The sequence below is a fragment of the Acetobacter aceti NBRC 14818 genome (assembly GCF_000193495.2).
GTDB classification, from domain to species: Bacteria; Pseudomonadota; Alphaproteobacteria; order Acetobacterales; family Acetobacteraceae; genus Acetobacter; species Acetobacter aceti.
In genome coordinates, this window is the sequence record NZ_AP023410.1 from 57,672 (window position 1) to 115,342 (window position 57,671).

General features: G+C 57.5%; 49 protein-coding genes, 1 tRNA gene and 1 pseudogene (2 of these 51 cut by a window edge). 19 read left to right on the forward strand and 32 right to left on the reverse strand.

Annotation, left to right across the window (positions count from 1 at the left end):
* The 4 genes from EMQ_RS00230 to EMQ_RS00245 all read right to left on the reverse strand — a co-directional run.
* A protein-coding gene (locus EMQ_RS00230) for a heparinase II/III family protein (RefSeq protein WP_010666190.1) crosses the window boundary here: on the reverse strand, positions 1–1,722 show its 5' portion. The gene continues 207 nt to the left of window position 1, outside the view; only the first 1,722 of its 1,929 coding nucleotides appear in the window; its start codon is at positions 1,720–1,722; the stop codon falls past the left edge of the window.
* 42 nt (positions 1,723–1,764) lie between these two features.
* Positions 1,765–2,430 carry a ribulose-phosphate 3-epimerase gene (gene rpe / locus EMQ_RS00235; RefSeq protein WP_026199926.1) on the reverse strand — a complete coding sequence of 222 codons (666 nt, stop codon included), beginning with the start codon at positions 2,428–2,430 and terminating at the stop codon, positions 1,765–1,767.
* 424 nt (positions 2,431–2,854) lie between these two features.
* The gene (locus EMQ_RS00240) at positions 2,855–3,502 is read right to left on the reverse strand and encodes a hypothetical protein (protein WP_010666283.1); all 648 of its coding nucleotides are present in this window, start codon (positions 3,500–3,502) and stop codon (positions 2,855–2,857) included.
* A gap of 11 nt (positions 3,503–3,513) precedes the next feature.
* Positions 3,514–4,896 (reverse strand): RsmB/NOP family class I SAM-dependent RNA methyltransferase, encoded by a 1,383-nt coding sequence (locus EMQ_RS00245; RefSeq protein WP_010666282.1) that lies wholly within the window; start codon positions 4,894–4,896, stop codon positions 3,514–3,516.
* 147 nt (positions 4,897–5,043) lie between these two features.
* Here EMQ_RS00245 and EMQ_RS00250 point away from each other — a divergent pair, with 147 nt between their 5' ends.
* From EMQ_RS00250 to EMQ_RS00270, 5 genes and pseudogenes are all read left to right on the forward strand, one after another.
* The gene (locus EMQ_RS00250; protein ID WP_010666281.1) at positions 5,044–6,078 is read left to right on the forward strand and encodes a hypothetical protein; all 1,035 of its coding nucleotides are present in this window, start codon (positions 5,044–5,046) and stop codon (positions 6,076–6,078) included.
* Between the two features lie 2 nt (positions 6,079–6,080).
* Positions 6,081–7,361: a hypothetical protein gene (locus EMQ_RS00255; RefSeq protein ID WP_010666280.1), complete on the forward strand. Its 1,281-nt coding sequence runs from the start codon at positions 6,081–6,083 to the stop codon at positions 7,359–7,361.
* 136 nt (positions 7,362–7,497) lie between these two features.
* Complete coding sequence (locus EMQ_RS00260) at positions 7,498–8,373, forward strand: ABC transporter substrate-binding protein (protein WP_231367893.1); 876 nt, start codon at positions 7,498–7,500, stop codon at positions 8,371–8,373.
* The gene (locus EMQ_RS00265; RefSeq protein WP_010666278.1) at positions 8,370–9,374 is read left to right on the forward strand and encodes a FecCD family ABC transporter permease; all 1,005 of its coding nucleotides are present in this window, start codon (positions 8,370–8,372) and stop codon (positions 9,372–9,374) included. Before EMQ_RS00260 ends, EMQ_RS00265 begins: the two co-directional genes overlap by 4 nt.
* 74 nt (positions 9,375–9,448) lie before the next feature.
* A pseudogene (locus EMQ_RS00270) lies at positions 9,449–10,135 on the forward strand (ABC transporter ATP-binding protein); the annotation flags it as partial.
* 363 nt (positions 10,136–10,498) lie between these two features.
* On the opposite strand, the gene EMQ_RS00275 reads toward EMQ_RS00270, so the two are convergent.
* The 19 genes from EMQ_RS00275 to EMQ_RS00365 form a co-directional block, all read right to left on the reverse strand.
* Positions 10,499–11,890: an NAD-dependent succinate-semialdehyde dehydrogenase gene (locus EMQ_RS00275; protein WP_010667526.1), complete on the reverse strand. Its 1,392-nt coding sequence runs from the start codon at positions 11,888–11,890 to the stop codon at positions 10,499–10,501.
* A gap of 68 nt (positions 11,891–11,958) precedes the next feature.
* Positions 11,959–12,987 carry an alcohol dehydrogenase AdhP gene (adhP, locus tag EMQ_RS00280; RefSeq protein ID WP_010667525.1) on the reverse strand — a complete coding sequence of 343 codons (1,029 nt, stop codon included), beginning with the start codon at positions 12,985–12,987 and terminating at the stop codon, positions 11,959–11,961.
* A gap of 24 nt (positions 12,988–13,011) precedes the next feature.
* Positions 13,012–14,439, reverse strand: a complete 1,428-nt coding sequence (locus tag EMQ_RS00285) for an NAD(P)(+) transhydrogenase (Re/Si-specific) subunit beta (RefSeq protein ID WP_010667524.1) — start codon at positions 14,437–14,439, stop codon at positions 13,012–13,014.
* Positions 14,440–14,443: 4 nt separating this feature from the next.
* Positions 14,444–14,773, reverse strand: a complete 330-nt coding sequence (locus EMQ_RS00290) for an NAD(P) transhydrogenase subunit alpha (RefSeq protein WP_010667523.1) — start codon at positions 14,771–14,773, stop codon at positions 14,444–14,446.
* A gap of 4 nt (positions 14,774–14,777) precedes the next feature.
* The gene (locus tag EMQ_RS00295; RefSeq protein WP_010667522.1) at positions 14,778–15,965 is read right to left on the reverse strand and encodes an NAD(P) transhydrogenase subunit alpha; all 1,188 of its coding nucleotides are present in this window, start codon (positions 15,963–15,965) and stop codon (positions 14,778–14,780) included.
* A gap of 342 nt (positions 15,966–16,307) precedes the next feature.
* On the reverse strand, positions 16,308–17,651 hold the full coding sequence (locus EMQ_RS00300) for a GntT/GntP/DsdX family permease (protein ID WP_010667755.1): 1,344 nt from the start codon (positions 17,649–17,651) through the stop codon (positions 16,308–16,310).
* Positions 17,652–17,752: 101 nt separating this feature from the next.
* Positions 17,753–18,523 (reverse strand): SDR family oxidoreductase, encoded by a 771-nt coding sequence (locus EMQ_RS00305; protein ID WP_018307668.1) that lies wholly within the window; start codon positions 18,521–18,523, stop codon positions 17,753–17,755.
* A gap of 253 nt (positions 18,524–18,776) precedes the next feature.
* Positions 18,777–19,334: a hypothetical protein gene (locus tag EMQ_RS00310; protein WP_010669352.1), complete on the reverse strand. Its 558-nt coding sequence runs from the start codon at positions 19,332–19,334 to the stop codon at positions 18,777–18,779.
* 136 nt (positions 19,335–19,470) lie between these two features.
* A complete protein-coding gene (locus EMQ_RS00315; RefSeq protein ID WP_018307667.1) occupies positions 19,471–19,965 on the reverse strand; it encodes a DUF934 domain-containing protein in 495 nt (164 codons plus the stop codon).
* Positions 19,952–21,664, reverse strand: coding sequence for a nitrite/sulfite reductase (locus EMQ_RS00320; protein ID WP_010667093.1), 1,713 nt, complete (start codon positions 21,662–21,664; stop codon positions 19,952–19,954). Before EMQ_RS00320 ends, EMQ_RS00315 begins: the two co-directional genes overlap by 14 nt.
* A gap of 10 nt (positions 21,665–21,674) precedes the next feature.
* On the reverse strand, positions 21,675–22,043 hold the full coding sequence (locus tag EMQ_RS00325) for a DUF2849 domain-containing protein (protein ID WP_010667092.1): 369 nt from the start codon (positions 22,041–22,043) through the stop codon (positions 21,675–21,677).
* A gap of 68 nt (positions 22,044–22,111) precedes the next feature.
* Positions 22,112–23,188, reverse strand: a complete 1,077-nt coding sequence (locus EMQ_RS00330; protein WP_010667091.1) for a sulfate/molybdate ABC transporter ATP-binding protein — start codon at positions 23,186–23,188, stop codon at positions 22,112–22,114.
* Positions 23,185–24,009 (reverse strand): sulfate ABC transporter permease, encoded by an 825-nt coding sequence (locus EMQ_RS00335; RefSeq protein ID WP_010667090.1) that lies wholly within the window; start codon positions 24,007–24,009, stop codon positions 23,185–23,187. The genes EMQ_RS00330 and EMQ_RS00335 overlap by 4 nt, the downstream gene beginning before the upstream one ends.
* Entirely contained in the window at positions 24,009–24,866 is an 858-nt protein-coding gene (gene cysT / locus EMQ_RS00340) for a sulfate ABC transporter permease subunit CysT (RefSeq protein WP_018307666.1), read from the reverse strand. Before cysT ends, EMQ_RS00335 begins: the two co-directional genes overlap by 1 nt.
* Positions 24,859–25,896, reverse strand: a complete 1,038-nt coding sequence (locus EMQ_RS00345) for a sulfate ABC transporter substrate-binding protein (RefSeq protein ID WP_010666644.1) — start codon at positions 25,894–25,896, stop codon at positions 24,859–24,861. Before EMQ_RS00345 ends, cysT begins: the two co-directional genes overlap by 8 nt.
* Before the next feature lie 185 nt (positions 25,897–26,081).
* Positions 26,082–27,557 (reverse strand): alpha/beta hydrolase family protein, encoded by a 1,476-nt coding sequence (locus tag EMQ_RS00350; RefSeq protein WP_232092253.1) that lies wholly within the window; start codon positions 27,555–27,557, stop codon positions 26,082–26,084.
* Between the two features lie 376 nt (positions 27,558–27,933).
* On the reverse strand, positions 27,934–29,517 hold the full coding sequence (locus EMQ_RS00355) for an efflux transporter outer membrane subunit (RefSeq protein ID WP_010666641.1): 1,584 nt from the start codon (positions 29,515–29,517) through the stop codon (positions 27,934–27,936).
* Positions 29,514–30,782 carry an efflux RND transporter periplasmic adaptor subunit gene (locus EMQ_RS00360; protein WP_010666640.1) on the reverse strand — a complete coding sequence of 423 codons (1,269 nt, stop codon included), beginning with the start codon at positions 30,780–30,782 and terminating at the stop codon, positions 29,514–29,516. Before EMQ_RS00360 ends, EMQ_RS00355 begins: the two co-directional genes overlap by 4 nt.
* A complete protein-coding gene (locus EMQ_RS00365) occupies positions 30,779–33,958 on the reverse strand; it encodes an efflux RND transporter permease subunit (protein WP_018307664.1) in 3,180 nt (1,059 codons plus the stop codon). The genes EMQ_RS00360 and EMQ_RS00365 overlap by 4 nt, the downstream gene beginning before the upstream one ends.
* A 782-nt stretch (positions 33,959–34,740) precedes the next feature.
* Here EMQ_RS00365 and EMQ_RS00370 point away from each other — a divergent pair.
* The 4 genes from EMQ_RS00370 to EMQ_RS00385 all read left to right on the forward strand — a co-directional run bounded on the left by EMQ_RS00370 (position 34,741) and on the right by EMQ_RS00385 (position 38,614).
* Positions 34,741–34,959 carry a hypothetical protein gene (locus tag EMQ_RS00370; protein WP_010667080.1) on the forward strand — a complete coding sequence of 73 codons (219 nt, stop codon included), beginning with the start codon at positions 34,741–34,743 and terminating at the stop codon, positions 34,957–34,959.
* On the forward strand, positions 34,940–35,827 hold the full coding sequence (cysE, locus tag EMQ_RS00375) for a serine O-acetyltransferase (protein ID WP_010667079.1): 888 nt from the start codon (positions 34,940–34,942) through the stop codon (positions 35,825–35,827). Before EMQ_RS00370 ends, cysE begins: the two co-directional genes overlap by 20 nt.
* 71 nt (positions 35,828–35,898) lie before the next feature.
* Complete coding sequence (locus tag EMQ_RS00380) at positions 35,899–37,557, forward strand: OprO/OprP family phosphate-selective porin (RefSeq protein ID WP_010667078.1); 1,659 nt, start codon at positions 35,899–35,901, stop codon at positions 37,555–37,557.
* Positions 37,558–37,582: 25 nt separating this feature from the next.
* Positions 37,583–38,614: a sulfate ABC transporter substrate-binding protein gene (locus EMQ_RS00385; RefSeq protein WP_026199921.1), complete on the forward strand. Its 1,032-nt coding sequence runs from the start codon at positions 37,583–37,585 to the stop codon at positions 38,612–38,614.
* Between the two features lie 206 nt (positions 38,615–38,820).
* On the opposite strand, the gene EMQ_RS00390 is transcribed toward EMQ_RS00385, so the two are convergent.
* The 8 genes from EMQ_RS00390 to EMQ_RS00425 are packed head-to-tail and all read right to left on the reverse strand — an operon-like array spanning position 38,821 to position 48,241.
* The gene (locus EMQ_RS00390; protein WP_010666510.1) at positions 38,821–39,786 is read right to left on the reverse strand and encodes an ABC transporter ATP-binding protein; all 966 of its coding nucleotides are present in this window, start codon (positions 39,784–39,786) and stop codon (positions 38,821–38,823) included.
* On the reverse strand, positions 39,783–40,796 hold the full coding sequence (locus tag EMQ_RS00395) for an ABC transporter ATP-binding protein (protein WP_010666509.1): 1,014 nt from the start codon (positions 40,794–40,796) through the stop codon (positions 39,783–39,785). Before EMQ_RS00395 ends, EMQ_RS00390 begins: the two co-directional genes overlap by 4 nt.
* The gene (locus EMQ_RS00400; RefSeq protein WP_010666508.1) at positions 40,786–41,760 is read right to left on the reverse strand and encodes an ABC transporter permease; all 975 of its coding nucleotides are present in this window, start codon (positions 41,758–41,760) and stop codon (positions 40,786–40,788) included. The genes EMQ_RS00395 and EMQ_RS00400 overlap by 11 nt, the downstream gene beginning before the upstream one ends.
* Positions 41,760–42,767 (reverse strand): ABC transporter permease, encoded by a 1,008-nt coding sequence (locus tag EMQ_RS00405; RefSeq protein WP_010666507.1) that lies wholly within the window; start codon positions 42,765–42,767, stop codon positions 41,760–41,762. Before EMQ_RS00405 ends, EMQ_RS00400 begins: the two co-directional genes overlap by 1 nt.
* On the reverse strand, positions 42,764–44,545 hold the full coding sequence (locus EMQ_RS00410) for an ABC transporter substrate-binding protein (RefSeq protein ID WP_231367892.1): 1,782 nt from the start codon (positions 44,543–44,545) through the stop codon (positions 42,764–42,766). Before EMQ_RS00410 ends, EMQ_RS00405 begins: the two co-directional genes overlap by 4 nt.
* A 45-nt stretch (positions 44,546–44,590) precedes the next feature.
* Positions 44,591–45,232, reverse strand: coding sequence for an SCO family protein (locus EMQ_RS00415; RefSeq protein ID WP_010666505.1), 642 nt, complete (start codon positions 45,230–45,232; stop codon positions 44,591–44,593).
* Positions 45,232–48,012: a DNA polymerase I gene (gene polA / locus EMQ_RS00420; protein WP_010666504.1), complete on the reverse strand. Its 2,781-nt coding sequence runs from the start codon at positions 48,010–48,012 to the stop codon at positions 45,232–45,234. Before polA ends, EMQ_RS00415 begins: the two co-directional genes overlap by 1 nt.
* A 13-nt stretch (positions 48,013–48,025) precedes the next feature.
* The gene (locus EMQ_RS00425) at positions 48,026–48,241 is read right to left on the reverse strand and encodes a zinc-finger domain-containing protein (RefSeq protein WP_010666503.1); all 216 of its coding nucleotides are present in this window, start codon (positions 48,239–48,241) and stop codon (positions 48,026–48,028) included.
* Between the two features lie 71 nt (positions 48,242–48,312).
* Here EMQ_RS00425 and EMQ_RS00430 point away from each other — a divergent pair, with 71 nt between their 5' ends.
* The 4 genes from EMQ_RS00430 to EMQ_RS00445 all read left to right on the forward strand — a co-directional run bounded on the left by EMQ_RS00430 (position 48,313) and on the right by EMQ_RS00445 (position 51,406).
* Complete coding sequence (locus EMQ_RS00430) at positions 48,313–49,440, forward strand: alpha/beta hydrolase (protein ID WP_010666502.1); 1,128 nt, start codon at positions 48,313–48,315, stop codon at positions 49,438–49,440.
* A gap of 72 nt (positions 49,441–49,512) precedes the next feature.
* Positions 49,513–49,589 (forward strand) — tRNA-Arg (locus EMQ_RS00435).
* A 313-nt stretch (positions 49,590–49,902) separates the two neighbouring features.
* Positions 49,903–50,631, forward strand: coding sequence for a glycosyltransferase family 25 protein (locus EMQ_RS00440; protein WP_018307662.1), 729 nt, complete (start codon positions 49,903–49,905; stop codon positions 50,629–50,631).
* A gap of 106 nt (positions 50,632–50,737) precedes the next feature.
* On the forward strand, positions 50,738–51,406 hold the full coding sequence (locus EMQ_RS00445) for a glutathione S-transferase family protein (RefSeq protein ID WP_010666216.1): 669 nt from the start codon (positions 50,738–50,740) through the stop codon (positions 51,404–51,406).
* Between the two features lie 76 nt (positions 51,407–51,482).
* On the opposite strand, the gene EMQ_RS00450 is transcribed toward EMQ_RS00445, so the two are convergent.
* Positions 51,483–52,403 carry a LysR family transcriptional regulator gene (locus EMQ_RS00450; RefSeq protein WP_018307661.1) on the reverse strand — a complete coding sequence of 307 codons (921 nt, stop codon included), beginning with the start codon at positions 52,401–52,403 and terminating at the stop codon, positions 51,483–51,485.
* An 84-nt stretch (positions 52,404–52,487) separates the two neighbouring features.
* On the opposite strand from EMQ_RS00450, the gene EMQ_RS00455 reads away from it, so the two are divergent.
* The 6 genes from EMQ_RS00455 to nadC form a co-directional block, all read left to right on the forward strand.
* On the forward strand, positions 52,488–53,261 hold the full coding sequence (locus EMQ_RS00455) for an SDR family oxidoreductase (RefSeq protein ID WP_010666237.1): 774 nt from the start codon (positions 52,488–52,490) through the stop codon (positions 53,259–53,261).
* Between the two features lie 114 nt (positions 53,262–53,375).
* Positions 53,376–54,560 carry a low temperature requirement protein A gene (locus EMQ_RS00460; protein ID WP_010666236.1) on the forward strand — a complete coding sequence of 395 codons (1,185 nt, stop codon included), beginning with the start codon at positions 53,376–53,378 and terminating at the stop codon, positions 54,558–54,560.
* A gap of 267 nt (positions 54,561–54,827) precedes the next feature.
* Positions 54,828–54,968 (forward strand): hypothetical protein, encoded by a 141-nt coding sequence (locus tag EMQ_RS00465; protein WP_010666235.1) that lies wholly within the window; start codon positions 54,828–54,830, stop codon positions 54,966–54,968.
* A 72-nt stretch (positions 54,969–55,040) separates the two neighbouring features.
* Positions 55,041–55,955 (forward strand): NUDIX hydrolase, encoded by a 915-nt coding sequence (locus tag EMQ_RS00470; protein WP_010666234.1) that lies wholly within the window; start codon positions 55,041–55,043, stop codon positions 55,953–55,955.
* 100 nt (positions 55,956–56,055) lie between these two features.
* The gene (gene nadA / locus EMQ_RS00475) at positions 56,056–57,036 is read left to right on the forward strand and encodes a quinolinate synthase NadA (RefSeq protein WP_010666233.1); all 981 of its coding nucleotides are present in this window, start codon (positions 56,056–56,058) and stop codon (positions 57,034–57,036) included.
* A gap of 29 nt (positions 57,037–57,065) precedes the next feature.
* Positions 57,066–57,671, forward strand: partial view of a carboxylating nicotinate-nucleotide diphosphorylase gene (gene nadC, locus EMQ_RS00480; RefSeq protein WP_010666232.1) — the 5' portion only. The gene runs 249 nt beyond the window's last position; the window shows 606 of its 855 coding nt (coding positions 1–606); it begins with the start codon at positions 57,066–57,068; the stop codon falls past the right edge of the window.

Below are 57,671 nucleotides of genomic sequence, written 5' to 3' on the forward strand. Positions count from 1 at the left end.
GGTTTCTTTCGCGGCTTCAATGGCTTTGGCCAAAGGCGTCTGTTCTTTTACCTCTTCCTCAGACTCTGAAGAGGGCGGAGGCGTCGGTTCGGCTTCAGACTGCTGGGACACCGTCTCATTCGGTTTTTCAGGCGAGGTTTCTGGCTGGCTGTTCACATCAACAGTCGGAACCGCAGGCTGGACCTCAGATGGCCGCACAACAATCTGCTGCGTGGGCATTGGATCCTTGAACCCGAAATAAATGCTGTCTTCTATCGTGGAATAACCGTTGCTGCGGAATCTCCAGACTTCGTCACCGGCATGCAGAAGGATGTCTGTTTCTTCCAGTTCGACACGCACGGAAGGATGGAGATGGAAACGCAGAACAAATTCAGGTGGAGCGCCTGCCGTATCAAGCCTGTCCTCTCCCCGAAGATCGGATCCCTCGCCGGAGAGAAACAGACGTCTGCGGTAAGAGCCACAACCCACCGGACGATAGCAGTCTGACGCCAGTTCGATCATATGGTCGATGCCAGAGACAGAATGCTCCCATGTGACATCAGGCCGCACATCCACAGAGCCGTCCCGCCGCCAGAGCACGGGAGGACAGGCCGGGATCGACAGCACGGAATGCGCGGGCGCGTCTCTCAGGGCCTCGTGCCAGCCGGCGCGCGGGCTGGCGCCGCAATTGACGATAATCTGTGAGCGCCCGGAAGACAGCTCCATCGACATCAGACCACCATGGGCGAGGGCGTCAAATCCTTTGGGCGGAGGTCCACCCGCATCCACAAACAGAACGGTATTGCCGGATGTCGCTCTCACAAAACGTCCATCGCGCATGTTGCGGGCGAGAATGTTTCCACGCGGCATGGCGCGGGCGATAATCAGATTGATCAGGGCCGGATCATGCGGCCATGTGCCGTTGAACAGGGCAAGACGACCGTCCCCATGACGAAAGGCGCGGAGCACCGGAGCCATGCGATCAAGTGCTGAGGCAAGCGTGGTCGGCATCGGGATACGGGCCGACTGCAGCATCAGGCGCATCTCGGCCAGTTCCCGCAGCACGAGAAGCTGTGCGCCGGGACTGCGGGAGGCATGGCACCCGTCCGGCAGAACCTGCATGTCCAGCTCGGGGTCAATCAGCTTCATGTAGCGGCTGAGAAAGGCTTTCTGCTCCGGAATGGCGACCGCCGTGGCCAGTAGACCCTTCAGGCCGCGCAGGGTCGTCCAGTCATGACGGTCTGTCGGCAGGATGGCGGCAAGCGTCCGGGCTTCGAGGACGATCCTCTGAAGAAGCGCCCGACGATAGTCCTCATCAGCGGAGGCTGCGAAAAAATCGTATTGCGCCAGCCATGCGGCGATACGGGCTCCGGTTGTCGAGGAGTCTTCCAGCAGTGTCATGCCGATGGGCTGGGCAATCCAGTCCGCGACAAGAGCGCGTGCCTGCGCGCGTGCAGACTCTGAACCGAGTTCCCTCAGATCCCGTAACCATTCAAAACTCTGGAACCAGTCGCGAAACAAAGGCGACCATGTTTCGTCAGACCAGACACCTTTCCGGATCGAGATGGTTTCACCGCCGTGGGAGGCTGTACCACGGACAAGCAACTCACCGTTACCGGCATCGCCGGGCCAGAGGTCACGAACAGTCTGTGCCGGAGTGGAGGGGATGGATCTCAGGCCACCCAAAGGACCGAGCAGCGCAAAAGAAAGTCGCGCATCACGCCACCATCGGCCCAGACCCATACTCAAGCTCCTCCTTCAACCGGGATTACACGACTGCGGTTTTTAGTTGCTGTTCCTTAGCGCCCTGATGGCGGCCGCATAATCCTCACGTCCGTAAACCGCGCTTCCTGCAATCAGAACGTCCGCACCTGCGGCAGTGGCTAGAGGAGCGGTTTCCGGATCAATGCCGCCGTCGACGGCCAGCCGGATTGATTTGCCAGATGACTTTATCATGCCGCGCAAGGTGCTGATTTTCCGAAGCTGGCTATGCAGGAATTTCTGCCCGCCAAATCCCGGATTGACGGACATCACAAGAATGAGATCCACTATGTCGAGCACTTCCGACAGGGCTTCCGGCGGTGTGGCAGGGCAGAGCGAAACGCCTGCCTTTACGCCAAGCGCCTGAATGGCCTGTAGGGAACGGTGCAGATGAGGACCGGCCTCCGCATGGACCGTAATATGGTCGGCCCCGGCACTGGCGAATGCTTCCAGATAGGGATCGACGGGCTCGATCATGAGATGCACATCGAACGGCAGCTTCGAGTGGGGACGAAGCGCTTTGACGATGGCCGGACCGAAAGAAATATTCGGCACAAAGTGACCATCCATCACATCCAGATGGACCCAGTCGGCACCGGCTTTTTCTATAGCCGCAACCTCTTCGCCCAGTCGGGCGAAGTCGGCGGCCAGAATGCTCGGTGCAATCAGAGGAGAAGAAATGCTGGTCATGGCCTCGTTATCGGCAAACATCGGAAAGGGCGCAACAGGAGTTCTGAGGGGTTCTGCATAAAATGAGTAAAGCTGGTCTTTGTCGTCTTCTTTTTTGTTACAAATAAAACAGTTTCCTGATGATCACGATGAATTGGCAATCAGTCATTAAGATGGCGAACCGAATGGACTGCTCCTGTTTGTTTCAGACAGGCCGTCAGTTCGAGGCATCAACACCCGGTAGAGGCGTGCAGAAGTTCGATGGTCTGAAAGCAGATCATTACGATCAGGTCGTGAGTCCGAGTAATGGACTGCCTTGGTGTGGAAATCTTTAAAAACACAGCAGATTTACAGGAAAATTATTGATGTCTTCGCGTGAACGGCTTCCGGTAATCTGAACCCCTCACAATCCGGTGCATCAGTCAGTGCACACCGGCTAGCGGGGCTAAAGACAGAAAGAAACATGCCCGGCGCGATTATCCGAAAGACAGGGACGATCACCGGGAACGTGCTGGAAACTGAGAGCAACAGGGGCGCGCCAGACTTTCAGGGCCGCCACTTCCTGCGCAAGCAACTGCGTTTTCGCATCATCCGATTGCGGAAAACCAGCAATAGCCGTTGCGGAAGACAGAGCCGGCATCTCTTTCCAGACCGGCGTGGAAAAAGCCTGAAAGGCTGATGCGGCATCTTCAATCAGCAGAGACAGAGTGCGACTGCCGAAAGCCACGCCTGAAACAGTGGCAAGAGACTGCTTTGCAAGGAACAGTGCGCCAAGCGGAAAGCCCTCACCGCCGCTATAGCTCGCCAGAGCAATGTCTGATGCCTCCGGAAAGCGGAAGAACGTCGTCTGATGACGCCCTGTCCAGGAATCGCCGGAATGAATCATGCAGCCTGTATGAGGGGACGGGATGCGAAAGAACCAGCGTTCGAACAGTTCCTTCTGATACCAGAGCAACCTGCCTGACGGAGAGGTAGCCTGCCTGCTGGTCACAAAATTCAGGACAGCGCGCAACCCCGGAAGAACACCGAGCATCTCACGCCACAGGATGCGTCCTTCCGGCGTATCGATATGCTCTATCCGGGCTGCTTCCATCCCGCTGTCCTTCAGCTTTCCTTGACGAAGCGTGCCGCGAAGAAGCCGTCCATTCCGCCAAGATCCGGCCAGAGACCGGGGTGAGTGCGCACCCATCCTTCAGGCGTCAGGGCCTCGGGAAGATCCTGCATCTCTTCCGGTCTGATCGGGTCGGCTTTCAGTCCGAACTGACCGGCGATCTTGCGGGCCTGATCCGGCCCTTCTTCCTGCTGAAGCGAGCACACGGCGTAAACAAGACGACCGCCCGGTTTCAGCATCCGTGCAGCAGCCGCGAGAAGCCCTGTCTGCGCTTCAATCAGCGCCGCCAGATCACGCGGCCGCTTGATCCACAGTGCATCAGGATGACGACGTGCCGTCCCGGTGGCGGAACACGGCGCATCCAGCAGAATGGCGTCGAGCGGCGCCACCGGCTGCCATGCCGCCGCATCGGCACAGACTGTTTTGACCATGTCGAGCTTCAGGCGCGTGAGATTTTCTTTCAGCCGTTCCAGACGGGCCGGATCACGCTCCAGCGCCGTCACCTGAGCGCCGGTGCAGGCAAGCTGTGCCGTTTTGCCACCGGGAGCCGCACAGAGATCGGCCACATGCTCACCCGGTTTCGCAGCAAGAAGACGTGCCGGAAGAGCGGCAGCGGCGTCCTGCACCCAGAACGTGCCTTCCTCGAAACCGGGCAGATCGGGAACACGGGTTCCAGCCGGGAAGCGCACCGATCCGGTTGGAAGGACAATTCCTTCCTCCATCGGCGGCGCATCGGGCTTCAACGTCAGATCGAGCGGCGCTTCCTGCGCCAGACCGCGGGCGATTCTGCGCGCCACGCCCGGACCGAGATATTTCCACGAAGACCACATCCAGCCGGGGATGTTCAGCCGTTCCTGATCAAGTCCTTCCAGCAGCGTCGCACCCTGTGTGGCGACCTTTCGCAGCACGGCGTTCGCCAGTCCGGCAAAGGGCGCGAGGTCACGGCGACGCAGCAGATTGACCGTGGTGCCAACAGCTGCATGCGGCGGTGTCTCAAGGAACAACAACTGACAGGCGCCAATCAGGAGCGCCACGCGGACAGGTTCCGGAGGCTGCTTGCGGAGGAAAGGCTCGAGTACAGCCGACAGCGTGCCCAGATGACGAAGAGTCGCGGCTCCCAGACGATGGGCAGCCGCACGGTCGCGCGGCTCGGCCTCACGCGCTTCCTGCGACCGGCCGAGCGTCGTTTCCAGCATGCGACGGTTTTCGATGACGCCCCGCACGATGTCGTAAGCGATTTCCCGTGTCGGATCCGGCACAACCGGCGCGGCGGGCGCACGGGAGCGGCCTGATCGGGCCTGTCCGTTTCTGGAGGGGCCGGTCTTTTTCGATCCGTTGCGGGAGCGGGGCTGCGAGGTGTTTGACGGAATGTTCATTGTTCCCGGTGTGAATATCGGATGGCGAGGACATCGCACGTCAGGCTGGCCGGTGCCAGTAGGTTTTTAGCCGCTGGCAGGTTTTTAGCAGTACGTTTTCAGTGAGCGCATTTCGTATTTCACATCATACTGGATGTTTGAAAGGACATGGCCGGACTGCCCATGGAGACTCTCATCGTCGATCCTGTCCCGATGCGGCAGACACTTTCTCTTGCTACCGGGATCACCATTTTTCTCCCGACTGCCAGCCCCCTTTGTGGTGGCATGGCTCTCAGGGTTTACCCCGATGAACGGCCTCAGCTTCTCGTGCCCAACCCCTTGGGGACCGGTGTGATGGTCGCCGGAGTAGAAGGACAGGACAGTCTGGGCTTCACCCTGACATCATTCGACCGGGTGCTCATCCGCCAGATAGCCTCTTTCAAGACCCTGACGCCACAGGACGTCAGGGAGCGGTTTCTTGACACGGCTGTCAAAGGATTCGCGGGGCGCGAGACGCAGAAACTTGCCCGCATTGCAACTAACGGACGCACCGTCAGGCGGGCAGCCATTCATCGGAAAGTGTCTGAACTGCTCACCGGCATTCCCGTGCATCCCGATCTGTCGGCCTATCTGGAGAATATTTTTTTCCATCTCGGATTTGCTCCGGAGTGCATACGCGCAGGAAGAGGGGCGTTTGCACTCAATGAACGCACTCCACCCCGTCTGGCGATTATCCGGAATGCATTGAGAGGACTGGCTCCTTCCCTCAATTCTCTCGAAGGGAATGCCCTGACGACATCAGCTGTGATCATGGTGGCCACGGAAGCGCTGCGACGCATTGAGGCTCTCTATGGAGCGCATGCAGGACTTCTCAACGATCCGGCCCGTCTCGCGCATTTCAATGTCTCGTATGAGGGGGCGATCAGGGAAATCGCCACCCTTGATGGCTGGGTACGCTTTGCCTTGATGCTTGAGGAGATCCCCCGTGCGCCATGTGCTGTGCACATGCTGGCCGATCTGGCGTCGCTGGCGCAGATTCTGTCTCACAGCAATCATGCGTCGGCAGCACGTTCCCCTTTGGCCAGTGTAAGCAGGCCATCAATCGCGTCCTGGCCGCATGAAGTTGATCGCGGCCTCTATATCGAAGAACGCAACGAGAGACTGCTTCACATGAGTCTCCTTTACGATATCAAGGAGAACTGAGGATGGCGCTTCCTGTCCTGTCCTATGGCAGGCGTGATCAGTTTTCTGCTGAGGGGCCCGTTGCGACCTCATTCACGCTGCTGTTCCGCCCGCTGTGGCCGATCATCGTTCCCTCCACGGAGTGGATGCGGTCAAGCGAGCTTGCCCTGCGGTCCATCCCGGATACGTTGCTGGAGCCACTGCGTATCTGGATCATGAACTGTTTTCCGCAGGAGCATCTTGTCGAGAAGCTTATTGAGCTGGGCGACGGGCTGCATCTGCCTGAGAGAGATCCACTGGATGAGATGGAATGGGCGGACCCTTTGTGGCGTGCCTCGCAGATGCTGTGGCAGCGTGCCGCCGATGTCCTTTCACGTCCGATACCACCTGCCGTGTTGGAAGAAATGTCCGAGACTTCGGGCATCAGGACGGCGAGCATTGAAGCGCTTCTTCCCGCAATCCAGATTGTCTTTGCGGGTGCGCGACACTTCTTTCAGTCCAGAAAAGCAGTGGTGCCGGTCGTTCCTGACCGAAATGATCTCGCCCTGCTTCTGAAAGAGGCGGCGGCAAGAGGCGTCACGGCGTGGTGTTTCACTTTGGCGCTGCTCATGGCGTCCAGAAACGAGATCGATATTATCCTTCCGACCGCTCGTGCGGTGGCGCATATCCAGCCGGACGCCAGGGTGTGGCTGGAGCTCTGTGATCTGGCCATTATGGGTGTCTACGACCTGTTCAACGCCCGGTGTGATCGGATCAGCAGGGAAATCACCCGGATCAAATCCGTGGAAAGATCGGAGCGTCGGGTTCTTCTCTGGCTGGAGGCGAATGAACAGGCGACAATCCATGCCCTCATCCGCTTTGCCGGACGCTGCTCGATTTACGGTGCAGCAGCGGCTGCGTTGGGGGAGTCCGTCGCCAGGGCGGCAAAAGCCCAGTTTACTCTGCTTGTGCAGGAAGATCTGCTGATCGGCTGGCCGGTCACGACATGGCCTGACTCCCTGATGATCTCTTTTGAGGCAGGCAACCGTCGCTTCCGTCAGCTTGCTGCTTTTGGCAGCAGCTTTTCCCGTTTTTCGGATTATCGTGGCGGGATTGACCAACTGACGGCCCATTACATGGATGACCGGATAACCGGTCTGAGTTTCGCTGAAAAAATACATGCCTGTGAAATGCTTGAGGCGTCGCAGAAGCCGTCACCATTACTGATGGATTATCTCAAAAGTCTGCCGCCGCCAGTGCAGGGTAAGACTTTCGTACGCAGGAGTGTGTCTCTCACCATGCCGTGGTCTGAAACTGCCCGTTGAACCAGAGCAGAGGCGCGCAGAGAGGCGGGTGGGTGCGTCATCAGTCTGAATACGCTACGAGGGAGACGCCTTTGGCAGCCTGAAGATTTTTCTGCGAGCGACAGACCTGATGCCACGTCCCGAAGACCGATTGTTTATGCGCTGTCTTCGTGGGGTGATGAGAAGCGTCGCACTATTGTGGCTAAGCAGTTTTTTTCATTATCCGGCTGCCAGTGCCGCCGAGACAGTTGCAGGGAAACCACCCGGTCGGGTGATCTCTCTCAATCTCTGCACAGACCAGTTGCTCCTGCTTCTGGCTGATCCATCGACCATCGTCGGACTGTCCCAACTGGCGTCCGACTGCGCGAATGCGCCCATGTGCGAAAAGGCACGCTCTTATCCAGCGTTTCGTACAAACACGGAAACCATTCTGTCGCTGAAGCCTGATCTTGTGGTGACTGGCACATCAACCATGCCTGTGACCCTGCTGGCGGCAAAATCCGTTGGTACACGTCTTGAGATGTTTGCCCCAGCCCAGTCGCTTGCGGATATTCCCGCCTCCATACGCAGAATGGCGAAATTGCTTGGCGTTCCAGAACGTGGCGAGATTCTGGTGCAAGCGTTTGACGAGAGACTGGCGCGTCTCTCCCTGCCGTTATCTCCGGATGCACCGGAGGCGGTGATTTACGCAGCCAATGGTTTTGTCACCGGAGCCCATTCATTGCCGGACGATGTGCTGCATCATGCCGGTTTCAGAAATTTCGCGACGAGCGTTGGCAGGAAGCGGAGACAGGCGATCTCGCTGGAAAAACTGATCGCAGCGCAACCCGATCTATTGATCCTTGATCGCTCGGGGCAGGGCACATCGCAGGCGCAGGCATTGCTGGACAATCATGCGCTGGAAAGTGCTTTTCGTGGGATGCACCGGATCAACATCCCTGCCTCTCTCTGGCTTTGCGGCCTGCCGCAGACCCTCGATGCGCTCGAAGAGCTGTCAAAAGCCCGGAAAATGATACAGGAAGATGGCAAATGACCCGTCACCCTGATCGTATCCTGCTGATTACCCTGACTACAGTGCTGCTCCTGCTGTTCGGACTGGCGCTCGTGCGTGGCGAAACCATGCTGCCTTTTCTACCGGCTCTTGAAGACCTGCTGGCAGGACGCGACACGGTCGGAGCCGTGATCCTCGGTCAGCTCCGACTGCCGCGTGCGCTCCTCGCCGTCATGATTGGCGGCTCGCTAGGTCTGTCGGGGGCAGTTTTGCAGGGGTATCTGCGCAATCCTCTTGCCGATCCGGGACTGCTCGGCGTGTCCAGCGGCGCGGCCTTGGGGGCTGTCCTTGTCTTTTATACCGGTCTGGCTGGTGCTTTCAGTTTCGCGCTTCCGCTAGGCGGATTGGCCGGAGCCCTGCTGGCTGTTGCTCTACTGCTCGGGCTGGCAGGGCAGGGCGGGGTTGTCAGCCTGCTGCTGGCTGGAACGGCGCTGACAAGTTTCTTCGCCGCCATGACGGCCCTGACGCTCAATCTGGTGCCGAGCCCCTATGCTTCCTTTGAAATCATGCACTGGCTGATGGGATCTCTGGCGGATCGCACCATGCTTCAGGTCTGGCTTTGCCTGCCGGGTATTCTTCTGGGTTCACTGTTGATGGCCATGAGCGGACCTGTGCTGGATGCGCTGACGCTCGGTGATGAAGTGGCCGAGAGTCTTGGTTTTACGCTGAAAGGCGTGTGGGGCGCACAGAACCGTATCGTTCTCGGTTCGGCGCTGGCCATTGGTTCCGGTGTCGCCGTTGCGGGCGCTATCGGATTTATCGGTCTTGTCGTGCCGCATCTTCTCCGGCCATTGACGGGGCACCGTCCGGGACGGCTGCTGCTGCCGTCCTTTCTGGGAGGAGCGATCCTTCTTCTGGTGGCGGACATTTGCGCGCGGTTCATTCCCACACACACGGAACTGCATGTCGGTGTGCTGACAGCCCTGACAGGAGCACCACTATTTTTCTGGCGCGTCAGTGTTCTGAGAAGAAACGGCTCATGAACACACGTCCTGAAATCCTTCGCGTCGATCATGCGACATTAAGTTATGGGAAGACGGTTGTTCTCCGCGATGTGTCGCTTTCCGTTCGCGCCGGAGAAGTGCTGGGCCTGATAGGACCGAACGGTGCCGGAAAGAGTTCCCTGCTGCGTGTTCTTGCTGGCCTGCAGCCCCCCGATGAAGGGAGCGTGCAGATGGAAGGAGCCAACCTGGCCGACAAGGCGGCTTTGTGGAGGGCGCACAGAATAGCATTCCTGCCGCAGGAGGCGGAGACACTCCCTCCTATGGCAGTGCGGGAGCTTGTGTCGCTGGGACGTATCCCATTTGGAAAAGGGCAGTCCGATGAAGATCGTCTGGCCGTAGAAGAAGCGTTGCTGCAGACCCGGACACTGGAGTTTGCCCATCGGGCTGTTACGGCTCTGTCGGGAGGAGAGCGGGCGCGAGTGCTGCTTTCACGGGCGCTGGCTGTCCGGGCACCCGTTCTACTGGCGGACGAGCCGATTGCAGCGCTTGACCCGGCTCACGCTTTATCTGTGATGAACCTGTTCCGCGATCTGTCGCGAAAGGGTGCCGCTATTGTCGTGGTTCTGCATGACCTCGCTCTCGCATCCCGTTTCTGCGATCGTGTGGCTCTGCTGAAAGATGGAGCCCCTGTTTCAGTAGGGCTTCCCGCAGATGTATTGACGGATGACATGGTTTCTCACGTGTATGGGGTTAGCGTGCAGCGTGTTTGCAGCGCGGTCATTCCGTGGAACCTCGTTTAGAAGTTGTTGCATATTTTCTGGCGTGCCGTTGCTAAATACCAGAATTACAGCGATGAGTTGAATGGTTACGAAGATAGTTGGTTTCATCTTGTCGTAGCGACTTGTGTCGCCTTGAAATGCTTCGGTCTGACGAAATGTCTTCTGACGCATTTTTGAAGTAACCGGACAGATGCAGCATTATCATATGATGATGGAGGCAGGACCTGTTTCGGAATAGCCCGCAGTATTGATATAAGTTTCTACTTCAATCCAGACATTTCACCCACAAATCAGGCACAAAAAAATCCGGTTTCCCCGCAAAGGAAAACCGGATCCAGACCGTAAGGAAGCGGAGGATTTCTCTTCCGCCTCCAGAGGCAGTCTTCAGAACGGCGCGTCGATATCAACAACGTCGACCAGCTTGTGGTTGACGAATTCCTTGATGCCGAGGCCGATCAGTTCACGACCGAAGCCGGAGCGCAGTACGCCACCGAACGGCAGGTCAGCCTTCACCATTGTCGGATGGTTGATGTAGACCATGCCGGTTTCGATCTGCTCGGCGACGCGAACGCCGCGGGCTTCATCTTTCGTGAAGACCGAACCGCCAAGGCCATACGGGCTGTCATTGGCCATACGGATGGCTTCGGCTTCGTCCTTCACGCGGAAGATCATGGAGACCGGGCCGAAGAACTCCTCGCGCATGGCGGGGTTGCCGTCCTTCACGTCCGTCAGGATGACGGGGCGGAAGAATGCGCCTGCGTTTGGCATTTCCAGTGGGATCTCTTCCGCTTTCGCACCGGCTGCAACCGCGCCTTCAACCTGCTTCTTCAGATCGTCAGCGGCCTTCTGGGAAGACAGCGGAGCCAGCGTGGTGGCCGGGTCCATCGGGTCGCCCATCTTCAGCTTGGCAACGCCCGCACGATACTGCTTCATGAACTCGTCATAAACCGCGTCCACAATAATCATGCGCTTGGAAGACACGCAGACCTGACCGGCATTCCAGTGACGGCCGAACACGGCCCACTTCACGGTCTTCTCGAGATCGGCATCTTCCAGCACAATGAAGGCGTCCGCACCGCCCAGTTCCATGGTGCACTTTTTCAGCGCCTGACCGGCTTCGGACGCCAGACGGGCGCCTGCGCCCTCGGAGCCCGTCAGGGCCAGACCGCGCACACGGTGATCGGCAATGATGCGGGACACCTGATCGTGCGACGGATACAGGTTCTGGAAGGCGCCTTTTGGCAGACCGGCCTCAATCATCAGCTTGTCCATGGCGGCGGCACACTGCGGCACGTTGGACGCATGCTTCAGAACAACGGTGTTACCAGCCGAGAGCTGCGGCGCAATGATGCGGGCGACCTGATAGAACGGGAAGTTCCACGGCTCGACGGCAAGCAGGATGCCAAGCGGCTGGTGGATAAGTTTCGCACGGCCTTCGTCCTTGCTGGCGACGGGCAGCTCTTCAGGAACCAGCAGCTTCTCGGCGTTCTTCGCATAATATTCGAAGATGGCGGCGGACAGTTCCGTCTCGGCCTTGGACTCACCGAAAACCTTGCCCATCTCAAGGGTCAGCAGCTTTGAATATTCGTCGATGTTGGCGCGCAGAATGTCGGCGGCCTTCTGCATCACCTTCGCACGCTCTGCGAAGGAGGTGGTGCGCCAGGACAGGAACGCGTTGTGAGCCGAATCAAGAGCTGTATCAATTTCGGCGTCCGTTGCGTTCGGGAACACCTTGATCTGTTCATTGGTGAATGGATTTGTCGTTGCGTAGGCCATGTGCCCAATTCCTTTCTTGTTGCGGTGCAGTTGAGGATGCCGCGTTCATGCTCAGGACGCGGCCGGGCTCAGTTCCGGAAATCCAGAACGACACGGCCATCAATGCGACCGTTTTCCAGATCATCAAAGATACGGTTGATGTTTTCCAGCTTGTCCGGTTTCACAACCGAATGCACCTTTCCGTCTGCAAAGAATGACAGCGCCTCGATCATATCGAGCCGTGTACCCACGATTGATCCTCGGACCGTCGTTCCGTTCATGACCATGTCGAAGATCGACACCGGGAAATCTCCCGGCGGCAGGCCATTGAGAACGATTGTTCCGCCGCGTCGTGCATAGCCCATCGCCTGGGAAAAGGCGATACGGGAAACGGCGGTGACCACCACACCCTGAGCGCCGCCTACTTCTTTCTGGATGAAGGCGGCTGGGTCCGTGTCTCTGGCGTTAACGGCGAGCGCTGCCCCCAGTTTCCTGGCTGTCGCAAGCTTTTCGTCGTCAATGTCCACGGCGATCATGTTCTTGCCCATGGCGACACCATACTGCATCGCCATCTGGCCCAGACCGCCAACACCGGATACGGCCACCCAGTCGCCGGGTTTCGTCTCCGTCATCTTCAGCGCCTTGTAGACCGTCAGGCCGGCGCAGAGAACCGGAGCGATCTGGAGCGGGTCCGCACCTTTGGGGATGTGGGCGACGTAGTTGGGGTCCGCCACGACATATTCGGCGAAGCAGCCGTTGACGGTATAGCCGGTGTCTTCCTGCTTTTCACACAGGGTTTCCCAGCCACCGAGGCAATGCACACAGTGACCGCAGGCAGAGTAAAGGAACGGCACACCGACATAGTCGCCTTCCTTGATCCAGTTCACATTGCTGCCGACCTGAACGACATGGCCGACACCCTCATGGCCGGGAATGAACGGCAGGGTCGGTTTGGTGGGCCAGTCACCACGCACGGCGTGCAGGTCCGTATGACACACACCACATGCGTCCATCTTCACCAGAATCTGATTCTGGTTGATCGTCGGGATGTCGAGTTCCTCGATCGTCAGGGGCTTGTTGAATTCGTGGGCGACTGCCGCCTTCATCTTGCCTGCCATGGATCTGGTCTCCTTTATCAATCTTCAGTTGGTTCCGAGAGCCTTGAGAGCCTCGACCATCTTGCTCAGCACTGCCTGCGCATCACCGAAAACCATCGTGGTGTTCGGCAGGAAGAACAGCGGGTTCTGCACGCCCGAATAGCCTGTGCCCTGACCACGTTTAATGACGAACACCTGCTTCGCCTGATCGGCGTTGAGGATCGGCATGCCGTAGATCGGCGAGGACTTGTCGGTGCGGGCAGACGGGTTGACCACGTCGTTCGCGCCAATGACGAGGGCGACGTCGGTCGTCTTGAAGCTGTCGTTTATGTCGTCCATGTCGTAGATCATGTCATACGGCACACCGGCTTCGGCGAGCAGCACGTTCATGTGGCCCGGCATACGTCCAGCAACCGGATGGATGGCGAATTTGACATCTACACCAGCGGCCTGAAGCATCTTCACCATCTCGTACAGTTTCTGCTGGGCCTGCGCCACGGCCAGTCCGTAACCCGGGATGATGATCACGCTGGAAGCGTAACGCATCGTGGCGGCGGCGTCGGCCGGGTCCGTGGACTTCATCTTGCCTTCGGGACCGCCTGCCGCCTTGCCGGAAGACGCCCCGAAGTTGCTGAACAGCACGTTGGCGATCGAACGGTTCATCGCCTTGGCCATGAGCAGTGTCAGCAGCGTGCCGGCGGAGCCGACGACCATACCGGCGATCATCAGGGCCGGGTCAGCCATGACATAGCCTTCAAGACCGACAGCCAGACCCGTAAAGGCGTTGTAGAGAGAGATCACCACCGGCATGTCCGCGCCACCGATCGGCACGGTCATGCAGAGGCCGAAGAACAACGCGCCGAGGAAGAACAGCAGCGAGAACAGACCGGCTTCCGGCGCACCCTGCATCTGGCTGACAACAGCCATTGCGCCCAGCACAAGGGTTCCAAGGAAAACCACAAGGTTGAAGATCTGCTGCCCACCAAACCGCATGGGATTTTTCAGGCGTCCGTCGAGCTTGGCCCAGGCGATGAGGGAACCTGTCAGCGAGATACTGCCGATCAGGCCACCCAGCACCGTCACGCCCAGATGCAGCGCATCCGTCTCGTTGTGACGCAGGAGGGCGACAGCCGAGATGGCGGCAGCGGAACCGCCACCCATGCCATTGAACAGGGCCACCATCTGCGGCATCGCCGTCATGGCGACGGTTTTGCCTCTCCAGCCGGCCCATGCGCCGCCGAGGAGCAGGGCGAACACCGCCAGCCCCAGATTGACGGGCAGGTGAGGCAGAACCTCGTCCGAGACGTTGAACGCCTGCAGAAAAGCGATGGCGACAACAAAGGCCATGCCCCAGCCTGCGATGACGATGCCGCGCACCGCCGTGACAGGCGAGGACATCCCCTTGAGGCCATAAATGAACAGTCCGGAGGCGACGAGCCCGCTCAGACCGATGATATAATCAACAGCGCTCATTGGATCAGGCCTTCCCGTCCTGCGCTTTCTGCGTCGGTTTCTGGCTGCTGGGCTTGAACATCGCCAGCATGCGATCCGTGACGACGTAACCGCCCATCACGTTGCCCGCGCCAAACAGCACGCCGACAAAACCGATGACCTGCTCAGGAATGGTGGTGGCGGACAGCAGCACGCTGAGAGCGCCCACAACGACGATGCCGTGGATGAAGTTGGAGCCTGACATCAGCGGGGTGTGCAGGATCGACGGCACGCGGCTGATGACGACATATCCGGTGAAAGCCGCCAGCATGAAAATATAAAGCGCTATGATGAAAGTCATGGATGTCACTGGCATTGGATTACCCTTTCGATCCGGTGGTCGGTGCCGCGCCCGGAGGCGGTGCTGGCGCTGTTGTTGGAGCAGGTCCTTCGACAGCTTCACGCACGGCGTCGTTTGTGATCTTTCCGTCGTGCGTGACGAGCGTCTTGGCGATCACTTCGTCCGTCATGTCGAGCGATAGTTTTCCGTCCTTGATGATCTGCTGAAGCAGATTCAGGATGTTTTTCGAATAAAGCTCGCTGGCCTGTTCGGAGAGACAGGACGGCAGGTTGACCGGGCCTACAAGAAGGGTGGGGCCGACCTGAACGCTCTGACCGGCGACAGTGCCTTCACAGTTGCCGCCGCCTTCAGCGCCCATATCGATGATGACTGAGCCGGGCTTCATTTTTGAAATCTGCTCCGCGTCAATCAGGCGCGGCGCTTTCCGACCCGGCACGGCGGCCGTGGTGACGATCAAATCGGCGCGGGCGATGTGGTCCGACAGCACACCCTTGACCTTGATCTTCTCGTCAGCGGTCAGTTCGCGGGCATAGCCACCCTGACCGGTGGCATCCACGCCGGTTTCGACAAACTTTGCACCAAGAGAGTGCGCTTCTTCTTTCGTCTCGGGCCGGACGTCATACCCTTCGGTCACAGCGCCCAGACGTCCCGCGGTCGCCAGTGCCTGCAGGCCGGCGACACCCAGACCCATCACCAGCACCTGAGCGGCTCTCAGCGAACCGACAGCCGTGGTCATCATGGGAAGGATCTTCGGCATGTGCACGGTGCCGAGCAGAACGGCGTAATATCCGGCCAGCGTGGCCTGACTGGACAGGGCGTCCATGGCCTGCGCGCGACTGATACGGGGGATCTGTTCCATGGCGAAGCAGGTGATTTTCTGCGCCTGCAACGCCTTGACCACATCCGGGTGTGTGCGCCCGTAAATGAAGGAAATCAGGATGGAGCCTGACCGCATTCTGGCGATCATGTCCGGGGTGGGTGGATTGACGGCAAGGACGATGTCGGCGCTGGCGAGCAGTGTTCCGACATCGCTCTGTATCGTCGTGTTTTTGTAGGATGCGTCGGGGTAGAAGGAAGCTGAACCGGCCTCGGTTTCGAGGGCCGTCGTGCAGCCGAGATGCTGGATGCGCTGGGCCACCAGAGGGATAAGCGCAACGCGTCGCTCTCCCTGTTCCCTTTCCCTGATCGCCGCGATGTTAAGGCTCATTGATCAGTATCCATTTTCTGGAATTGGCATTCTGAATTTACAGGCCTCCCTCAGGAGGGAGGGGCCCGCGCAGGACCCACTCAATTTTGATAATTATTTAATGGTGGAAAAGAAATGCGTCTTTGACGTGCATCAATTGTAATGAAAGGGACTCATTTTGTTTGGAACAGTCACCTGAAAAATGTGGTGCTATCCCAAAATATTTCTTGAACGTATTTTTGAATATTACAGGACCGCCGGAGTCCTGAATAAATATTTCTCGACAGGTTAAGTTGAAATCCTGTCGCAGTGTTCAGAACGCACGCAATGGCCCTGAGAGGAGTCCAGCTTTCAGGGAGACACTCAGGGCAGAAACAGTGAGCCGATCAGACAGAAAGCCAGCCCGCATACGGCAATCAGCGTTTCCAGAACAGACCATGTCTTGAGTGTCTGAGGGACGGTCAGACCGAGATATTCCTTGATCTGCCAGAATCCGGCGTCGTTCATCGGACCGAGCGCCACGGAACCTGCGCCTGTGACCAGAACCATGAGTTCTGGTGAGATGTTCGGCGCATGGCTGAGAATGGGGGCGACGATCCCCGAAGCCGTGGCCATGGCGACGGTCGCGGAACCGCAGGCGACACGGACAATGACCGCCAGCAGCCACGCCAGAACCAGCAGAGGCATGTGAGCGCCCAGAGCCGCATGCGTGATGGCATCCGAGATGCCGCTATCGATCAGGACCTTGCCAAATCCACCGCCTGCACCAACAAGAATCATGATCAGTGCTGTAGGGCCAAGGCATTCTGTCGAAAAACGAAGGATCGTCTCTCGTGAAAAACCGCGCGCCAGACCGAGCACATAAAAGGAGAGGATGGTCGCCAGCGTCAGGGCGATGACCGTGTTGCCGAGGAAGTGCAGACTGACATTGAGGGCAGTATGCGGCGCCGAGATGAAATCCGCGCTGGAGCCCAGAAGCATCAGGATAACCGGAGAAAGAATGGTCAGCAGCGTCACAGCGAAGCCGGGCATGTTCTCGGGAGGCTCGGCGCTGACAAACTGTGCGGCCAGCGGGTTCTCCTCGAGCAGAGGCACGCGGCTGGCTGCAAACCGTCCAAAGATCGGCCCGGCAATGATGGCGGTGGGGATGCCGACAAGCAGTCCGTAGAAAATGGTCTTGCCGATATTGGCGTGATAGGCGCTGACAGCGAGCAAGGCCGCCGGATGCGGCGGGATCAGCGCATGGGTCACGGAAAGAGCGGCCCCCATGGGCAGCGCGATACGCAGAAGGGATGTGTTTGTCCGTGCCGCCAGCACGAAGACGATCGGGATCAGCAGCACGAAGCCGATTTCAAAGAAGACAGGCAGCCCCACCAGTAGCCCGATGACCATCATGGCCCAGTCCGCATGCCCACGGCCCGCCTTGCGGGAAATTGTCAGGGCGATCTGGTCAGCGCCTCCTGACTCGGTCAGCATTTTCCCCAGCATGGTCCCGAGCGCGATGACCGTGCCCACATGTCCGAGCACATGACCGGCTCCATTTTCGAACGAGCCGACCACCTTGTCAGCAGGCATCCCGGCTATCAGCGCAATGACAATCGAGGTGACGAACAGGACGATGAACGGGTTCAGGCGAAAACGCGCAATCAGCACAATGATGCTGAGGATGGCACATGTGGTCAGGATAATAGCGAACAGTGGGCTCATTTTTATTGTTATTTCCGATTATGAGACTGCCGGTCTTCAGAGATGTTTTCTCCTGTGTTTCAGCGCTGTCTCTGAATAGCGCAAGCGGTTATGGATACGTTCTACAGGCAAGCGGTGATACCGCCATCCACCATCAGGATATGACCGTTTACAAAACTGGAGGCGTCAGAGGAAAGAAACACGGCGGCTCCGATAAGTTCCTCGACCTTGCCCCAGCGTGCGGCGGGGGTCCGTCTGCATAGCCATTCTGTAAAATCTTTATCTTTTACAAGCGCTGCATTCATGTCCGTTTCAAAATAACCGGGCGCAAGCCCGTTGATCTGCAGGCCATATTTCGCCCAGTCCGTCGCCATTCCCTTTGTCAGGTTTTTCACTGCACCTTTTGCCGCTGTGTAGGGAGCAATTCCGGGGCGGGCAAGTTCGCTCTGTACAGAGCAGATATTGACGATCTTTCCTCTTTTTCGGCGGATCATGTGGCGCGCGACGGCCTGTCCCACGAAGAAGACAGCGTTGAGATTGGTCGCCATGAGCGCATCCCAGTCCTCACGAGAAAAATCTTCCAGCGGAGCGCGTCGCTGGATACCCGCATTGTTGATCAGGATATCAATGGGACCGTCATTCTGCTCGATTGTCTCGACAGCAGAGAGAACGGCAGTCTGGTCCGTCGCATCAAAAGAGGAGAGGGAGGATGTTATGCCTGCCTCTTTCAATTGAGACTGTGCCTGTGCAAGAGCGTCCCGATTGCGCCCGTTCAGAACAATCTCGGCACCGTACTCGCCAAGCCCTCTGGCAAGAGCCAGACCGATTCCACGTGAAGATCCGGTGATAAGGGCGCGACGACCATGAAGGGAAAACAGGTCTTTTGGGGGCATGTTCTTGATTCGATATTGTTATTTTTGGTTCTCACACCATAGGAACAATTTTTCCTGACCGCACAGCATTCTTTGAGCAGGCGGCTCTAACTTTTTCATGAGGGTGAGAAAAGTTAGGACATTTTGTTGATTGGGAATTCGAATGAGATATGAAAGTTATTTTATAATTATAGTATTATTGTTTTTATGGATTTTATTTATAAATCCTTTTGTTTTTACAGAAATGTGTGTCTAGAAAACGGGAGAAGCAGATTTAGTTAAATCTGCCAGCTATAAATTGCCTGTGCCATTCAGCATTATTACCCGCAGGTTCGAGATTTGATGCTTGTTCAAACTTCTGTCCTAGAACAGTCTCTAAAGTTTTTCTGCGTTCTGCGCATGTTGCGTTCGCAGTGTCTGTCAGGAGAACGCCAAGGTAGGTAGAAATTTTTGTCTGACTTGATAGTTGATTCATTTTCTCAAGATCTGCGAGTAGTTTCCCTCCACGACGATCTCTTTCGTCACAAATTTTAAATTCAATAATCGCAAGAGGCTTTCCTTCTCGATATATTGCAATATCTGCACGCAAACCGCCCATATCCTCAATGATCTGGTCATTTATTGTGACCCCTAGTTCTTTCATTATTCTAAGGTATGGTCTTTCGATATGAACTTGAAGACCAAGCTCGCGGTTTAGTCCGATTGCAATTTGTCCACCTAAGAAAATTTCTGGCATTTCATTATCTTGCTGGATGCCAGAAATGGTACGATATGCTTTAATCGCTTCAACACCATGATGCACAATACTCAGACTATACTTTGTATCAGTCATATTTAATCATGCAGATTTATGTTCATCGAAAGATAAACAGCTGTATTTTCAAGAAATATAATGGCAAATAAAAAGGCTGTGACCTGATGTCCATCAGGTCACAGCCTTTGTCGGGTTCAGACGTCTACTTTATGGTTCAGGGCGTCGCGAGAAAGCGGCGCAGTCCGAAGCCTGTAGGTTTCTCATCCAGTACTGGGGAGGGCTGGGTGGCGATCGTGAAACGACGGAGCGCTTCTTCCCATACTGCCATATCGGCGTTTCCGGAAACTTCCACGCTATCCACACCGCAGCGGATCAGGAACTCATACTGATCGGGAAGAATATGGCCGGAAGCCCGGATTTTCCCCGTGAAATGCAGATGCTCCCGAAGGGCGCGAGCCTGACTGAACGCACGGCCATCCCGAAAAATCGGGAAGGTGACGACGACAACAGCCAGTTTCGGCAGAGCCTCTTTCAGAACTGACACAGCTTCACTGTTCGGAAGCACAACCCCAAGCCGTCCTTCCGACCGTCCAAGACCTTCGCTCAGGCGATCAAGAGGGACAATGACATCCCCCGCGCCAAGCGCTTCACCTTCGACAGCATAGCGCCATGTATCCTCGACCGGATGGCCGTTCTCAAGCAGGGGCATAAACAACATCCTTGAAGGCAGCCGTGCCGACGCGGCGATAGGTATCAAGAAACCGTTCGCCGTTTTCACGACGCACGAGATAGAGGTCAATCAGTCTGGAAACGGCATCGACTGTTTCATCCTCAGCCATGGCCGGGCCGAGGATCTGGCCGATGGACGCATCTTCCTCACCTGAGCCGCCGAGCGTGATCTGGAATGCTTCCTGTCCGCGTTTGTCCACGCCAAGGATGCCCAGATGCGCGGCATGGTGATGGCCGCAGGCATTGATGCAGCCCGAAATATTGATCCGTAGATCACCAATTTCACGCTGCAATTCCAGATCGGCAAACCGGGAGCTGAGCTTCTGCGCGATGGGGATCGAACGCGCATTGGCCAGCGCGCAATAGTCGAGGCCGGGGCAGGCGACGATATCGGTGATGAAGTTCACGTTCGGCGTACCAAGACCCGCCTGCGACAGACGCTGCCAGACCGTGTGAAGCTGATCCTGCCGGACATGACCCAGAACCACGTTCTGGAGATGGGTCACGCGCAGTTCGCCAAAGCTGAATTCGTCGGCGAGATCGGCCAGCAGATCAAGCTGTTCAGCGGTCGCATCGCCCGGAATGCCGCCCGCCGGTTTCAGCGAGATGACAACCGAGATATAGCCCGGCGCCTTGTGCTCATGCGTGTTGGTGCGGATCCAGGCGTCGAACGCGATGTCACGACGACGGTCTTCGGCCAGCCCGGCGGCAGCGTTGCCTTCCGGTGCGAAGTCCGGAGCGCCGAAGCGGGCCTTGATCGCTGCCACAAGCGCGGGCTCAATGCGATAGCGCGCCCGATCCATGGCGACGAATTCTTCCTCGACCTGACGACGGAATTCGTCTGTGCCAAGGGCCTGCACAAGGATTTTGATGCGCGCCTTGTAGATGTTATCCCGACGTCCGTGAGCGTTATAGACGCGCAGGATCGCTTCCATATAGGCGAGCAGATCTTCTTCCGGCAGATCGTCACGCAGGCTGACACCCACGATCGGCGTGCGGCCAAGCCCACCACCGACGAACACCTCGAAAACAGGCCGTCCGTGCGGGCCGGGACGGGCAATCAGGCCGATATCGTGGAAGCGTGCGACAACGCGATCATGCGGGCTGCCGGAAATGGCGAATTTGAACTTACGCGGTAGGAAGGTGAATTCCGGGTGCAGTGTGGACCACTGACGCAGGATTTCCGCATGCACGCGCGGATCAAGCAACTCGTCTTTCGCAGCGCCAGCGAACTCGTCCGATGTGATGTTGCGGATGCAGTTGCCGCTGGTCTGGATGGCGTGCATGTCGGCTTCCGCCAGTACTTCCAGCGCCGCCACGGTGTCTTCCAGCTTAATCCAGTTAAACTGGATGTTCTGGCGCGTGGTGAAATGTCCGTATCCCTTGTCGAACTCGCGCGCGATGCGGGCGAGGGCGCGGACCTGCTTGCTGCCCAGCGTGCCATAAGGCACGGCCACGCGCAGCATGTAGGCGTGAAGCTGGAGATACAGCCCGTTCATCAGGCGCAGCGGCTTGAATTCTTCTTCGGTCAGGTCACCGGCAATGCGACGATTGACCTGATCACGAAACTGCTCGATCCGCTCACGCAGGAAGGTGCGATCGACCTGATCGTAGCCGTAGCGGCCGACTGGCAGCACGGCGGGAGCCGCTTCAGCGCGTGTCATGGTTTCGGTTGACATGGCGCACCTCTCAGAGTGGAGAAAATTCGGGATGGACGGAAGGGCCGAAGGCGCGGATGCGCTCGCGGGCTGTGACGGGAATGATCTTGCCGTCCGTGTCGTCCTGCACCTGAACGCCATAGATGCCGACCAGCCCCAGTTCCTGCGCCTTGCCCTTTAATGAGGACAGAAGGTCTTCGACTTCTGTATTGGAAACGAGAGCGGACTCAGCGATGCGTTCTTTCCACGAGCCATCGGCGGCCCGCCAGACAGTAATACCGTCCAGCAACCGGTTGGCAGTGATGACGCTCTGCCCGTCTGCATCGCGTCTGTTGCTTCTGATGTCCACCACGTCGAAATAAATCCCCTGAACAGGCGTTCCGGCTGGTGCCGGGGCCAATCAACTACGCTTTTGCGTCCCTCATGACAACAGGAAAGCTTGAAATCACGCTTTCAGTCTGTTGAATATCACGCGGCAGCGGCGTGCCGACCATCTTTCATGCTCAGCAGCGCTCCGTCACGAAACAAACGCGCTGCATCGATATGCAGTTTGGCTCCGGACGGAAAAATCTGCTCATTGCTCGCGCCCAGAACTTCCACAATCCGTCCGTTCAGATCAACCGCCAGCCGGGACAGTCCATATCGCGAGCCGATGCGGCGAACCGGCGCGCCACCCGCGTCCGCGGTCAGTCGTACCTCGTGAGGTCTGATCAGCGCGACCGCCGGTCCGTCCTGATCAATCGCCACCGGGAACGGCACGACATGCGATGTTTCTGGCAGGAAGAGGCCGCCGGAAACGGTCCCCCGGAATGTCAGCGTCTCCCCCAGAAATTCCATGACAAACGGTGTGGCCGGATGGGCTTCAAGCTCGGCTGCATCCGCATCCTGCACGATCCGCCCATCCTGCATCACGACCAGCCTGTCAGCGACGTCCAGCGCCTCTTCCTGATCATGTGTCACAAGGATAGTGGTGAGCCCAAGCCGGTCATGCAAGGAGCGGAGCCATTCTCTTACTGTCCGCCGCACGACCGGATCGAGTGCGCCGAACGGCTCGTCCAGCAGCAGATGCTTCGGGTTTGTCGCCAGAGCACGGGCGAGCGCCACACGCTGACGCTGCCCGCCGGACAGACGTTGTGGATAGGCGTTACCGAGATTGGGAAGCTGGATCAGTTCCAGCAGCTCCTTCACGCGGGCATCGATCTCGGTTTTGCTTGGACGCTCGCGGCCCGGCAGAACGTCGAGACCGAAGGAAATGTTTTTCGCCACGGTCATGTGCTGGAACAGGGCGTAGTTCTGAAACACAAATCCGACATTGCGCTCACGGGGCGTCAGTTCGGATGAGTCCCGTCCGTCGATTGTCAGCAGCCCGGATGAATGCGGGTCCAGTCCTGCGATGGAGCGCAGCAGGGTCGTCTTGCCAGCGCCGGAGGGGCCGACCAGTGCGACAAACGAACCATCGGGAATATCAACGGAGACCTGATCAAGCAGGATACGGTCCGGATTGCCCGGTGCGCGGCGGATGAGTTTTTCGATGTGTACGCTCATGATCCGGCATCTCCAGCCAGCGCGGCACGTCGTGCCCGGTTTTCAAAAAAGGCCCTGAATCCCACTGTCGTCATGGCCATAATGGCCAGAAGGGCCGCCATGGAAAACGCTGCGACCGACTGATAGCCATTATAGAGGGTTTCGATGTGCAGGGGCATTGTTTCTGTCATCCCCGGAATATGGCCGGACACGACGGACACCGCGCCAAATTCACCCATGGCGCGGGCTGTGGTGAGCAGGATGCCTGAGAGCAGTGCCCAACGGGCATCCGGCAGGGTGACGCGCCAGAGGATCTGCCAGAAGGACGCGCCCAGCAGCGTGGCGGCGTCTTCCGCGTCACGGCCCTGCTGCTCCATCAGAGGCAGGATCGTGCGCGTGACGTAAGGGAAAGTCACGAACAACGTTGCCAGCAGGATACCGGCAGGAGCGAAAGCGATGTGGATATTGTAATGATCCAGCGCCGCGCCCCACCAGCCCTGTGAGCCGAACAGCAGCAGCCACACCAGGCCGGCGACCACAGGGGACACGCTGATCGGGATTTCGATCAGGGCCACCAGCACGCCGCGGAAGGGGAACCGGTATTTCGAGATCAGCCACGCCGCCAGAACGCCGAACACGGTGTTGATGACGACAGACAAAACCGTCATCTCGACTGTCAGCCTGATCGCGGAGATAGCATCCGGGTCAGCCAGAGATTGTAGGGCCGTTGGAAGTCCATCGCGCAGGGCTTCCGAGAGAACCAGAAGCGGCGGCAGGATGAGAACGATGGCCACAATGAGCCATGTGGCGACGACCAGCGACCAGCGGGTGAGAGCGCTCATCAGTTCACTCCCGTGATCAGGCCACGCGCCACACGTCGGCGCAGCATGGCGACACCCGCAAGGCAGAGCATGGAGGCGACAAGCAGGATGAAGGCGATGGAGGTCGCACCCGCGTAATCGAATTCCTGAAGGCGGACGACCACCAGCAGGGGAGCAATTTCGGTTCTGAAAGGCTGGTTTCCGGCGATGAAAATGACGGAACCGTATTCACCGATGCCACGAGCGAACGCCAGACCGAAGCCGCTGACCGTGGCCGGGAGCAGTGAGGGCAGCACCACACGCCACACGGTCTGCCATGAGCTTGCGCCCAGCAGTCCCGCTGCTTCTTCCTGCTCCGGAGGCAGGCCGCGCAGGACCGGCTCGACGCTGCGAACGATGAACGGCAGGCCGACAAACATCAGCGCCACGACAATGCCGGCGGTCGAGTAGGCAATGCTGATGCCGAGATGCGCCAGCGGCTTGCCGAGCCATCCCTGCGGTCCATACAGCGTGGCCAGCGTGATGCCTGTCACGGCGGTTGGAATGGCGAACGGCAGGTCAATCAGCGCATCCACAATCCGTCGTCCTGGAAGCCGCACCCGCACGAGTGTCCATGTCAGCAGCAGGCCGACAGGCACGTTGATTAGGGCGGCGATGAAAGCCGTGACGAAACTGACCCGCAGGGCCGCGAACATACGACCATCATGCAGGGCCATCGTCATCGCGCCGAGCCCTTCTTGCCAAGGACGGACGATAAGCGCGGTCAACGGCAGAACGACAATCAACCCGGCCCACAGCAGGGTTGAAAACAGCGCCAGACGGAAGCCGGGTAGGGGATCGCTGGTGCGGGAACGCACGGACAGGGTCGCCTCAGCCATGTTGCGTATAGATCTGGTCGAAGATCTCTCCCGCCGCGAAATGCTTTTTCTGAACCGCAGCCCAGCCGCCCAGACTGGCAATGTCGAAGGTCTTCACTTTCGGGAACTGTGTGGCATGAGCATGCGCCACCGCACTGTCGGTTGGGCGAAAATAGTGTTGCGCTGCGATATCCTGCGCCTTGGGCGTGTAGAGGAATTCGAGATAGTTCTGCGCGACGGTGGTAGTGCCGTGCGTGCGGACGTTATGATCCACCAGCGCAACCGGTGGTTCCGCTAGAACGGAGAGGGACGGCACGACGATGTCGAACCGATCCGGCCCGAGTTCATGCGCTGCGAGCAGGGCTTCATTTTCCCACGCAATCAGCACGTCACCCAGACCACGCTGCACGAAGCTGTTGGTGGCCCCACGCGCTCCGGCATCCAGCACCGGCACATGCTGGAAAAGCGCCTGAAGGTAGGCGCGAGCCGACGCATCCGTGCCGCCTTTCTGGTGCAGCGCCCAACCCCATGCCGCAAGATAATTCCACCGCGCACCACCGGACGTTTTCGGGTTGGGGGTGACGACCTGAACGTCTCCCCGCACCAGATCAGGCCAATCGTGGATGGCCTTCGGGTTTCCCTTTCTGACAAGGAACACAATTGTGCTGGTGAATGGCGTGGAATTGTGAGGCAGCCGTTTCTGCCAGTCCGCCGCCACGAGACCTTTCTGCGCCAGCATGTCGATATCGCGGGCCAGACCGAGAGACACGACGTCAGCGGGTGCGCCTTCCAGCACGGAACGGGCCTGTGCGCCGGAACCACCGTTGGACGTGCGGACCGTTACGGACGATCCGCTGCTGTCCTTCCAGTTTTCAGAAAAAGCCGCATTGATTCCACGATAAAGCTCACGCGTGGGGTCATAAGAAACGTTGAGCAGTGTCGTCGCCGCAAGGGCGGACGTTCCCCGCAGGAATGTCGCAGATCCTGCGCAGGCCAATCCTCCCAGAAGAAGGGCGCGCCGGGGCAGGGTAGAAGGAAAGTCTGACGACATGGCAGGCACTCGGCGATTCTATATTACGGCACTGGATCGTTGTAATATGATTTCACACATAGGCTGCTGCGCGCATTTAGGCAAGTTGACGCGGTAATGATATTATGTACGATATTTAATCGTTGTTTGTTCGGTTGCCTTGGCTAGCGGGAAAAGCTTCGGAAATGATCAGAAAATCGAAACGCTCAGTTTATCGTGAACAGATAGGTCATGGTGATCGGCGGATCCTTGGGATCGGCGCTGACATGTTTTGTAATCGTCACGCTGTCTGTTCCGTGGAAATCGGGATTGGAATGATATTGCAGAACAGATCCCTTGACGGGAACAGTGTTGCATTTCGTCAGAGGGCCAACAGTGTGATGGGTCACTCCGGTTGCTGACGTGCTCATGCGCAACGCGCCATGCGCAGGCGCTTTGACCAGTTTGATCGCGGGAACGTAGCGTGCCGTACAGTCTTCGTTGATTACCGAGTAAAATACCGAGACGACCTTCCCTGATGGAACCGTGATAGCCTGCTGTCTTGTCTGCGAAGGCCCGTGCCCCTGCCAGACAACACGATTGTCATACGCGTAAAGACGACAGTTTTGTGATGCCTTGCTGCATCCCGACAGAGCGGAACTGATGGGATCGAAATCGTGAGCGCCCACACTTTCGGCATCATCACCTATGACGAACGCTCTCGGCGTCGGCTGGGTCAGGAACGTCTGATAGGCCTTGCGCATCATGTCGTTCTGGACCGGAAGTTTGCTGAAGTCGTTCAGTTCCGCATAGCCGGAGGCCGGAGGCGGCAGGGTGGGAAGGTAATCAGCGACAACAACTCTGTGGGGAAGCCCTGCCTTTTCGAGCATGACATCCGCCTGCGCCATCCACGGTCTGAGACCGTCAGGATCATTCAGGAGAGAATGGGAGTCATTGAGAAAGGGCGGGACATCGACCAGTTCCGCCTGCGGGTTCTTTGCCTTGTAGGCGGCATACATCGCCTTCCAGAATTCTGTGGGAGCCAGAGAGTCATTCTCGCCCTGCACCCATAAAGTCGGCAGGTGAGTTTCGGCACCGAACTCACTTGCCCCGGCCAACAGTCTGTCGGCGTCATTGTGGCAGCTTGAAACATGCATCAAGGGGAAGAACAGAAACTGGGCGCGTGTTCCGGGCAGCGGCATGGTTCCCATGGCCATCTGCACCCAGCCCCCGAAACTGAGGCCCGCCGTGACAATCCGTGTGGCGTCAATGTCTGGAAGCTGCGCAATGGTGGCGGAAACATCCCGGATATCGTCTGCATTGCGTCGCGCTGTGGTGGCGAGTTCGCATCCGTCAGAGATCAGCGTGCCTTCCGACCCGGCAAAGCCTCTCGCCATGGGGCGCAGGACGGCATAGCCGCGAGCAAGGAAATAGCCGGAGAGATAATCATATCGGTCGCGTGCCCCATGATTGGAGCCGGAAATATGCGAAGCGCCACCACTGACGATGGCGAGAGGAAACGGACCAGCCGTGTGAGGCAACAGCAGGGTCGCTTCAAGAATTGTCCCGTCTCTTGTGGGTAGCCGGAAGAGCTGTTCCGAAAAAGCGGTGTGACGATCAGGAAGTGTTGTCTGCATTTCGGATATGGGAGCAATGGAGGCGGCGTGCAGGGAGGCGGGAACGAACGAGATCGTTGCGGCCATGAGGGCAAGACATGAAACGGCGCAACGATGCATCAGAAAATGTCCTTATTTGACCTTGCCCTGCTCATTTTCGTGAAGAGGGCAGGGCGTCAGATAATGCCGATCATCGCCGACAGAGAGTTTCCTTTCTATACAGGAGGTATTTGAAAGTGATGAAGACAGCGGAATGCAAGGCAGGTCAGATCAGAAACAGGTGTTTGACAACAGACAGTAAAGACTTCTGATTGTCACCATTGGATATGATATTCCCTGCCCAATAAAGGGACTTTTAAAGCCAGCAAGTATTCAGAAAGCCCATGCCGTCGAAAGGGCCTGCTGAAGCCAGAAAGAATGTGCCTTTCGATCAGAGCGGAACAATATTGTCTTTGGACGTCCCTTAACGCGCTGTTTCCGGCACCACAGAAGCCTGAGCTGGTCCTGTTAGATCCGCATCAGTGCTGTGCGTCGCTACCGGAACATCGCCAACCGGTTTTGGCGTATGCAAGCCTTCATACTGCAAGGGCTTGAAAGGCCGGATCTGCTTGAGGGCTGGGAGATCCTGCGCCGACCAGCCGCCGCCGAGAGCGCCAATAAGAGCCACCACAGACTGCCGCTGACGGGTCTTCACAGCCACGAGGCTGACGCGGGCGACCAGTGCTGCCTGTTGCGCCACGACCACATCGAGATAGTTGGTCAGGCCGCCGGTATAAAGCTGCATGGTCATTGTCTGCGTGCGAAGCGCCGCATCCACCGCTCTGGTCTGCTGATCCGTTTCCGTGCGGAGACGGTTCGTGTTGGTCAGGCCATCTTCCACTTCCTGAAAGGCGGACAGGACCGTCGAACGATAGTTTTCTTCGGACTGGCGATATTGCGACCAGGAACGTTGCAGTTCAGCACGACGCAAACCGCCCTGAAACAGCGGAAGGATGGCCTGCGCGCCGAACTGGTACATGGAGTTCGACAGGGATGCGAGGTCGAAGCCGTTATCCATGAAACCGGTCATCGCGTTGAACGTGACGTGCGGATAAAAGGCCGCGCGAGACACGCCAATGGCGCGATTGGCCTGCGCCATAGCCCGCTCCGAAGCGGCAATGTCCGGACGACGCTCAAGCAGCGTGGAAGGCAGGCCCGACGATGGGTGAATATCGGACAGGGCGATCCTGTCCCGTGGTGCAATATGGAAAGACGCGGGCGCCATATTCACCAGAACGGCGATGGCGTGTTCCATCACATCCCGGCGCGCCCGGATATCGGTTTCTTCCGCCTGCGTTGAGGCAAGCTGGGCTTCGGCGCGTGATACATCCAGACCGGCAGCGATCGCGCCCGCCAGACGCATATGGGTGATCTGCACGGCCAGCTGGTAATAGCGGATGGAATCCTTGTAGACGGCGTCCTGCGCATCAAGCCCACGCAGCGCGATGTAGTCGGACGCAAGCTCCGTCGTCAGACTGAGGCGTGCGACAGCGTATTCCGCTGCATTCTGCTGGGCTGACTGCTTGGCGATCAGAGTCCGGTTTCGGATGGCGTTCCAGAAGTCCGGCTCCCAGGTCGCCGCCGCATGATACTGCTCGGAGGACATGTAGACAGGGCCGGTCGCGCCACCACCACGCCACAGCCTTTTTCTTGAGCTCTTGTCCTTGTCGCCACTCGCTCCGCCTATGAGTTGCGGATACAGGTGAGAGGCGACCTGCGCCGCCACGTCACGGGACTGGGTGAAGTTTTCGGCGGCAGCCTGAAGGTCCGGATTGGCAGCCAGCATCCTCTCTTCCAGTTGATCGAGTTCCGGGTCTCCGAAATCACGCCACCAGTCGGATCGGGGCGCACCATCATCCGGCTGCCCGTAATGCATCACGCCCTGACCTTCCCACTGGGCCGGATAGACCAGTTTTGTGGGTGCATAGCGCGGCGCCATATCACATCCCGCAAGAGCCGATGTCGCCAGAAAGAGAAGAGCGAAGTGACAGGAAAAGGAACGCCTCATTCGCGACCGCCTGCTTCTGCCGATGGTCTGTTGTCTTCCGGCATGGCCCGCACATCATCATTCTGCGACTGTGTGGCCGGTTTTTTCGGCGGTGTGGATGGCATGTTGTATCCACGTGTTCCCGGCACGATGCGGACCTTGTCTCCATCCAGCAGACCTGCGGACGGGTTGTTGATGATCCGGTCGGAACGGTTGATACCCGACAGCACCTGCACGGTCGTCCCGAGCACGGTGCCCACCTTGATCGGCACCAGATGCACATGATCGGTTGGATCAACCACAGCCACCTGCATGCCTTCGGCCCGGAAAATCAGCGCGCCCTGCGGCAGGATCAGGATGTTGGCGTCACCCGGCGCTTCAAAGTGCGCTGTGGCGAATGAGTCAGGCCACAGTTCCCCAAGAGGATTATCAACCATCAGCTCCGTGTTGACGGTGCGGGTGTTGGGGTTGAACGCAGCAGCCGTCGCGACATAGCGCGCCTTGAAGGTCCGGCCGGGAAACTGCGGAACACTCAATGTTGCAGTGAGGGCAGGGCTGATGATGTAGGCATAATCCTGCGGCACGGAGACGAAGATACGCATAGCGTGGATATCGGCCACGCTGAACAGCTCCGTCGCATTGCCGCGTGCGCCGACATCGCCCCGGCCAGCATTCACATAGTCACCGACATCCGCCATACGGGCCGTCACGACACCGTCGAAAGGCGCCACGATCTTCTTGAACCCTTCAAGGGCCTGATAGCGCTCCATCTCATGGCGGGCGGCTTCAACCTGAGCCTTCTCAGCCTCGGCGTTGGCAGCTTGCACATCGACTTCCTGCTGGGACACAGCCTGTGTGCCTTCCAGCGCCTTCCAGCGTTTGGAGGTGATCTGGGCAAGCTTGTAGCGAGCGACCGCCACGTCCAGATTGGCCTTGGCCGCAGCATACTGGGCATCCAGTCCCGGCGTCTCGATTTCCGCCAGAACATCGCCGGTCTTCACATGCGCGCCGATGTCCTTGTACCACATCTTCACGTAACCGGAGACCTGCGCGTAAATCGGCGCCAGATACCAGGCCGAGATGTTGGCCGGAAGATCAAGGTTGAGGTGATCCGGGCCCGGCTGGGCCGTTATGACCTGCACCTGCGGAATGGCGTTTTCCGTCGTCTCCCGGGCAAGGTTGTCATAGTGCATGTTGCGCTGGAAGATGCCCCACCCCGCCAGAACGATGGCGAGAATGATGACAAGGATCAGCACGAGGCGTCCGCGTGAAGTCTGGGCGCTCATGCGGTTTCTCCTTCCGGGTGTGACATCTGTTTTGCATGACGGCGTGAATGAATGGCGGCGAAAACACACGGTACGAAGATCAGCGTCGAGATTGTCGCGACAATCAGCCCTCCCATCACAGCGCGTCCGAGCGGAGCATTCTGGGAGTTGCTCGTCGCCATGGGCAGCATGCCAACGATCATGGCGGAGGCCGTCATCAACACAGGACGGATGCGCTCGAACCCGGCATCGACTGCTGCTTTCACCGCATCGCCGTGACGCGTCAGTTCGTCACGCGCAAATGACACGACCAGAATGGAGTTCGCGGTCGCGGTGCCCATGCACATGATCGCACCTGTCAGAGCGGGAACGGACAGGGCCGTGTGGGTCAGGAATAGCGACCACGCGATGCCCGCCAGCGCGCCGGGGAGGGCGGTGATGATGATGAACGGATCAAGCCACGACTGGAAGTTGACGACAATCACCAGATAGACAAGCAGGATCGACATGGCGAGCCCGCCGATCAGCTGGATATAGGCCGCGTTCATCGTCACGCCCTGACCGTTCACGGTCATGGAGGAGCCATGCGGAAGCCGCTCCTGCTCCTGCTCGACAATACGGTCTACCTGCTTGGCGACACGACCGAGATCCAGTCCCTCGTTGGAGGCGTAGATGTCAAAGACCGGCATGATGTTGTAGTGCGCGATCTCTCCGGGCGTGCCGGTCTGCTGAATCTCGCTGAGACCACCCAGAATCTGCGGAGGCACACCTGTCGGATTGCCATCGCCCTTGTCGATCGGGGTCAGTTCCAGATCATTCAGGGTCTGGAGGAAGTGGGCCGGGGTCTGGATGTCGATCAGATGCGAGACGCCAGTCTTCGGATCGAGCCAGTAAACCTGTCCGACCTGTGAGCTGCCCGACAGCGAGACCAGCATGTTGTTGGTGACATTCGCTTCCGTAATCCCGGTTCCCAGCGCGAAGCTGCGTCGTGCGTTGACCAGCAGGGTCGGCGTGGTCATCGGCTGCTGAATGGAAATGTCCGTCAGGCCCGGCACATGCCGCAGGCGGGCGGCGAGATGATTGGCGAAGGCAAAATTTTCTTTCAGATTGCGTCCGACAATCTGCACGTCCAGCGGCGCGGGTGCACCGAAATTTAGGATTTTCGCCGTCAGATCGGCAGGCTGGAAGGTGATCTGCGTGCCGGGGAAGGCGTGGCTCAACCCTTTCCGCAGGATCTGCCTGTATTCCGCAACTGGTGACTCTTCATTCTTGAGTGTGATCGTCAGATCGCAATCCTGCGTGCCGACGGTCGGCGTGGGGATGAAGGCCTGATTGAGCGGACTGAAAGGCAGGCCGCAGTTATCGACGATCGTCTCGATCTGTCCCGGTAGCAGGCGGCCGATCTCATCGTTGATCAGCTGCGCGATCTTGCCGGATTCTTCAATACGCGTTCCGAGCGGGGCACGCATATGCATGGCGAGAGAGTTCGATTTGATCTCGGGGAAGAAGTCTTGTCCGACGAAAAACAGCAGCCCGAGCGATGACAGCGCAGCGACGAGAAAGCCGCCGATAAAGGAAGCACGAATGTTCTGGAGACCTGCCAGCATGTCGCGATAGGCGTGCCGGAACCGTTCGAACTTCTCTTCAAACCCGCGCTGGAACCGACCGAAGAAGGATTTCGGCTCTCCTGCTCCATGCCCGTGACCAGCGGCGACCTGAGCCGCCAGCATGTATTTGGCCATGGTGGGGACAAGCGTTCGGGACAGGATGAAAGAGGCGATCATCGCGAAGATGATGGCTTCAGCCATCGGCATGAACAGCCATCCGGCGACACCGCTGAGCTGGAAGAGCGGCATCCAGACGATACAGATGCACAGCGTGGAGACAAAAGTGGCGATGACGATCTGGTTTGCGGCATCAATGATGGCCGTTTCCAGATCCTTGTCCATGGCCAGATGCGCGTCGATATTTTCGATCATGACCGTCGCGTCATCGACGAGAATACCGACGGCCAGAGCCAGACCACCGAGCGTCATGACGTTGATGGTCTGACCGGCCCAGCCCAGCGCGATGATCGAACACAGCATCGCCAGCGGAATGGAGGTTGCGATGATGACGGTAGATCGCCACGAGCCGAGGAACAGCAGCACGACCAGCCCTGTCAGACAGGCGGCTGTCAGCATTTCCTGCACCACGTCGCGCACGGATTCCTTCACGAATGTGGAGGCATCGTTGATGACGCGGATATCCACGCCGGGAGGCAGTGTTTTCTCAATCCCAGGCAGGAGCTTCTTGACGCCGGACACAACATTCAGCGTCGAGGCGTCACCGCTCTTCATGATGACGATCAGAACGCCCTGCTGTCCCTTGACCAGCACGAGATTGGTCTGTGGAGGGCCTCCCTGATGCACCCACGCGACGTCGCGCATATAGACGACAGAGTTTCCGACCTGTTTGATCGGCAGATCATTCAGTGAATCGATTTCGCGTGGAGAGGCGTTGGTCTGCACCATCCAGTCAAAAGTGCCGATCTTCTGGTCACCCGCCGGAAGCACGATATTCTGCTTTCCGAGCGCCGTGGACACATCCACTGGCGAAAGCCCATGCGCGAGCAGCTTGGTCGGATCAAGATCCACCATGACGTTGCCCGGCTGGCCACCATAGGGGTTTGGAATGGCCGCGCCTGCCACCGACACAAGCGCCGGCCTGATCAGGTTCGAGGACATGTCATAGATTTCGGAAGCCGTCAGATGCGTGGAGGACACCTGAAGCGTCAGAACCGGAACGGACGAAGCGTTGTAGGTGAGCACCAGCGGCGGGGTGGAGCCCGTCGGCATCTGTTTCAGAACAGTCTGGGAGACCGCGGTGATCTGCGTTTGAGCGGCTGAAGCATCTGTTCCGGGCTGGAAGAAGACCTTGACGATGCCGCGTCCGTAATAGGACTGGCTTTCGATATGTTCGATATTATTGACCGTCGCGGTCAGGGCACGTTCATAGTAATAGATGACGCGCCCGGACATGTCTTCCGGCATAAGACCGGTATAGGTCCAGACGACAGCGACCACGGGTATGCGAATGCTTGGAAAGACGTCTGTTGGCGTCGATACAATAGCACGAAGACCAAAAACCAGGATCAGGATCGATAGAACGACAAAAGTATAAGGACGCTTCAGTGCGACCAGAACGATCTCATTCATGCCGATCCGTTTCCGGTCTGCTCTGAACTGGCTGGAATGTTCATGTGGTCCTCTGTGACAGCCGACACTTCAGGGTGCCAGTAAATTACTTTTTAGGATGCGTTCCGTGTCTGTCCGCATCTATGTCTGACGTAAAGCCTATAAAAAAGGTTCCTCTTTGTTGTTGCAAGAGACGTCCCCATTGGAGGAGCGGCTTACTGGCGGGGCTGGGGGGAACAAATGCTTTCTTTGAGCAAGGTGTCTGAACGCAGATGTCTTCATCTCTATAAACAACTTTCCTGATGAGCCTGCCGCGGTCTGTCCGATTGAGAGCGGCCAGGAGCGGAAATGAAAAATATTTGTGACAGTCGACATAAACAACGAATAAAAATAGTGATAAAAATTCTGAGGTGTTACGGTGCTTTTCGATTCTGTTTTGTAAAGAAGAAATCTGGGGTAAAAATTTTTTATGACCGGCTTTGTGTGGCCTGTTTCTTCGTAACTATTTGATATTTTTTATTAAAAAATAAACTAAATTTTATAGTGAATTATTTTGGTGAAATTATTATATGCATTTTTTCGTCGTTGTTTATTGACCCATCCGAGCGGATGTGTCTCTTATGTGTCCGCACCCTGCGCGGTGTTCGAAAGAAGATGAAAGTCATGCACGCAATGTCAGATCGAATGTGTCGCGTGACCCGATGTCGGGTCACCAACGTTAGCGCCCCAAAGGGCGTTCTTCACTCCCGATAACCGACAGAAATCTGTCGGTCGGCCAATACTGGTCTGAAAGGCAGATTGCCATGTATGAATCTCATGCCGTTGAATCCGATGGGGTTTTTCTCGGCGCCATCATTCTGGATGTGAACAGAACCTCACATCGTTTCTATGCGACGCACGACAGTGTTCGCGCTCTCCACAATCAAACTCTCAACGAACGACGCGAACTGGTGCGTCGGGCGGTCACGCAGTTTCAGCGTTCAGCGCGGAACGGAGGTGATCATGCTCACCACACACGCTGACTTCATCGAGAGAGAAGCGCCCGTCCGGCATGAACGGCTTCTGTCGGAGATACATCGGAGTGGCCGGTCTGCCGGAGCAGAAGATGTTGCCGATCTCTGGCGGACAATGCGCAAGGAAGCCCGTCTCAACGCCGATATGGTCCTGATAGGGCTGATCCGAAGCTGCATTCTTGATCAGCAGGATCTGGCGGGAGGGCTGGCGCGTCTCCTCTCCTCCAAATTCGCGGGGGAGATGGTGCCCGCCCAAGTTCTCGAAGCCCTGATGCGAGACTTTTTCCTGACATGGCCGGATGCCGTTGAAACAGCAGCATCAGACCTGCGTTCAATACGGGAAAGAGATCCCGCTGCCGTCGATCACATTACGCCGTTTCTCTTTTTTAAGGGTTTTCAGGCCGTTCAGGCGCATCGTGTCGCGCACTGGTTATGGCAGGACGATCGGAAATTTCTGGCGCGTTATATTCAGGGCAGGGCATCAGAACTCTTTGCTGTGGATATCCATCCTGCCGCACGGCTCGGAAAAAGAATCATGTTCGATCATGGTACTGGCATTGTGGTGGGTGAAAGCGCTGTGGTGGTGGACGATGTCGCGCTTCTGCAGAATGTCACACTGGGCGGGACGGGCAAGGAAGGAGGAGATCGGCATCCGAAAGTGCGTCGCGGCGCACTGATTGGAACCGGCGCAAAAGTGCTGGGCAATATCGAGATCGGTGAAGGCGCCAAAATAGGCGCAGGGGCGATCGTTCTGAAATCTGTTGAACCGTATACGACCGTTGTCGGCAATCCAGCCCGGCCCGTTGGGAAGAGGCACACCGGATTACCTTCACTGACAATGGATCAGTCTCTTCCTGTGGTGGATTATGTGATCTGAACGAATACATGATCCTTTTTCTCTAATATACACACAAATACTGCTGTTTCTTTCAAGTGACCGGGCCTTCCATGAATACGACACTTCGCCGGACATTGTTTCTGGCTACACCGTTTCTCGTGTCCTCTCTCCCGCATTACGCGGAAGCACGCTCTACCGACCCTGAAGTGCTTGAGCTTCGCCGTGAGCTCGCCGCCATGAGGCAGGAAATGGCGGCCATGCGTCATGACATCCGCGTGCAGGCAGCCGGTAATCACACGCGCGCCAACACCGAAAACGACAGCACAACTCGCCACCGTCGCCACGATACCCGTCTGGCAAGTGCAGGTCCCGAGGAAGTAAAGCCGGTTTTCTCTCAGGCTGAGGCGCGCGCCAATGGACCGCGTTCCCCCGCCGAAAGCCGGATTGCCCTTCCGGAAGGGCCCGCCCAGTCCTGGGCTGATTTCAAGGCTGCCAATGCCAAGAGTGAGGTCATGCAGATTGGGGGCATGAAAATCGGGTTTCCGAAAGGGCGACCGACCATTGCCTCTGAAGATGGTTCATACGCCTTTTCTGTCGGCATGCTTGCTCAGGAAGATTTCGGTGGTTTTCTTGGCGCAGGTCCGAGAGGGAATGAAGCCAAGGGAAACTTTAACAGCTTCACCCAGAATGCCCGTCGTCTGCGGCTCTATTTTTCCTGGCGCTACAAGGACTGGGTCGTCAACGTGACGCCAGACTTCGGTTCCAGTTCCGTTGATGGCACCGTCGGTCTGTTTGAAGCGAACCTGAATTATACCGGCCTGAGAAACACAACCCTGACAGTAGGTTATTTCCAGCCTCGCATGGCAGAGGAAAATGCCGAGCGTCCGGGGGCGTTCGAATTTCTCGAGCGTCCAACCATCGTCGATCTGGTGCGTAACATTGCGGGTGGCGTGGCGCGTTTCAGCGTAGGTGGTGAGCATTGGGAAAAACGCTGGCTGGCGGCAGCCTATTTCACGGGACAGAAATTTGGTGATCGGAACAAGGATACGACCATCACCGACAGCCAGACCGGTGGTGTCGCCCGTATCGCCGGTCGTCCTTATGTGAGCAAGGACATTGACGTCCATGTTGGCGCGGGCGCGACGGCGGCCTTCAAGCTCAATGAGAATTCTTCAGGTCGTAACTATACTTTCAATGACAATATGGAAGTTCCTCTTGGTGAGACTTCCCTACTGACATCCGGTGCGCTCAAGGATGTGTCGCAGATATGGGCGGCAGGACCGCAGCTGGCTTTCCGTTGGAAAAACCTTCTGCTGAAAAGCGAATATTACCATATCGGCGTTTCTCGCGGGAACCAGCCCGCAGGCAGCAACCTGCCTTCTCTCGGGTTCGACGGCTGGTATGTGGCCGCCAACTACACAATCTTTGGACACCCACGCGCCTATAATCCGAAGATGGCTGCGTTTACTTCGCCCGGCGTCGAATATGACTTCGATCCGGCCCACAATCACTGGGGCGCATTGGAAGTCAGTGGTCGCTGGAGTGTGACTGATCTTGGCGATGTCGTCAGTCAGGGCGGAACAGGCGTCAACGGTAACCAGCAGACCGTGTGGCAGGCTGGTTTCAACTGGTATCCCAATCAGCATATCAAATTCATGGTCGATTATGCCCACTACATCGTCTCCCGCTCAAAAGGTGTGAGTGGCGGCGTCAATGTCCTCGGGCGTGATGGCAATGCCATCGTAGCCAGGGCCCAGGCGGCATTCTAAGCAAAAAGAACAGGAAATGCGTGTCATGAAGAACACTCTTGCTTTCAGCCGCCGCACGCTTCTCAAGGGAAGCGTTGCTGCTGGTGTGGCCGGTCTCATCGGGGGAGGGCATCCAGCGCACGCTGCAAGCTGGTCGCTCCTGAATGTTTCATACGATCCAACGCGTGAACTTTACGCTGATATCAACAAGGCTTTTTCCGCATTCTGGTCAAAGGGTCACCCTGATGACCGGGTGCTGGTGAAAACGTCGCATGGCGGTTCCGGCGCTCAGTCGCGTTCTGTTCTGGAAGGCGCTCCGGCTGATATCGTCACGCTTGGTCTGGCTTATGATATCGACATTCTGGCCCAGCATGGGTTGCTGGCGACAGACTGGCAGAAACGCCTGCCACACAATTCCACGCCCTTTACCAGCACCATCGTGTTTCTGGTTCGCAAGGGCAATCCCAAGAACATCCATGATTGGCCCGACCTGATCCGTGACGATGTGTCAGTGATTACTCCAAACCCGAAGACTTCTGGTGGTGCACGCTGGAACTATCTGGCCGCCTGGGGCTGGGCGCTCCGCACACATGGCCAGTCAGAAGACGCTGCAAAAGACTACCTGAAAGCACTCTTCAAGCATGTGCCCGTTCTTGATACGGGGGCGAGAGGCGCGACGAATTCGTTCGTGCAACGTCATCTGGGCGACGTACTGATCGCGTGGGAAAACGAAGCGTTGCTTGCTGCCCGCGAGGTCGGACCGGACCAGTTTGATATCGTCGTGCCGTCTGTCAGCGTTCTTGCCGAGCCTCCTGTTGCGGTCGTCGATAAAAACGTCAAGGCGCATGGCACCGAAGCCGTCACGACCGCCTATGCGGAGTTCCTTTTCACGCCGGAAGCCCAGAAACTCGGTGCAAAGCATTACTATCGTCCAGTCGATCCTGCGATCCTTGCCGAAACCAAAGGCGTTTTTCAGACGATTGAGACGTTTGATATCGCAAGTCTTGGCGGCTGGCAGACTGTGCAGAAAAAGCATTTCAGTGAAAACGGCGTGTTTGATCAACTATATAGCAAATAAGGCAGATATGATTTCTGGTGGTTGATCATGTTAATGATCAGCCACCCGTTGCAAGTAATTTGTGACTGATTTCGTAAATAGTGTTAAGATATAATGGTATTGTAAAAACGAATAATTGTCTGGGTGAATGGGTAGACTGCGATTGAATGAGGCTTATGAGCCAGAATATGTCTCTCTCTAAAGTCCGTGATTGACAGGATTTACGATCAGATATTTGGGAAATGACAGGAGACTTCGTGATTATTGCCGATCAAGCGTAGCTGTGGAGCGTCTTGCGAGCAGCGAGTTTCCGCTTTCGGACACCGCGTGTGAAACCGACACCCTGAGGGCGGCGAGATTGGTGACGGCACATCGCCATGCAGCAGGATACGTCTGTCATCGGCTCCAATGACCGGCTGTGGCACGGCGGAAATCAGGGCTGCTGTGTAAGGATGCGCCGGACGCTGCATGACCGTGTCGGTATCGCCAAGTTCCACGATGGCGCCGAGATACATCACCGCCACACGCGTCGAAATCTGCCTGACCACGGCAAGATCGTGAGCGATAAACACGTAGGTGAGGCCAAGCTGTTCCTTGAGATCGGTGAAAAGATTGACGATCTGCGCCTGCACAGACACATCCAGCGCGGAAACCGGTTCATCCGCCACGATCAGGCGTGGCGAGAGAGCCAGCGCGCGGGCGATGTTGATCCGCTGCCGCTGTCCACCGGAAAACTCGTGTGGATACCGGGCAAGAGCGGACCGCGGCAGACTGACAAGGTCCATCAGTTCATAAAGTCGGGCCTCGATCACCTGACGGCTGCGTTTCTGGCCGTTTTCATCGGGGTGGACCCGCAATGGCTCGGTTATAAGATCACCGATCCGTCGTTTGGGGTTGAGGGCGGCATAGGAATCCTGAAAGACCATCTGCATCTGTCGCCGCACAGGGCGTAGGGCACGGTCATTCATTCTGGAAATATCCTGATTCTCGAACAGGATTGTTCCAGAGGATAGATCGGTCAGGCGCAGCAGGCAACGTCCGAGGGTGGATTTGCCACAGCCGGACTCACCCACAAGACCCAGCACTTCGCCGGAGCGGACTGTGAGCGATACATTGTCCAAAGCTCGCAATGTCTTGCCTCGCGGCAGGCGATAATCCTTGCGGAGTTCAATGGCTTTCAGAATGTCCGTCATGCCTCGGCTCCATGGAGAAGACGCGTCGGTAGTGCTTTTCCTTCAGTCGGCAGAACGCAGGCGACATCCTGTTCGGCAAACCGAACGAGCGGCGGTAGGGTGACGCAAGCGTCATGTGCATAATGACAGCGCGGCGCGAAGGCGCAGCCAGACGGACGTTCCAGCGGGGCAGGGGGCGCGCCCGCGATGGACGGCAGACGCACGGGGCGTGGCCCGGTCAGCGGCGGAATGGAATCCAGCAGCGCCGCTGTATAAGGATGTGCAGGTTGCTCAAAAACAGCCGATGCAGGACCGCGCTCGGCCACACGCCCGGAATACAGCACCATCACATGGTCGCAGGTCTCCGCCACAACGCCCATATCGTGCGTGATGAGCATGACAGCTGATCCGTAATCCGTGCGGAGATTACGCAGAAGATCGAGAATCTGTGCCTGAACTGTTACATCCAGCGCCGTGGTCGGCTCGTCGGCAATCAGCAGGGCCGGATTGCAGGACAGCGCCATGGCGATCATCGCGCGCTGGCGCAGGCCGCCGGACAACTGATGCGGATAGCGGTTGGCGGTGCGTTCGGGGTCCGGCACGCCCATGTCGCCAAGCAGCCGGACTGTGCGGGCGCGGGCCTCGGACTTCGAGACGCGCTCATGCACGCGGATCGCCTCGTCGATCTGCCAGCCGATCGTGTAAACCGGCGTGAATGCCGTCATCGGGTCCTGAAAGATCATCGCAATTTCCCGGCCGCGTATGTGCCGGAACGCTTTCTGCGGCAGCGTGGTCAATTCCTGCCCACGGAACCGGACGGAGCCCCGCAGACTGACGCCTGGATCGTCGATCAGACGCATGATGGCCATGGCCGTCACGCTCTTGCCGGACCCGGACTCTCCGACGATGCCAAGGATTTCCCGCTCGCACACGGTAAACGAGACGTTCTCGATGATCGGCACATCGCGACCACCCGAGCGGAAACTCACGCAGAGGTCGCGCACGTCGAGAAGGGGAGCATCACCGGCCATCGCGCACTCTCGGGTCGAGAAAGATGTAGATCACATCGACCAGCGCGTTCGCCAGCACGACGAACACGGCGGAATACATTACGCTGGCCATGATGAGCGGCAGATCGAGCGCCGAGAGCGCCTGATAGGTCAGCCGCCCCACGCCCTGAAGGCCGAACACCACTTCCGTCAGCAGCGCGCCACCACCGATCAACTGGGCGAAATCCATGCCGAACAGGGAGACGAAGGTGATCATGGAGGTCCGCAGACCATGCACCAGCAGCACGCGCGTCGGAGTCAGCCCCTTGGCGCGGGCCGTGCGCATGAAATCCTCGCCGGACACGGTTACAAGGTCCGAGCGCAGCACGCGGGCATAGACGCCGATGAACAGCACCGCGAGCGTGCACCAGGGGATAATCAGCGCCTTGAACCAGCCGATCGGGCTTTCCGCGAACGGCACATAACCGAGTGCTGGCACCCACGAGAAAAGCCATGTGTCGTGATAGCGTGCCTGCGTGATGAGATTGGCGACCTGCCCAAGCCAGAAGACCGGAATGGAGATTCCAACTAGTCCGATGGCCATTAGCGTCCGGTCGATCCATGTGCCGCGAAACGCCGCCGCAACTGTGCCCATGAGAATGGACACCACCACCCAGATCACAGCGCCACCGGTCGCCAGCGACAGTGTGACGGGCGCGGCCTTGATCAGTTCAGGCACAACTTTCTCGCCACGATTGGCGTAGGACGTTAGGTCCTGCGTGATGAAGAGCTTCTTCATCATGGTCGCATACTGGACGGGTAGGGGATGGTCGAAACCGTATTCCTGCCGCACCTTGGCTATGGTCTCGGGCGAGGCGTTCTTGCCTGCGATACGGGAAGTCGGGTCTGCGCCCGGCGTGGCGAAGAACACCAGAAACACCAGCACGGAAATGCCGAACAGCACGAAAGCAGTCTGCCCGAACCGTTGAAGAAGGGCCTTCAGCATTACGCGCCCCTCTTGCTGGTCTCGCGTACATCCAGCGCATCCCGCATCCCGTCGCCCAGCACATTCAGCGCCACCACGACGATAACGATGGCCAGACCCGGTGCAATAGCGACCATCGGACGCGAGTAGATCAGCCCTTCGCCGTCCTGAATGATCGTGCCCCATGACGCTGTCGGAGCCTGCACGCCAATGGACAGGAAGGACAGCGCAGACTCAGTCAGCAGCGCAAAGGCCGCCAGCAACGGGGCCAGCACGACGATGGAACTGGCGACATTGGGCAGGATGTCCACCAGCAGAATACGCCAACGCGGTACGCCCAGGCTTCGCGCCGCCATGACGAAATCAGCATTCCGCAGCGCCATGACTCGTCCCCGGATCGGGCGGGCGGCGTAGGGCATGTAGACCAGCGCAATAATGGCGATAGGGATGATCAGATTGTCGGCTTCCAGTGTGATCGGGCCGATATGCAGCCCGTCACTGATGGTCACGATCGAAAGCGAAATGGCGAATAGATAGACCGGAACGGCCCACATGATGTCCATGATGCGTGAGAGCACCATGTCCACAATCCCGCCGAAGAAGCCCGCAAGAATCCCCACCACGCTGGCAATAACGATGCACAGAGCCGCCGCCGCGAAGGAGATCAGCAGAGAAATCCGTCCGCCATACAGTAACCGTGCCGCCACATCGCGACCCTGACTGTCCGAACCGAGCATGTAGGCGGACGGGTTCCATGTCGGACCCGCAGGTGTCAGACCCAGATGCAGCGGGTTGTCATTCGGCTGCATGATGTCGATGGTTTTTCCATCCAGCATGAACGACCCCGCGACATTGGCGCGGAACGGGTCCGTGTGGGCGATGTGGTGCGCGTAGAAGGGGGCGAGCAGACTGAGCAGTACCATGAGGCCCAGCACGCCCAGCGCCACCATGGAAGCACGATTGCGTGCCAGCACCCTGAATGCGCTGCGCCATGGGCCGGGAGGCGTTGCTTCCTGCGTTCCGCTCACGGTGGGTCTCCCGCCCGGCGCAGTTTCACCTGAGAAAAAACCGCCTCATAAATCGGTGTATCGAATGTCCCATGCACGCGGGAAGAGGTCAGAGCCACACGGCGGGTCTGGTCGAGCGGTACTGCCGGAGCCTGCGCCATGAGCGCACGGGACGCTTCGGCCCACAGCGCATCGCCCGCTTTCTGGTCGGTCAGCGAAACTTCCGCCGCCTTGTCCATCAGTGCATCCAGTTTCGGATCGCAGAACTGGGAGGCGTTGATGGAGTTGCTTGAATGCGGAATGAAGGTCGCGCAGGAAAAGAGCGTGCGCAGGAAGGAGGACGCGGAAGGATAATCCGCACTCCAGCCCGTCAGGCCGATCTGCATCTTGTTATCGCTGTTCTGGATATAACTGAATTCGATCACCGGCGTGATAGGGCGCACGGAGGCGACATAACCCAGATCGACCAGCGTGGCGCGGATCTCGTTGGCGATCGCGCCCGAGCCGCCTGAACCCGGTGTGACGATGACAACCTTCTGGCCCTTGGTGCCACTTTCCTCAACCAGCTTTTTCGCCAGCGCGAGATCGTGTTCTTTCCACTCGGGCGCTAGATGTTCCGGAGATGCGCCTTTTGTGTAGGCGCAGCCCGGCTCATATCCCGGTGCGCCTGTGGGCAGCATCTGGCAGGCTGCTGAGGAGACCGCCGGACCTCCATTATAGATCACCACGGCCTTGCGGTTCAGCGCATAGTTCAGCGCCTGCCGAACACGAACATCGTTGAAGGGTGGCTGGTTCACGTTCAGCGCGGCATAAAAAATCACGAGCTGGTCAATGAGTTTCACACGGTCTGAAAAACGCGCGCCGACTTCCGCCTGCCGGTCCAGCGGCACGCTCTCCAGCATCCAGTCATACTGGTTGTTCTCGATGGCTGTAACGGCTGCTTCCGGGTCCAGCCCGAAGGAGTAGTGGATTTCGTCGGGATAGCCTGCCGGTTGAGCCACCGCGTCCCACTGTCGGAAGTAGGGATTACGCTCCATTTTCAGGCCGGAATTCGGCTCATAGGAGACGATCTTGTAAGGGCCGGTGCCGAGGGGAGCTTCATTGCCCGTGTCGTGCGTGGGAGTGTCGGCAGGCAGGATGGAAGCGTGCTGGAACGCCAGCCGGTCAAAAAACTCTGCGTCCGGATGCGTCAGATGAAAGGTGACGGTCCACGCCTTGTCATCAGCCTCCACACCGCCGGCAAGCGTGCAGTGTTCAGCGTCTTTCAGACACGCCTCACCACCGACGATATGACTATAATAGGGGCCTGCGGTCGGGCTGTTCACCTTGAAAATCCGCTGCATGGAGGCGACCACGTCATCTGGTGTCACCTCCTTGCCGTTCGAAAAACGGATGCCGTGGCGTAGGTGAAACACATAGGTTCGCCCACCGTCCTGCGGTTCAGGCAGGGCTTCCGCAAGGTCCGGAATGGCGTGACTGCTGAGTTTGCTTGGCGTCTTGGCGAAGGTGGTCAGCCCGTCATAGACGATGGCTTCCATCTGGTAGGTGATGTGAACGTAGCTGATCTGCGGATCAAGCGTTCCGCCTGAGTTCTCGGCTGTGATGCGCAGGATACCGCCGGTTTCGGGGCTATCCGGCGCACCGGGGGCGACGGTTGCCGCATGAAGAGGTGTTGCGACCAGCGCCAGACAACAGGCCAGAGCGGAGAAGGTGAGCTTTCTCGTTGTTCTGATACCTGATGTAGGGCGTGGGTGTTTTAAGGGTGAAGAGGATGGAAAAACGCCCGTCCCATCACGCAAGAACGACGGCGTTCCAAAAGATGATCGAAAACCACGATGCATCCGTCAGTGCTGCTCCAGCAGGGCACGCAGGCGTTTTTCCATTTCATCAGCACTGGCTGCGGTCTCGATTGTCCCCGCGTAACGTCCTTCGGGATTCATGATGACAATGCGCGGAGAGACTTCGTAAGTATATTCCCAGTAAGAATCAGGGTGTTTTACGATCGGAGCATGATACTCCTTGGCGACGGCTTCCAGCGTGGCCGGTGCAGCCGTGCCGGTGATGATCTTCGCATTGAATTTCAGGGCATACTGTCGGAGATTCATCGCAAGATCGCGGTTCGGGTCAAGGCTGATGAACAGTGGCGCGAATAGCTTGCGGCTTGGATCGACGGCCTGAAGGGCAGTGCTCAGGCGCGTGAGCGCCGGTGTGCAGGCATCGTCCGTGCAATGGATCGCCCCGAACATGACGAGCATCCACCGCCCTCGGAAATGCGAGTCAGTCATGGTTCCGTCCGAGGAATCCATCAGACGGAAACTGCCGCCGACCTCATTGCCGTTTGAGGAGACAACCGGCCCCATGGTGTCCGAGGCCTTGTAGGCGGCATATCCGCCGACACATGCCAGAAGGGTGATCGCCAGGGTAATGATCAGACCGCCTCTGCCCCGTTTCTTGTTCGGGCCGGACGGGGGTGTGGAAGTGTTCATCAATGCGCCTCGGCCCAGTTGGCTCCAATGCCGGTCTCGACAACCAGCGGCACGGGCAGATCCGCCGCGCCTTCCATCATTTTCTTTACCAGAACTGCGGTCTCGTCCGCCGCATCCTTTTCCACTTCGAACAGCAGTTCGTCATGCACCTGAAGGAGCATGGTGGCAGGCAGACCGGCTTCCCCCAGAGCATGCGGCAGCCGCACCATGGCGCGCTTGATGATATCCGCCGCACCGCCCTGCAACGGCGCGTTGATCGCCTGACGCTCAGCGTAGGAACGCTGTGCGCCGTTCTTCGCCGTAATGCCGGGCACGTAGCAGCGACGTCCAAGTGGCGTTACGACATAACCATGCGCCTTCGCTTCGATCTTCCGTTCGTCCATGTAATCCCGGATGCCGGGATAGCGGGCGAAATAGGCATCAATATAGGCGCGGGCCTCACCCATGGAGATACCGAGCTGCTTGCTCAGACCGAAAGCAGAAATGCCGTAGATGATGCCAAAGTTGATGGCCTTGGCGCGCCGACGGGTCAGCGGGTCCATGCCCTCAAGCGGCACACCGAACACCTCGGCGGCGGTGCGGGCGTGAATATCCTGACCCAGAGCGAACGCTTCCCGCAATGTAGGCACATCCGCGACGCTGGCCAATAGACGTAGTTCGATCTGGGAATAGTCGGCGGACAGCAGAACCTTGCCTTCAGGTGCGATGAAGCTCTTGCGGATCTGCGCACCTTCCTCGGTGCGAACGGGGATGTTCTGAAGGTTCGGATCGTTGGAGGACAGGCGGCCCGTCGTGGTGATGGCCATCTGGAAGGTGGTGTGGACCCGGTTTGTGGCAGGGTCCATCTGCTTGAGCAGGGCGTCTGTGTAGGTGCTTTTCAGCTTGGAAAGCTGACGCCAGGCGAGGATCTTTTCAGGAAGCTCCTGTCCTTGGTCAGCCAGATCCTGAAGGACGGAGGAATCCGTGCTCCACGCGCCGGTCTTGCCACGCTTGCCGCCGGGAAGTCCCATTTCATCGAACAGGATTTCACCAAGCTGCTTGGGCGAGCCGACATTGAACGACCGCCCGGCAACCGCGTGAATCTCTTTTTCGATGGTGGCCATGCGGCCTTCGAAATTCTCCGAAAGTCGGCGCAGTTCGTGAGCATCCACCTTGATGCCGGTCTGCTCCATGTCGCTCAGCACAGTGATCAGCGGACGCTCATAACTCTCATACAGGGCCAGCGCCTTGTTGGTGCGTAACTGTGGATGCAGCTTCAGCCACAGACGGAGCGTTACATCGGCATCTTCGGCAGCGTAGGCTGTCGCCTTGTCCACCGGCACCTGCTGGAAGGGGATCCGGTTGCGGCCCGTTCCCGTGACCTGATCGTAAGTGATCGGCACATGACCCAGATGTAGCCTGGAGAGTTCGTCCATGCCCTGACCGTGCAGACCGGCTGACTGGGCGTAGGAGATCAGCATCGTGTCGTCGATTGGTGCGATCGGCGCCGCGTTCGCACCACGAAATACCAGAATGTCGAACTTGGCGTTCTGGAAAATCTTGAGCACAGATGAGTCCGTAAACAGCGGCTCAAGCGCAGCCACGGCTTCCGATACGGAAATCTGATGCCCGGCGGGCGCTTCCAGTGTGCCTTCATGCAACAGCGGAACGTAACAGGCCCGGCCCGGCGCAGTCGCCAGCGAGAGGCCGACCATCCGCGCCTTCAGAGGATCAAGGCCATCTGTTTCCGTGTCTACCGCGCAGACACCGGCAGTGCGGGCTTCGGCAACCCATTTCTGAAGGGTGACAAGATCCGTGACAGTTTCATAACCGCTGTAGGGAACCTGCTCGGGAGGAGGCGTTGCAGTTGAGTGGGAGCCACCGTTGGCGAAACGCATCGCTGCAGCGGACGCCGCCTGCGCCAGAGGCTTGCCGTCTCCCAGCCCGAAGCGATGACGGATCGAACGGAAACCCATCCGGTCGAGCCAGTCGCCCAGCGTTTCCTCGTTTGGCTCCTGTACGGCCAGATCGGAGACGGGAACGGGCAGAGGGACGTCGTTTTTCAGTGTCACCAGTTTCAGCGACACACGGGCCGCTTCGGCATGTTCGATCAGGGAATCCCGGCGTTTGGATTTCTTCATGTCCGGCGCGGCGGCCAGCACGGCTTCCAGATCACCGAACTCGTTGACCAGAGCGGACGCGGTTTTCGGACCGATGCCCGGCACGCCTGGCACGTTGTCCGTTGGATCGCCCATCAGCGCCTGCACGTCGATGACCCTGTCCGGTCCGACGCCGAACTTCACTTCGACTTCGTCAGCCCTGATCGGTTTCTGCTTGATCGGGTCCATCATCTCGACCTGAGGGCCGATGAGCTGCATCAGATCCTTGTCGGAGGAGACAATGGTGCAGTGACCGCCGGTCTGTTCGATGAAACGGGCATAGCTGGCGATCAGGTCGTCGGCTTCATATCCCTCAAGCTCGATTCCGGGCACACCAAAGGCTGCGGTCGCTTCGCGGATCAGTCCGAACTGCGGGATCAGATCCTCGGGCACGTCCGGTCGATGCGCCTTGTATTGCGCATAGATCTCGTTGCGGAACGTCACCCGTCCGGCATCGAAAATGACGGCCAGATGTGTCCCGACATGCTCCCGCATCAGGCGGGTCAGCATGTTGCAGAAACCATACACAGCGTTGACCGGTATGCCTTCCGGGTTGCTCATGGGAGGAAGGGCGTGAAACGCCCGGAAGATGAAACCACTGCCATCCACAAGAATCAGGTGGGGCATGCCCGCTTTGTTCATAGAGTAAAAAACCTCAGTGCGCGCTGTCCGGCGTGGCGTTCGGGTCCAGCACGAAAAGGCGGGAGCAATAGGGGCAGAATGTCTGGTCACCGCCAATTTTCAGCCAGACTTTGGGGTGTCCGAGCGCGCCCAGTCCGCCATCGCAGGAAATCTTGCGGTTCTGCACGATCACTGTTTCGACATGGCCGAGCCGGGGCCGTGGGGTCGGGTTGGTAGGCTGAATAAGCATAAACATGATCCTGTGAGATGGTCGGAAGACCGGCTTCAGGGAGACACACCGGTTGGCCTGTCGGGTGCGCGATGATACGCATGAACGCCGTGAGTTCAAACCACCCGCACGCTCTTTTGTCTGGCTTTCATCATATCATGCGATTTTCGAGGCGACTGACGACCTTAATCCTGATCACGCTGGCGCTGGCAGGATGCGCTCAGGAGCCGCATATCAAGGCGTCACCCCGCTACGCGAAATACGCCCGGCTTGTGCCGCCTGACCGTGTGATGACGCTATCTGATCACGCCCATATTCCTCTTCGTATCTGGCCAGCACAGGGGGCAGAGAAAGGCGTGATTCTGGCGCTGCATGGTTTCAATGACAGCCGCGACGCCTGGGAGACGACAGCACCAGCATTCGCTCAGGCAGGTTTCAGCGTCTGGGCACCGGATTTGCGAGGTTTCGGCGCTGCTCCAGATCGTGGCGGCTGGGTCGGTTCAGGCCGGCTGGCCGACGATGTGCGGGAGGAATTGACGCTGCTTGCGGCCGAGCATCCGGGAAAACCTGTATGGTTGATGGGCGAGAGCATGGGTGGTGCTGTTGCGATGATTGTGGCCAGCCATCCCGCTGCTCTTCCTCTTTCTGGTGTGATTCTGCTGGCGCCAGCGGTCTGGAATACAGGACTAGTCGGCCGTGCGTCCGCCCATTTGCTGGCTGCTATTGCGCCGGACGGGAGCGTTTCGGGGCGGGAACTGCCGGTTCATGTGGTCGCGAGTGATAACATCGAGGCGCTGCGACGGCTCTATTTCGATCCTCTGACGCTTCACGTCACCAAATTTGTCGCGTTGCAAGGGCTCGTTGATCTGATGACGCAGGCGGCTCACGCGGCCAAACGGCAGAAGCTTCCGACGCTGGTTGTGTATGGAGACCGCGATCAACTCGTCCCGGCCCAGGCTATGGCGAAGGCATGGAGACGTTTTCCATCTTCTGTAAGACGAGACCTGATTCCGGGCGGCCATCATCTGCTGCTACGGGAGAGGGCAGGGAGGCGTGTTGTGGCGGATATCCTGTCCTGGCTGGAGCAGCCTGATGTTCTGCTCCCGTCCGGAGGTGATATTTCTGCCGGAGTATGGGCTGCTGAACAGGGCGGCGGGCAGGACGTGAATGGGCCATTCGGTCTGCTGCCGTCCCAGATAGACAGGCTTTCTCTCCCCTGAAGAAGAGGGTTTTTGCTGGCGCGTTTATCCTCTTGGCAAACACGGCCTGTCTGCTGTAGTAAGGCGCGCAGTGGACCCGTAGCTCAGCTGGATAGAGCGTTGCCCTCCGAAGGCAAAGGTCGAAGGTTCGAATCCTTTCGGGTCCGCCAGTAAATCATGAAGCAGTATAATTTCCCCAAAATTGTGAAATTAGATATGCTCGTGTCTGTCATTGACCGATGCTTATGAGTGCGTTTCAGGATGCATTCGTCGCCAGATTACGGGTATGACAGACTTATGTTTCGATAAGATCGTTAATGTCATCATGCTGGTGCAGGTGTGGGGAATGCCGCGTCGCATATTGCAATGAATAGCGACGATCATTGTTTTTCTTGTGATGCTTCTTTTGTATTTGAGAGTCTTACTTTAAGCGTTCTTTTATTTTTTTTCTGTAGGAGGGGATTGTGGTAAATTGAGGTAAAAATGAAGTATATTTATATTAATAGAGATAAAGATGCGGACCGTCGTTCTACTTTTCTGGAAAATAATTCGCATATTTCTGACCTGCGGCGTTTCTGCGCGATAGAAGGCACCAGCCTGGATATTGATGAGTTGCGTGCGGCCGGGATGATTGAAGGCAATCCTGAATATAATATGGCGTCTTATGGAAATGCTCTCTCTCATATGCTGCTTTGGTCTGCCGTGCAGGAACACGGCGAGGCAACCTGCATATTTGAAGATGATGCGATAACCTGCAAAAATTTCGTTGAAATGTCAGAAAAAACGATAGCTTCACTGCCAGAAAACTGGGATATTATTCTGTGGGGCAATAACCACGATACAACGCTTGTTATTGATATGCTTTCAGGTGTTACGCCTTGTATCATTAGCTACTATGAGTTTTTTACTCAAAAGAATACTGATAAATTTCGTGAAATGAATGTCGAATGTCTATCTTTTCGTCTTATGCAGACATTTGGAATTTGCGGTTATTCAGTTTCTCCCAAAGGGGCGAGTGCGTTGCTGCAAGCCTGTAATCCTATCAAGGAATGTGAATATTTTCATATGGGAATAAATAGAAATGTCCCTAATGGCGGAATAGATCATATTATGTCATATAATTATAAGAATATGAATTCTTATGCATCTTTTCCTCCTTTGTGTTTAACTAAAAATGATAAAGAAATATCAACTATAACGAACCGCGCTTGAGACTGCTTTTTCGTCATCCTATTTGAAAACCATGTGCAATTCTGACTGACGGTCTTCACCAATCGATGCTATACCAAGTGACGCATTGATAGCAGGGATTGTTCTTATGAGCGAAGGCCGTCTTGTCATAGGCACCAAGCGTTATTCTTCATGGTCTCTGAGAGGATGGCTACCTGTCAGACTGGCAGGTCTCGATGTGTCGGAAGAGGTCATACCGCTGCGTCAATCGGACAGTAGTGCCCGGATAACGCAGGTTTCCCCCAATGGTAAGGTGCCATGTCTGGAACATCAGAGTGTGAAGGTATGGGACAGTCTGGCAATTGCCGAATACTGTGCCGAACTTGAACCAACGCTTTGGCCGGAAAATCGAGAAGCGCGGGCGATGGCGCGATCGATTTCTGCTGAAATGCACTCAGGATTTCAGGGCGTGCGTTCTGCAATGCCGATGAATCTGGGAAGAATTCAGCGTCCTCTTAAGGAGCCTCTCTCTGAAGCTGTCATAAAGGACATTGCCCGTATTGATTCAATCTGGACAGAAGCACGGCGTCGTTTCGGTGCCGGTGGAGACTATCTTTTTGGTCACGATTTCACCAATGCAGATGTTGCCTTTGCACCAATTGTTGCTCGTTTTCTCAGTTATGATGTTGATGTTTCTGGCGTGTCGCGAGCTTATATTGAAGCTGTTCGCAAGCATCCGTCGGTGGCGCAGTGGTATGAAGAAGCTGAGCGTGAACCCAGTGAATGGCTGGTCGATGCTTTCGAAGCCATAGAATAAGCAGGGAAAGAGCCGGGTCTTTCTGGAAAATAATTGTATATAAAAGAATGAACGAAATTTATGACCAATACTGTGACTAAAGTTGATTTTTAAGCAACCCGGTGATCCAGTCCACAAAGACTCGCAGTCTTGAAGACCTGTGACGTCTTTCCGGATATAAAAGAGTTAGAGGTAAAGGGGATGCCCGCCAGTCAGGCATGACTTCGACCAGCTCTCCGTTGATGAGGTTTGTTTTGACATCATAAGCCGGGATCTGAATAAGGCCGGACCCGGCCACACAGCAGGCTATCAATGCTTCGGCGCTGTTGACCGTCACACGTCCCTGCACGGGGCAGGTCTTCGATTCACCTTGCTGAACCCATTCCCACTCTTCAATTCGTCCGGTCGCGGGAGAAGCATAGCGAATGACCTGATGAACAGGGATATCTTCAGGAGTGTGGGGAACACCGTGCGTCTGGAGGTAAAGCGGGCTTGCGACATTGATCACTTGCAGATCAGCGATATGCCGTGAAATCAGACTTGAGTCCGCCAGCGCGCCGACCCGCAATGCACAATCTACCCCGTCTTCTGTCAGATTGACGGACCGATCTGTCACTCCCAGCTGGATGTCAATCTCCGGATACGCTGCAAGAAACGCGGGAAGCGCCGGAGCAACAATCAGTCGCCCAATACGCCCTGGCATCTCGACCCGCAGAATACCACGTGGAGAGCCACGTTTCTGCTGAAACAGACTTTCCGCATCTTCTATGTCGGCAACCAGTTGCAGAGCCCGTTCATAAAACACCTTTCCATCTGTCGTAGGCGAGACAAGACGGGTCGTGCGGGAGAAAAGCCGTGTCCCTAGCCTCGTTTCAAGTTGCTGGATGGCGGTTGAAACACTGGAGCGGGGCAAATTCAGAGAGCCGGCGGCTCGGGAAAAATTTCCTGTTTCCATCACCCGGATGAACACACGTAACAGATCAATCCTGTCCACCAGCACCTCCTTATTGTTCGCCATTCTTGACCAGTGTTGCCTGAAATCAAGTGATTTTTCGTGAAAGCTCGAACGTTAATGTGAGGGAAGTTGATAAGGAGACATTTCATGGCCGATCATAGTCTTAAGGGTAAAACCGCGCTGATTACCGGCGGAGCCAAGAATCTCGGTGCGCTGATTGCACGTGACCTTGCCGCAAACGGGGTCGGAGCCATCGCCATTCATCATCACGGCGCGGAATCTGCTGGTGACGCGGAGAAGCTTGTCAGCGAACTGAAAAAGCAGGGTGTCAAAGCCGTGGCATTTCAGGGAGATCTGACAACAGCGGCCGCCAACACCAAGCTGTTCAGAGACACCATTGCCGCTGTTGGTCGTCCCGATATCGCCATCAACACGGTCGGTAAAGTGCTGAAAAAACCCATCCTCGACATTTCCGAGGATGAGTATGACAGCATGTTCGCCATCAACAGCAAGGCAGCGTTCTTCTTCTTGAAGGAAGCTGGCAAGCATGTGAATGACAACGGCAAGATCGTCACCATCGTGACTTCGTTGCTGGGCGCCTATACGCCGTTCTACTCCACCTATGCCGGTTCAAAAGCCGCTGTGGAGCATTTCACACGCGCAGCGTCCAAGGAGTTCGGTGAGCGCGGCATTTCCGTAAACGCCATCGGTCCGGGGCCGATGGACACACCGTTCTTCTACGGACAGGAAGGTGCTGATGCCGTGGCCTATCACAAAACGGCGGCGGCCCTGTCACCCTTCAGCAAGACAGGCCTGACGGACATTGAAGACATCGCGCCTTATGTGCGGTTCATGGTTTCGGAAGGCTGGTGGATGACGGGACAGACCATCCTCGTCAATGGCGGCTATACGACCAAATAACTCCGTCACAGTATCAAGGGTTCTGGATGGAGAGTGCCTTACTCCCTCTGGTGCGAACCGGGGGGGGGCGCTACATTCAGGACCCTTTGTCATTCTCTCTATCACGGACGCTTCATGCCGCAGGACACAGCCGGTCACCACCCCTTCCTCCGGACCCGTGACGGCCACCATGCCGCTGTCACAAACGAGGAACTCTTCTTCGATCTGGTCTATGTCTTTGCCATTACGCAGCTCAGCCACGGTCTGCTGCATCACCTGTCACTGTTCGGGGCCTTCCAGACTGCGGTGATCTGGCTCGCCGTCTGGCTGGGCTGGCAATATACCGGCTGGTTCACAAACTGGTTCGACCCGCGCCTGCCTGCTGTCCGGGGCGTGCTGTTCGTCACCATGGTGCTCGCCCTGCTCATGGGGGCGGCCATTCCAGATTCCTTTGCGGAACATGGTCTGCCTTTTGCTCTCTGCTTTGCGATCATGCAGGTGGGGCGCAGTGCTTTCGTGGTAGCGTGGCTGCCGCGTAATCATCCTCTTTCACCGAATTACCGGCGTATTCTGGCCTGGATGCTGGTGTCCGCTGTGTTCTGGCTGACAGGCGGCGTGGCGGCGGACCCGGTGGTCCGCGTGACGTTGTGGTGCATCGCCGCGCTCTGCGAATATGTCTCCCCGATGTTCGGGTTCCCTTTTCCGGGACTGGGACGATCCAACTCGAAAAGCGAGTGGACGATTGAAGGCGCGCACCTCGTCGAGCGTTGCCAGCTTTTCGTCATCGTGGCGCTAGGTGAGGGGATCATGGCGACCGGCCTGTCCATGGCCGAAAACCAGAACTGGACGCCGGTTTATCTCGTCGCCTTCATCACCAGCTTTCTGGGCACAATGGCCATGTGGTGGCTGTATTTCGGCACCTCCGGCGAGGCTGCCCGACACAGAATCACGCAGGCCGATGATCCGGGAAAAATGGGTGCGACCATCCATTATCTCCACGCGGTGCTGATTGCGGGCATTATCGTGACAGCCGTGGGCGCAGACCTTCTGATGGAAAATCCGCTGGAAGAGGGAAGCATGGCTTCCGTTCTGGTCATGACGTCCGGGCCGGTGCTCTACCTGCTGGCCAGCATTTTCTACCGCAAGATTGTCTCAGGCTTTTTTGCTCTGTCCCACATCATCGGGATTGCTGTCCTGCTGGTGCTGATCCCTTTAGGTCTGCATTTTTCCCGGCTGACGGACGCACTGCTTGTGACGGGTCTGATGCTGGCTCTTGCATGGGGAGAGCAGCGTAACGAGGCGCAAAGCGTGCTGGACTGACGTACTGCCTGTCGGGTTCAACGGCATGTTTTTTCGTCACGATTTTGTGTTTGAGCGATGGAGATGGCAACCGCTTCGTGGCAATATGGGACAATGCCATCTCCTCCCGCCGTCCCATTGTTGAGTCGTTGTGTTAACGCCCTGACACTCAACCCATCGGCGTTTGCGTGGCTTTTCGCCCCCAAACTGACGTCGCTTGGATTTTATTTTCACTCCGTACCACTCTTACCTCGCTGCTGGCCCGCGCTATCGCGTTCTGGGTGGAGCTTGGCCAGCCGCAACGGGCGTGTGGGACGTGAGCAGGTGACAATGGCTCTGGGCTGCCTGATGATCGTGCGTATGGAACTGCGCTACAGAAATCTGCTGCTGGGTCCCGACTATATCGCTGAACTCAAGGCATGGGGTTGAGGTTGACCGCGAAAGGACACGGACAATCGCAGCGGTTGCGGGCCGTGGCAGGGGGCGGTATCGGCCTATCTCATGAATGAAACAGCGCATTGCAGAACAGAACTGGTGGCCGTGGTGCTTGGGCTGGACACCAGTGCCGCGAAAGAGCCGCAACTGTGCGTCCTCACGACCGGAGAAGGCGATGGCTTTCCTTCCGGTCCCTTGCAGGCTGGGCAGGCCTCCCTGCAACGCAGCCTTCGTCACTGGGTTGAAAACCTGACCGGGTTCCGACTGGGGCATACGGAGCAGCTTTATACATTTGCTGATGCAGAAGATGATTTTGGCAACCGGGCTGTAAGGATTTCCTATATGGCTCTGGTGCGATCCTCTGCGGAAATGGCGTCATGGCAGTCTGTATATGCGTATTTTCCATGGGAAGACCGGCGATCGGATGACGCGCAGGCGTTTCTGATTCCTCTTGTCAGGCATATGAAAAGCTGGGTGTCCGACAATGAAAGGCGGTTGTCGCGCTGTTCGGTTGCGTTCGGTCTGGATGGCCATGAATGGAACGATGAACTTGTGCTTGACCGGTATGAACTGCTCTGGGAAGCCGGTCTTCTTCCTGAGGCCGGGTCGCGGGAAGAAAGTAAAGCAGCGCTATTCGCAGGCTCTCTAGGGCGTGCCATGAAACATGATCATCGCCGTATTCTGGCGACGGCGCTTTCGCGTATCCGCGCCAAAATTCGTTATACGCCTGCTGTTTTCGATTTTCTGCCTGAGTATTTCACCCTTTTGCAGCTTCAGCAGGCGATGGAAACGCTGGCGGGCCGCCGGATGCACAAACAGAATTTCCGCCGTCTGGTGCAGCATCAGTCACTGGTGGAAGAGACCGATCTCTTTGATCCATCGGGGCAGGGGAGGCCGGCGCGGCTCTATCGTTTCTGCGAGGCATCGTCCCAGAACTGCTACCTCGCCGGGGCCAAACTGCCTTTGCCGCCGCTTGTCTGACAGAGGCCTCGCTGAAAAGTGTGGCAATGTTCACTTGAGGTAATAGGTTTCTGTCTCTATATGCTCAATCTGAGCATAACGATGAGGCAGGCCCGATCCGATGACAACGCTCCTCGCGGACTCCCGAGATACGCTTTTCCAGCCCGTTGCTGGCGTGATGACACGGCAGGACTGGGAGCGGCTTTACGCGGGCGATATTGAAGCAATCCTGCGCCTGAAACGTGAGAAAAACGCCGTTATCCTCGCGCATAATTACCAGACCCCTGAAATTTTTCACTGCGTTTCCGATATTCGCGGAGACAGTCTGGCTCTGGCGCGGGAAGCCTGTGATCTGGACGCCGATATCATCGTAATGGCGGGGGTTCACTTCATGGCGGAAACCGCCAAGCTGCTGAACCCTGCCAAAAAAGTGCTGATTCCGGATACGCAGGCGGGATGTTCGCTGGCGGAGGGCATTACGGCGGACAATGTCCGGGCGCTCAAGGCCGCTTATCCCGGTGTCCCGGTCGTGACCTATGTGAACAGCACGGCGGCGGTCAAAGCTGAAACCGATATCTGCTGCACGTCGGGCAACGCGAAGAAAGTCGTCGAAAGTCTGGGTGTGCCGCGTGTCATCATGATCCCGGACGAATTTCTGGCAAAGAATATCGAAGCGGAAACAGGGATCGAGATGATAACCTGGCCTGCGCACTGCGAGGTTCATGAGCGCTTCACGCCAGAGGAAATCCGTCAGTATCGTCGTATCCATCGTGGCGTTGTTGTCATCGCCCACCCCGAATGTCCGCCGGAAGTGGTCGTTGAAGCCGATTTTTCCGGCTCGACAGCGCAGATGATCGACTGGATCGCCCGGGAAAGACCTGAAAAAGTGCTGCTGGTGACGGAGTGTTCCATGAGCGACAATCTTTCGCTGCTCTATCCGGACACGCGGTTTGTGCGTCCCTGCAATCTCTGCCCGCACATGAAACGCATCACTCTTGCCGGGATCAGGAAGTCTCTGGAAACACTCCAGACGGAAGTGACAATCCCTGTGGAGTTTCAGGAGCCTGCGCGGCGGGCTGTCGAACGTATGCTGGCTGTCTGAGTAGTATCGAGAAAAATGAAGGTGATGTTATGAACGCAGCCTATCTTCCTTCGATCATGTGGGAACCGATGGTGCGGGGCGCGCTGCTGGAGGATTTCGGCATTGGCGGCGATGTCACCACGGAAGCGCTCGGACGGTCAGATGTTATCTTACAGGCTGTTTTTAGTGCAAGAAAAGCAGGTGTTATCGCAGGACTTCCCGGTGCGGCGCTGGCGTTTTCTCTGCTCAATCCTTCCGTGACGTTCGATGCCGTGGTCGAGGACGGACAACGGGTGGAAGAGGGCGAGACTGTCGCCAGAGTGAGCGGCCCGGCCCGCGCCATACTCGGAGGGGAGAGGACGGCGCTGAACCTGCTGTGTCATCTTAGCGGCATCGCCTCCACCACACGGAGCATCGTGGATATTGTTCAGGGCACGAAAGCCCGTGTCTGCTGCACGCGAAAGACGCTTCCCGGTTTGCGGTCTTTTCAGAAATACGCTGTGCTGGCAGGCGGTGGTTCCAACCATCGTTACCGGCTTGATGATGCTATTCTCATCAAGGACAACCATATTGCACTCTGCGGCGGCAGTATCACAACGACACTCGACGCAGCCCGTCAGCGTGCAGGGCATCTTATGAAGATCGAGCTCGAGGTC

Bases quoted from the DNA above. Each gene is read 5' to 3' on its own strand.
- EMQ_RS00245 (WP_010666282.1), bottom strand. From the start codon at position 4,896: ATGAACATTCCGTCAAACACCTCGCAGCCCCGCTCCCGCAACGGATCG.
- EMQ_RS00300 (WP_010667755.1), bottom strand. From the start codon at position 17,651: ATGAGCCCACTGTTCGCTATTATCCTGACCACATGTGCCATCCTCAGC.
- EMQ_RS00350 (WP_232092253.1), bottom strand. From the start codon at position 27,557: ATGGCCGCAACGATCTCGTTCGTTCCCGCCTCCCTGCACGCCGCCTCC.
- rpe (WP_026199926.1), bottom strand. From the start codon at position 2,430: ATGACCAGCATTTCTTCTCCTCTGATTGCACCGAGCATTCTGGCCGCC.
- EMQ_RS00265 (WP_010666278.1), top strand. From the start codon at position 8,370: ATGACCCGTCACCCTGATCGTATCCTGCTGATTACCCTGACTACAGTG.
- EMQ_RS00450 (WP_018307661.1), bottom strand. From the start codon at position 52,403: ATGGCGAACAATAAGGAGGTGCTGGTGGACAGGATTGATCTGTTACGT.
- EMQ_RS00360 (WP_010666640.1), bottom strand. From the start codon at position 30,782: ATGAGCGCCCAGACTTCACGCGGACGCCTCGTGCTGATCCTTGTCATC.
- EMQ_RS00385 (WP_026199921.1), top strand. From the start codon at position 37,583: ATGAAGAACACTCTTGCTTTCAGCCGCCGCACGCTTCTCAAGGGAAGC.
- EMQ_RS00345 (WP_010666644.1), bottom strand. From the start codon at position 25,896: ATGTCGTCAGACTTTCCTTCTACCCTGCCCCGGCGCGCCCTTCTTCTG.
- EMQ_RS00310 (WP_010669352.1), bottom strand. From the start codon at position 19,334: ATGACTGATACAAAGTATAGTCTGAGTATTGTGCATCATGGTGTTGAA.
- EMQ_RS00395 (WP_010666509.1), bottom strand. From the start codon at position 40,796: ATGGCCGGTGATGCTCCCCTTCTCGACGTGCGCGACCTCTGCGTGAGT.
- EMQ_RS00290 (WP_010667523.1), bottom strand. From the start codon at position 14,773: ATGCCAGTGACATCCATGACTTTCATCATAGCGCTTTATATTTTCATG.
- EMQ_RS00390 (WP_010666510.1), bottom strand. From the start codon at position 39,786: ATGACGGACATTCTGAAAGCCATTGAACTCCGCAAGGATTATCGCCTG.
- EMQ_RS00425 (WP_010666503.1), bottom strand. From the start codon at position 48,241: ATGCTTATTCAGCCTACCAACCCGACCCCACGGCCCCGGCTCGGCCAT.
- EMQ_RS00255 (WP_010666280.1), top strand. From the start codon at position 6,081: ATGGCGCTTCCTGTCCTGTCCTATGGCAGGCGTGATCAGTTTTCTGCT.
- cysT (WP_018307666.1), bottom strand. From the start codon at position 24,866: ATGGCTGAGGCGACCCTGTCCGTGCGTTCCCGCACCAGCGATCCCCTA.
- EMQ_RS00470 (WP_010666234.1), top strand. From the start codon at position 55,041: ATGAATGAAACAGCGCATTGCAGAACAGAACTGGTGGCCGTGGTGCTT.
- EMQ_RS00240 (WP_010666283.1), bottom strand. From the start codon at position 3,502: ATGGAAGCAGCCCGGATAGAGCATATCGATACGCCGGAAGGACGCATC.
- EMQ_RS00355 (WP_010666641.1), bottom strand. From the start codon at position 29,517: ATGAGGCGTTCCTTTTCCTGTCACTTCGCTCTTCTCTTTCTGGCGACA.
- EMQ_RS00400 (WP_010666508.1), bottom strand. From the start codon at position 41,760: ATGCTGAAGGCCCTTCTTCAACGGTTCGGGCAGACTGCTTTCGTGCTG.
- cysE (WP_010667079.1), top strand. From the start codon at position 34,940: ATGCTCACCACACACGCTGACTTCATCGAGAGAGAAGCGCCCGTCCGG.
- EMQ_RS00320 (WP_010667093.1), bottom strand. From the start codon at position 21,664: ATGTCAACCGAAACCATGACACGCGCTGAAGCGGCTCCCGCCGTGCTG.
- EMQ_RS00315 (WP_018307667.1), bottom strand. From the start codon at position 19,965: ATGCCCCTGCTTGAGAACGGCCATCCGGTCGAGGATACATGGCGCTAT.
- EMQ_RS00440 (WP_018307662.1), top strand. From the start codon at position 49,903: ATGAAGTATATTTATATTAATAGAGATAAAGATGCGGACCGTCGTTCT.
- EMQ_RS00275 (WP_010667526.1), bottom strand. From the start codon at position 11,890: ATGGCCTACGCAACGACAAATCCATTCACCAATGAACAGATCAAGGTG.
- EMQ_RS00445 (WP_010666216.1), top strand. From the start codon at position 50,738: ATGAGCGAAGGCCGTCTTGTCATAGGCACCAAGCGTTATTCTTCATGG.
- adhP (WP_010667525.1), bottom strand. From the start codon at position 12,987: ATGGCAGGCAAGATGAAGGCGGCAGTCGCCCACGAATTCAACAAGCCC.
- EMQ_RS00380 (WP_010667078.1), top strand. From the start codon at position 35,899: ATGAATACGACACTTCGCCGGACATTGTTTCTGGCTACACCGTTTCTC.
- EMQ_RS00250 (WP_010666281.1), top strand. From the start codon at position 5,044: ATGGCCGGACTGCCCATGGAGACTCTCATCGTCGATCCTGTCCCGATG.
- EMQ_RS00305 (WP_018307668.1), bottom strand. From the start codon at position 18,523: ATGCCCCCAAAAGACCTGTTTTCCCTTCATGGTCGTCGCGCCCTTATC.
- polA (WP_010666504.1), bottom strand. From the start codon at position 48,012: ATGAACAAAGCGGGCATGCCCCACCTGATTCTTGTGGATGGCAGTGGT.
- EMQ_RS00295 (WP_010667522.1), bottom strand. From the start codon at position 15,965: ATGAGCCTTAACATCGCGGCGATCAGGGAAAGGGAACAGGGAGAGCGA.
- EMQ_RS00370 (WP_010667080.1), top strand. From the start codon at position 34,741: ATGTATGAATCTCATGCCGTTGAATCCGATGGGGTTTTTCTCGGCGCC.
- EMQ_RS00260 (WP_231367893.1), top strand. From the start codon at position 7,498: ATGCGCTGTCTTCGTGGGGTGATGAGAAGCGTCGCACTATTGTGGCTA.
- EMQ_RS00415 (WP_010666505.1), bottom strand. From the start codon at position 45,232: ATGAACACTTCCACACCCCCGTCCGGCCCGAACAAGAAACGGGGCAGA.
- EMQ_RS00460 (WP_010666236.1), top strand. From the start codon at position 53,376: ATGCCGCAGGACACAGCCGGTCACCACCCCTTCCTCCGGACCCGTGAC.
- EMQ_RS00365 (WP_018307664.1), bottom strand. From the start codon at position 33,958: ATGAATGAGATCGTTCTGGTCGCACTGAAGCGTCCTTATACTTTTGTC.
- EMQ_RS00335 (WP_010667090.1), bottom strand. From the start codon at position 24,009: ATGAGCGCTCTCACCCGCTGGTCGCTGGTCGTCGCCACATGGCTCATT.
- nadA (WP_010666233.1), top strand. From the start codon at position 56,056: ATGACAACGCTCCTCGCGGACTCCCGAGATACGCTTTTCCAGCCCGTT.
- EMQ_RS00285 (WP_010667524.1), bottom strand. From the start codon at position 14,439: ATGAGCGCTGTTGATTATATCATCGGTCTGAGCGGGCTCGTCGCCTCC.
- EMQ_RS00430 (WP_010666502.1), top strand. From the start codon at position 48,313: ATGATACGCATGAACGCCGTGAGTTCAAACCACCCGCACGCTCTTTTG.
- EMQ_RS00330 (WP_010667091.1), bottom strand. From the start codon at position 23,188: ATGAGCGTACACATCGAAAAACTCATCCGCCGCGCACCGGGCAATCCG.
- EMQ_RS00455 (WP_010666237.1), top strand. From the start codon at position 52,488: ATGGCCGATCATAGTCTTAAGGGTAAAACCGCGCTGATTACCGGCGGA.